This window comes from Sphingomonas cannabina (assembly GCF_021391395.1).
Classification (GTDB): domain Bacteria; phylum Pseudomonadota; class Alphaproteobacteria; order Sphingomonadales; family Sphingomonadaceae; genus Sphingomonas; species Sphingomonas cannabina.
This window is the reverse complement of sequence record NZ_CP090059.1, coordinates 778707-834239: the sequence shown is the minus strand read 5'-3', so window position 1 is coordinate 834239 and position 55533 is coordinate 778707. Positions and strand designations below refer to the sequence as shown.

The window sequence follows — 55533 nt, the reverse complement described above, 5'->3', positions numbered from 1 at the left end:
GAGATGATGGCCGGCCTCGCCCTCCCCGAGCCGGCGATGCCGCTGTTCGCCGCATGAGCAAGCTGCTCGTCGCCGCACTGATCGTCGGCGCGATCTGGTGGTATCTCCGCAAGCCGGCGCGCAAGCCGCTCCCGGATGTCGCCGAGGCGCGCGCGATCCTCGGTGTTGGGCCGGACGCCACCGCTGACGACGTCCGCGCCGCCCATCGCCGCCTGGTGAGCGCCGTCCACCCCGACAAGGGCGGCTCGGCCGAGCTCACCCGCCGCATCAACGCCGCCCGCGACGTGCTGCTGCGGCGGCTAAAGGCTTAAATCCTCCCCGGCACGGGGAGGGGGACCAAGACGCGCAGCGGCTTGGTGGAGGGGGCCCTCGGCGGCGGACTCCGGTGCGGCAGGCCCCCTCCACCACCGCGCTGCGCGCGGCGGTCCCCCTCCCCGTGCCGGGGAGGATCTGAAGGGCCAACAAACCGCTTTCCTAATAGGATTTGCTCTGCTTGGTTCGCGGTGTCGCGACGATAAGTGGAGCAAAGTGAACGAATGCAGCGCGTCTCCCTTCACTTTCGCGCCCGTCGCACGGCCCCGTCCAACCATGACCTTCGTGACCTTCGACGGTTTTCCGCGGGATTTCCGGCACCGTCCGTCGCGCCGCAGCGCAACATAAATCGTATCGCCATTGCAACTTCCGGCGCCCTCGCGCTTTAGGCGGGCGACCCATCGGGAGGTATCATGACGCACCGTTTCGACCCCACGTCGCTCCGTGAATATGACATCCGCGGCATCGTCGGAAAGACGCTCGGTCCGGCCGACGCCAACGCGATCGGCCGCGGCTTCGCCACATTGGTCCGCCGCGCCGGCGGCACGCGCGTCGCGGTCGGCCGCGACGGCCGCGTCTCCTCGGTCGAGCTGGAGACGGCGCTGGTTGCCGGCCTCACCGCGAGCGGCGTCGACGTGGTCCGCGTCGGGCTCGGGCCGACGCCGATGCTCTACTACGCCGAAGCCACGCTAGAGGTGGACGGCGGCATACAGATAACCGGCAGCCATAATCCCGCCGATTACAATGGCTTCAAGATGGTGCTGCAGCACCGCCCGTTTTTCGGCGAGGACATCCAGCACCTCGGGCGCATGGCGGCGGAGGGCGACTGGGACAAGGGCTCCGGTACCGTCACCGATGCCGACATCCTGGACGATTACGTCGGCCGCCTCTTCGCCGGCTATTCGGGCGGCGCCTATCGCATCGGCTGGGACGCCGGCAACGGCGCCGCCGGCCCGGTGATCGAGAAGCTGGTGAAGCTGCTCCCGGGTGAGCACCACACGCTGTTCACCGACGTGGACGGCAATTTCCCCAACCATCATCCCGATCCCACCGAGGAAAAGAACCTCGCCGATCTGCGCAAGCTCGTCGCGGACAAGAAGCTCGATTTCGGTATCGCCTTCGACGGCGACGGCGACCGGATCGGCGCGATCGACGGCGAAGGCCGCGTGATCTGGGGCGATCAGCTTCTCTCCATTTTGGCGGAACCTGTGCTGAAGGAGCTGCCCGGATCGACGATCATCGCCGACGTGAAGGCGTCGCAGATGCTGTACGACCGCATCGCCGAATTGGGCGGCCAGCCGCTGATGTGGAAGACCGGCCACAGCCTCATCAAGACCAAGATGAAGGAGACCGGCGCGCCGCTGGCGGGCGAGATGAGCGGCCATATCTTCTTCGCGCACGACTATTACGGCTTCGACGACGCGCAATACGCCGCGGTCCGGCTGATCCGTGCGGTGCACATGATCGGCAAGTCGCTGACCGAGATCCGCGGCGCGATGCCGGTGTTCGTCAACACCCCCGAGATGCGCTTCCAGATCGACGAGAGCCGCAAGTTCGCGGTGGTCGACGAGGTGCTCGACCGGCTCGAGGCGGCGGGCGCGAACGTCAACCGCACCGACGGCGCGCGCGTGACCACCCCCGACGGCTGGTGGCTGCTGCGCGCCTCCAACACCCAGGACGTGCTGGTCGCCCGCGCCGAGGCGAAGACCCAGGAGGGCCTCGACCGGCTGATGGCCCAGATCGACGAGCAGCTTGCCCTCAGCGGCGTCAAGCGCGGCCCGCAGGCGGCGCATTGATCTGGACCAGTCCCCGGCGGGAGCCGGCCGGTGACGTCGTTGAAGAAAGGTGCCACCCCATCTTCGTCATTCCCGCGAAGGCGGGAATCCATTGTCGCTGAATGCCGTGGGTCTCACCAATGCCAGCCAGAATGGATTCCCGCCTTCGCGGGAATGACGAGGAAGGAACATGGCCTCAAATCGCGCCGCCGAAAGCCGGCTGACGTGACATAACCGCCGCCCGGCCCCACATAGGGGTGATGCCCTCCCCGTCCATCATCCGCGTCATCGACCTCGAGACTACCGGCAACGCCCCTCCCACCCATGGCGTGTGCGAGGTCGGCTGGCAGGACGTGGCGCTGGGCGAGGACGGGCGCTGGGAGCTTCACGGCGAGGGCGGCAGCAGGCTGGTCAATCCCGGCCGGCCGATCCCTCCCGTCACCATGGCGGTGCATCACATCCGCGACGAGGACGTCGCCGACGCGCCCTGGTGGCACGACGTCGCCCGGCCGATCCTCGATCCCTGGCCGCGCCGCGTCGCGCTCGCCGCGCACCGGGCGAGCTTCGAGGAGCAGTTCTGCACGCCGGCGCTGACGCATGGCGCCGAATGGATCTGCACCTGGAAATGCGCGCTCAGGCTGTGGCCGGATTCGCCCGGCTTCTCGAACCAGCTGCTCCGCTACTGGCGGCGGCCCCAGGGCCTTGTCCACGAGCGCGGCCTGCCCGCACACCGTGCCTTCCCCGACGCCTATGTCACCGCGCACCACCTGCGCGACATGCTGAACGAGGCGTCGGTCGCCCAGCTCATCCAATGGTCGAACGAGCCGGGCCTGCTGCCGCGCGTCCGCTACGGCCCCGACCGCGGCAAGGAATGGCGCGAGATCGACAATGAATCGCTCTACGCCTTCCTCAGCGACCGCGACCCCGACATCCGCTTCACCGCCGAGACCGAGCTCGCCCGCCGCCGCGGCGGCGGCGAGATCGGTCCGGCGACCGCGCAAGAGCTGCTGCTGTAGGACGGGATCGACATAAAATCCTCCCCCGCCAGGGGGAGGTGGCACGCGCAGCGAGACGGAGGGGGAGGAAGCACGCCGATAATTTGTCGCTGTCCTCCCCCTCCGTCAGTCCCCGCCTTCGCGGGAACTGACACCTCCCCCTGGCGGGGGAGGATTTGCTGAGGCAGTCTCGACGCCGAACAGCGAGACCGACAGCATCTCTCTTGCAATGTAGGATTTCGCCTGACAGCCTGCGGACCGGCTCTTTCTCATTCGTAGAGACCCCCGCCATCGCGGCTGGGCACGCGCACGCGAATGACTCGCGCGACCAGTGTCGATCCGGTCGGTTTTTTCGCGACCTTCATGTAACAATATATCGCGAAAGTCACAGGTCCCGTCTACCTATGACTTTCGTGACCTTCGACGGATTTCTGCGGGTTTCAGCACCTGTCGCCACCGGCCCCTGGTCGCGGATAGGACGATGGCGCGATGGTGGCCGGAGCCTCATCTTGCCGCCCCTCCTCCCGGCGAAGCCGCAATGACGAAGCGGTGGATCGATGCTCGATCGAGCGGCGTCCCTATCCCGTCGCCCCCGTCGCCTGGTCGATCAGCGCTCGCCCCGCTTCGATCGCCTTCGCCTCGCTGGTCTTGCCCTGCTGGACCTCGTCGGCGAGCGCGAGCAGGCGGCCGGCGATGACGGTGCCGGTCTCGGCCTCCTCGGCGACGCGGATCCCGTTCCGGGCCTCGCCGACCCGGGCCCATTCGCTGCGGATCGCCGCCCAATATCCCTTGGTCGAAGCCCAGTAATCATCCGCCGCCTTCACGTCGAAGCCGTCGCTCCGCGTGTAGCTGTTGAGCACCGATTCCTGGACGAAGGCGACGAGCTTGCCGTCCTCGATGCCCATCTTGATGTTGTCCTGCCAGTGGATCCATCCGGTCGGCGTCGGCTGGTGGCGGTTGATGCCGTAGTAGCGGTCGTAGACCGGATGCCGGACCGCGTCCCGCCGCGCGAGCGGCCGCCACGTCCAATTCGAGCGCCAGCGGCGGACGCCCGCCTCGGTCGTCCACTGGCCCCAGCCGCCGTAACGCGGCGAATCGTCGACCTGGTACACCGTCTGCGACCAGCGGCCCTTGCGCATCGCCTGGGGCACCGCCTCCCAGCTCCAGCTGCCCGGCCCCGAATAGACCAGCACCCGCGCCGGCTCATATTCCCAGTCCTGGCGCCAATGCTTGATCACCATCGGCTTGCCGCCCGCGTCGACCACCAGCAGGTGCTGGAGCCGGATCACGCGCCCGGTGTCCTCGACCACCCGCACCGCCTCGAACCCGCCGGAGACCTTCGGCGGGATCGGCGTATAGTCGGTCCGCCACGGCGTGGTCTCCTGCATGTCGAACCTGACCTTGTAGTTGCCCGCCATCGCCAGGATGTCGCGGCGGTCGGCCTCGAACGAGGCTGCCTCGGCCTCGGCGGCGCGCGGCTTGACCGGACCGTCGGCGAGCGCGGGCTGAACGGTGAGGGCAGCGAACAGGGCGCCTGCCATAAAGGTACGGATCATCGCGATCTCCATCAGAAGCGGAAGCTGAGCGAGACGCTGCCGTTGCGTCCCGGCTGGGAATAAGCGTCCTTGATCGGCGAGCTCGCCGCGAGGCCGCGGATGTCGCTCCACCACCAATATTTCTCGTCGGTGATATTGAAGACGCCGCCGCGCAGCGTGAGCGCCTCCGTCAGCCGCGCATAGGCGGTGAGGTCGAGGATGAAGCGCTCGCTGCCGGTGAAGCACTGGCTGCACGACCGCCGCGCCTCTTTCTGGCCGACATAGGTGACGCTGAACCGCCCGCCGAAGCGCCGATCGGCATGATCATAGCCGAGCCCCGCCACCACCTTCATCGGATCGATCGATTGGAGCGGCGTACGCACGCCGTCCGGGTCGATCGCATCGCCGACGGTGTAGGAGGCGGCGAGCGAAGCCGTGACGCCGCGCGCCGGCCGGGCCTCGATCCGCGCCTCCGCCCCATCGATCTTCACGCGGCCCCGGTTGACCCATTGGTAGATCCACGGGTTCGTCGGGCTCGGGCCGGGCAGGCCGGTGGTCTCCACCTGCTCGATGAAGTTCCGATAGTCGGCGTGGAAGCCGGCGAGATCGACCGAAACTGCGCCGCCGGTCACGCGCACGCCGGCCTCGTAGCTCCGGCTGGTCTCGGGCCTGAGGTCGGGATTGGGGATGCTGGTGTAGCCGACCGCCGGATTGGCGAAGAAATTGTTCACCTGGCTCGGCTCGGGCGCCTTGAAGCCCTGGGCATAGTTGGCGAACAGACGGATGCCGTCGGTGAGCTTCACCACCGCGCCGATCTTGGGCGACAACCGCGATCCGTCCTGCTTGGCGCCGGCGAAGGCCGGCAGCAGCGGATCGTCGGTGGGATCGAGGTCGTAGGCGTCGAAGCGCAGCGCCGGATAGAGCGTGACCGACCCTGCAATGATCTCGTCGGTGAGGAACAGGCCGGTCAGCATATAGTCGGTCACCGGGAAGGCCCGTGTCGGGTAGGTCTCGCCGGCGGGCGGCACCACGCCGTCGCGCAGCCCCTTCTGGCGGGTGAAGCTGAGATCACCGCCGAACACCACCCGATGACGGAGAGCGCCCGTCTCGAAACCGATCCGCACCTCGCCCGAAGCGCCGTAGACGCGGTTCTCGAAGGTGTTCCGCCGCTCGCGGTCGGCAAGTGGGGTACGGTCCTCATCAGTGAACTGCACGTCGTCCGAATCCTGCCAGAAGGCGGCGAGGCGCGCGAACTCGATCGCGCCCGCCCCGTCCCAGCTCCAGTCGAGCGCGACCCGCTTGCGCTCGCTGGTGTCCCGGCCCTGCAGCAGCTCGACCGTCGAGCTCAGGCCGGACAGCACATCGGTGAACAGTCGGCTGTCGAAATATTCGCCGGTCAGCCGCAACCGGTGCCCGCCCGCCTGATAGACGATCCGCGCGAGCGCCGCGTTGCTGCGTCCGTCCTGCGGGTTCGGCGTCGTCCGCGCGGCACCGGTCGAATCGTTCGCTCCCTTGTTGTCGAGCTCGTGGAAGTCGCGGCGCGTATAGGCCGCCATCGCCGACCAGTTGCCGCTGCGCCCCGCGACGATCGCCGTCTCGGCGAACTCGTCGTCGGCGCTGGCGTAGCTCGCCCGCACCAGGCCGCCGATGCTCTTGCCGCCCTCGAGGAAATCGGCCGGGTCACTGGTGGTGAAGCTCACCGCGCCGGCCAGGCCATCGCTGCCGTAGAGCGCCGAAGCGGGACCGCGCAGGATCTCGACCGACTTGATGAGGCCGAGGTCGACGTAATCGCCCCGCCCGGTCGCCTGCGGCCCGAAGCTGAACCCGTCGGGCACGCGCACGCCGTCGACCTGGATCAACACGCGGTTGCCGCCGATGCCGCGGATGGTGAACCCTTCGTTGCCGGCGCGGCCGACGGCGCTGCCCGCGGCCGAGAAGCGCGCCGGCTGGCGGGGGACGCTGATGCCGGGCTCGAACCGGACGAGGTCCTTGATGTCGGTCGCGAGCTCGTCGGCGATGCGTTCGGCGCCAATCACCGTCACCGTCGCCGGTGCGTCCTCGACCGGAACCGGCAGCCGGGTCGCGGTGACGGTGATCGTCTGACTATCCGAGTCCGAGGAGGCAGGCCGATCCGTGGTCGCGGCGGACGAATCCTCCGCCGCGACCACGCCCCCTTTTGCCTCTGGTGCACGCGCCAGTGCCGGCACCGCCCATGCGACGGCCATCATTGCCGCGCCGGCCAACCAGACGTTCCGTCTCATCCTTGCCCCTTTTGCTAACGCGAGTGACTCGCATTTGCATGTCGATTAGGAGCGGCGATGGCGGGCGTCAATGCCGCTTCGTGCCATATGCGAATCGATACGGTGACGTGCCCGTTGCAACCAGCTAAGGAGCGCCGCCATGAAGCGGCCGAAGCTCTCCGTCGTCGTCCCCTGCTACAATGAGGAACGCTGTCTCGAGGCGCTGCACGCGCGCGTCTCCGCCGCCGCCAGGGCGGCGGTCGGCGACAATCATGAGATCGTGCTGGTCAACGACGGCTCGCGCGACGGCAGCTGGGCGGTGATGCAGCGGCTCGCGGCGGCCGACCCGCGGCTCGTCGCGATCAACCTGTCGCGCAACCACGGCCACCAGCTCGCGCTCACCGCCGGGCTCGACCTGTGCGCCGGCGAGCAGATCCTGATCATCGACGCCGACCTGCAGGATCCGCCCGAGCTGCTCGCCGACATGCGCGCGACCATGGCGGCGGAGGGCGCCGACGTCGTCTATGCGGTGCGCCGCAAGCGCGAGGGGGAGACCTTTTTCAAGAAGCTCACCGCCGCGGTGTTCTACCGGATGCTCGACCGTATCACCGACACGCCGATCCCGCTCGACACCGGCGATTTCCGGCTGATGAGCCGGCGGGCGCTCGACGCCTTCCTGTCGTTGCCCGAGCAGGCGCGGTTCATCCGCGGCATGGTCGCCTGGGTCGGCTTCCGTCAGGTGCCCTTCGTCTACGACCGTGCCGAGCGGCTGGCCGGGGAGACCAAATATCCGCTCGCCAAGATGGTCCGTTTCGCGCTCGACGCCGTCACCGGCTTCTCGACCGCGCCGCTGCGCTTCGCCAGCCATGTCGGGCTGGCGCTGACGGGCGCGACGCTGATCGTGCTCGTCTATGTGGTGATCAGCTTCCTGATGGGCCGCACCGTGCAGGGCTGGACCTCGACCATGCTGGTCGTGCTGTTCCTGGGCGCGGTGCAGATGTTCGTGCTCGGCATGATCGGCGAGTATCTCGGCCGGCTCTACGTGGAATCGAAGCGGCGGCCGCTTTACCTCGTCGCCGATGTCGCCGGCCCGATCCAGGGCCGCGCGACGCTCGGCTACCGGTCGGAGGACGGCACCGACGCCAGCGTGATGATCGACAGCCCCGGTGGCAAGGGCACGCGCCCGACCAGGTGACGCTCGAGGCGGAAGATCGTCTCGAACAGCGCGTTGACGGGGCCGGGCGGGGGCGAATCGTCGCTGTCGTCCTTGCCGGTGAGCCTGCCGACCCCCCGCGCCGCCACCGCCGCCGGAAACAGCAGCGAGTTGAAGTAACGCAGGCCATTGTGCGTCAGCCCCGCCGCGCGGATCGCGGCATCGAGCGTCGCCTTGGAATATCGGCGCTTGTGGTGGTTCACCACGTCGTGCGCGCTCCACATCCATTGGTGCGCGGGCACGGTGATCAGGATCTTGCCGCCGGGCTTCAGCCGCTCGGCCATGCCCCGAAGCGCACCGACGTCGTCGTCGATATGCTCGACCACGTCGAGAACGGCGATCAGATCGTAGCTCGCCGGCGCCACACCCGTGAGCTCGGGCAGCGGCGCCTCGCCCACCGGCTTGCCGAGCCGCTGACTGGCGATGTCGCGGGCAGCCGCGTCGATCTCGATCGCGTCGACCTCGCCGAAGCGCGCCAGCATCGGCAGGTTGTGCCCGGTGCCGCAGCCGATCTCCAGCACCCGCGCATCCTGCGACAAGCCGCCGTAGCGGGTCAGGTAATCGGCGAGGATGTCGCGCCGCGCCCGGTACCACCAATGGGTGGAGTCGTGCGCCGCCATGCGATCGTAGACTACGCGTTCCATGTCAGCCGAACACCCAGTTGCGGTTGAGCGCGAAGGTGGCGAGCGGCGTCACGAACAGCAGCGGCACCACCGGCGTCCATTCCGGCAGATGCAGGGCGTTGATGCAGAACCAGGTCCAGAAGGCATTGAGGCCATAGCTCACCAGGCTGACGAGGAAGAAGCGTAAGGTCGTGCGGGCCACATTGTCACGATTGCCGTGCCCGCGGAAACTCCACCGGCTGTGGAGCACATAACCGACCACCACGCAAACCACATAGGCGGCGAACATCGCAAGCTGCGGATGGATTGCGCTAGCGAGCACCAGCCCGGTGTAGAGCGCTGCGCCCAGCAGCGTGATCCCGCCCCCCGTGATCGCATAGCGCACGAGCTGGCCGAGGACGGTGTTGGCGTTGAGATGATCGAGAGCTTTGGAAACCACTTGCCACTCCCAGACCCGTTCGCCCTGAGCTTGTCGAAGGGCCGCCCTTTTCTTTTTCGCCGGAAAGGTGAAAGGCGGCCCTTCGACAAGCTCAGGGCGAACGGTGGTTGGGGGCGCGCACTATCTCCAACCGGTTGAAGAGGGAAGCGGAATTGAACGATAGCCCATTCCCGTCCCGGTTCGAGATCGAGATCGACCGGCGCTGGCTCACCATCACCCTCGCCGCCTGGGCGATCGTCGTCGCCTGGTATCTGTGGCAGCGCTGGAACAACATCTATTGGCTATCGCTCGGCGATACCGACGATAACATGCGGCTGATGCAGGTGCGCGCGCTGCTTGGCGGTCAGGGCTGGTACGACCTGCGGCAGTACCGGCTCAATCCGCCCTCCGGCTTCGACATTCACTGGTCGCGGCTGGTCGACCTGCCGATCGCGGGGTTGATCCTGATCCTCAAGCCCTTCCTCGGCACCGCCTGGGCCGAGCGCTGGGCATGCGGCATCGCGCCGCTGCTGCCGCTCGGCGTGACGATGGTGGGCGTGGCGCTCACCGTGCGGCGGCTGGTGGCGCCGGCCGCCTATCTCCTCGCCGGGATCATCCTGTTCGGCACTGGCGCGTCGATGACGATCGGCATGTACGTGCCGATGCGCATCGACCATCACGGCTGGCAGCTGGCGATGCTGAGCCTCACCGCCGCCGGCCTCGCCGACCCACGGCGCGCGCGCGGCGGGGCGACGGTGGGGCTCGCCACGGCGGTGTCGCTCACCATCGGGCTCGAGATGCTGCCTTACGGGGCGATGGCGGGGGCGATGGTGACGCTGCGTTGGGTGTGGGACCGCACCGAGGCGCGGCGGCTGCTCGCCTATGCGCTGACCCTGAGCGGCGGGAGCGCGCTCGGCTTTGTCGGCTTCACGTCCTACGCCAACATGGCGATGCGCTGCGACGCGCTGACGCCGGTATGGCTCTCGGTGATGGTTGGCGGCGGCGCGCTGCTGTTCGTGCTGGCCTGGGCCAGTCCCGAGAACCGCATCGTTCGGCTGGCGCTGGCGGCGGCTGCCGGCGCGGTCGTCGCGGGCGCCTTCGCCTATGCCTTCCCGCAATGCCTTGGCCGGCCGGAGGGCGTATCGGAGGAGCTCGCGCGGACGTGGCTCAACAACGTGCGCGAGGCCAAGCCGATCTACCAGCATCCGCTCCGCGTCGCCTTCCCGATGGCGGTGCTGCCGGTCTCGGGCCTGATCGGTGCGATCATCGCCACCTGGCGCGCCCGCGGTACCGAGCGCTTCGCCGGCTGGGTCTCGGTCACGCTGTTCGTCGCCTTCGCCGCGGCGATGCTGCTGTGGCAGATCCGTGCCGGTCCGGCGGCGGCGCTGATCGGCGTGATCGGCGCGACCGCGCTCGCCTGGATCGTGCTGCCGTGGCTGCTGACCCGATCCTCGGTGGTGGTACGGGTGGTGGGATCGGTCGCGGCCTTCCTGCTGATTTCCGGCCTCTTCGCCGGCATGACGCTCCGCTTCCTGCCGACCGAGGCGTCGAACGCGCGGACCAAGATCGTCAACCGCGCCAACGCCCGCTGCTCGACCATCCCGGCGATGCGCCCGCTCGACCGGTTGCCGGCGACGGTGATCTTCACCCATGTCGACCTGGGGCCGCGACTGATCACCCTCACCCATCACGACGCGATCGCCGGCCCCTATCACCGCAACGGCGACGCGATCCTCGACGTCCATCACGCCTTCACAGGCACGGCGGACGGCTTCCGGGCAATCGCGAAGCGGCACGGCGCTCGGCTGCTGCTGGTGTGCCCGAACATGGCCGAGACGACGATCTACCGCAGCCGGGCGAAGGACGGCTTCTACGGCCAACTCACGCAGGGCAAGGTGCCGACATGGCTGGTGCCGGTGCCGCTGCCGAAGAATTCGCCGTTCCGGCTGTGGCGGATCGACTATGACTAAGCCAGGCTCGCCTTCACCCCGTCGATCACGAACTGGGCGGCGAGCGCGGCGAGGAGGACGCCGAGGAGGCGGGTGATCACCGCCTCGATCTTGGCGCCGAGGAAGCGCATGATCGGTCCCGCCGCAAGCAGCGCGGCCAGCGTCAGCGCCAGGATCGTCAGCATCGCCGCCAGCACCACCGCCGAGCGCTCCAGCCCCTGGTTCTGCGACATCAGCAGCATGACGGTGGCGATCGAGCCCGGTCCCGCGATCATCGGCATCGCCATCGGGAAGATCGAGACGTCCTCGATCTCCGGCGTCTCGGCGATCTTCTGCGCGCGCTCCTCGCGGCGCTGGGTGCGGCGCTCGAACACCATCTCGATCGCGATCAGGAACAGCATGATGCCGCCCGCGATGCGGAACGCGTCGAGCCCGATGCCGAGCGCGCGGAGCAGGTCCTCGCCGACCAGGGCGAACACCAGCAGGATAACGGTCGCGACGGTCACCGCGCGGATCGCCATCGCCCGCGAATGCGCCGGCGTCGCACCCGCGGTGAGCCCGGCGTAGATCGGCGCGCAGCCGGGCGGATCGATCACCACGAAGAAGGTGATCAGCGAGGAGATGAACAGCTCGATCATTTCGGCGCCGCGATCTCGTCGGTGACGACGGGCTCCAGCGCGGTGCCGGTCCAGATCAGCGCGGTGAAGCGGCGCGCGCCACGGGGATCGACGGTCCAGGACCAGGCCAGGCTCCGGTCCGGGGACCGCCCCTCGGCATGTTTCGAGGTCGCATCGACCAGGTCCGCGGCGGCGAGGTCGACCGGTTCGCACGATGCCTTCCGGACCGCGGGCCCGGCGCGCTCACGCGGCGCCGAGAGGCCGTCGCCGCCGTCGACGATCCACTTCCAGCCGCCGTCCGCCTGCCGCTGCCACACGGTCGTGAAATAGCCGACGCTGCCGTCGGGCTGCCGCCAGCCGCCGGTGTTCACGGCAAGCGAGCCGTCGCACGACACGAAGCTGGCGGTCGGCCACCAGTCGACCGACTTGGGCGGGTCCTTGCGATCCTTGAGGAACGCCTGCGCGTTGACCGGCTGCGGCGCGAACATCACCGCGTCGTCGGCCGCCCATTTGCGGAAGGCGGTCCATTGCCCGAGCCTGACGGCATCGGCGGCGAAGGCACGCTCGGCATCGACCGCGGACGGGCCGGCCTGCGCCGCGAGCAGCGCCAGCAGGATCATTGCGAAACCCGCAGAAAACCGTCGAAGGTCACGAAAGTCATAGGTAGACGCGCCCCCTTCGCCTGCCGCGCCGACCGGCCAAATCCGATGGCGTCGCGCCAGTCAGGCTGACGGGCGAAATCCAACATTGCAAGTCAGATCGCGCCCTTTTCGAGCGGCACGCCAGCATTGCGGTGCGCGGCGACGATGGTGTTGCGGAGGAGGCAAGCTATCGTCATCGGCCCGACCCCGCCCGGCACCGGCGTGATCGCGCCGGCGATCGAGGCCGCGCCGTCGAAGTCGACGTCGCCGACCAGCCCCTCCGGCGTGCGGTTGATGCCGACGTCGATCACGGTCGCGCCCGGCTTCAGCCACTCGCCCTTGACGAAGCGCGGCCGGCCGACCGCCGCCACCACGATATCGGCGCGTCTGACGTGGCCGGAGAGGTCGCGGGTCTTCGAATGCGCCAGCGTCACCGTCGCGCTGCGCGCGGTGAGCAGCGCCGCCATCGGCTTGCCGACGATGTTGGAGCGGCCGATCACCACCGCGTCGAGCCCGGCGAGGTCACCCAGCTCCTGCTCGAGCAGCATCAGGCAGCCGAGTGGCGTGCAGGGGACGAAGCCGTGCAGCCCGGTGGCCAGCCGGCCGGCGTTGACCGGGTGGAAGCCGTCGACGTCCTTGTCCGGGCTGATCCGGGTCAGCACCGCGGCTTCGCGGATGTGCGCCGGCAGCGGGAGCTGGACGAGGATGCCATCGACCGCCTCGCTTTCGTTGAGCGCGTCGACCAGCGCGATCAGCTCGTCCTCGGTCGTGCTTTCGGGCAGGCGATGCTCGAAGCTGGCCATGCCGGCGGCGATCGTCGCCTTGCCCTTGGAGCGGACATAGACGTTGGAGGCGGGGTCGTCGCCGACCAGCACCACCGCAAGACCGGCCTGCCGCCCCGCAGAGGTCCAGAAGCTCGCGGCCAGCTCGCTGACCCGCTCGCGCAGCCGCGCGGCGGCCGCCTTTCCATCGATGATCCGTGCCGTCATGGCTCGCTCCCATAGAGGCGGGCGGCGATCTGCGCCAGCGCTGCGGGATCGCCGGCGAGCGCGATGCGCTTGGTCCGGCCGGTCTCGCCGCTCAGGATCGTCACGTCCCGCTTCGCCACCCCAAACGCCCTGGCAAGCAAAGCGATCAATGCAGCGTTGGCCGCGCCGTCCACCGGCGGCGCCTTCAGCCGGACCGCGAAGCTGCCCTCCGTCCCCGCCGCGATCGCCTCCCGCGAGGCGCGCGGCGTCACGCGGACGCTGAGGACCAGGCCGTCGGAACGCTCGGTCCAGGCGCTCACATGCCGTAAGCGACGGGTGAGTAGAGCCCCGGGATGACGATGTTCATCAGGATGTAGAGGACGATCAGCACGACCAGCGGCGACAGGTCGAGCGCGCCGAAATCGGGCAGGATGCGGCGGATCGGGCGGTAGATCGGCTCGGTGACCACCCCCAGCGCGTGCCAGACCGAGCGCACGAACTCGTTGTGGAGATTGATGACGTTGAACGCGATCAGCCACGACAGGATCGCCTGAATGATGATGACCCACCACAGGATGGTCAGCAGGTAGAGGACGATTTGCAGGACGATGTTCAAGCGACGGCTCCTGGAAGGTGTGCTGTTACTATAGGACGCCGGATGCCCCCACGCTAGCGCCGGACCAGCGTGCCGACGCCGCGTTCGGTGAAGATCTCGAGCAGCATGCCGTGCGGGATGCGTCCGTCGATGATCACCGCGGCGTCCACGCCGCCCTCGACCGCGGCGACGCAGGTCTCGAGCTTGGGGATCATGCCGCCGGTGATCGTGCCGTCGGCGCGCAGCCCGGCGATGTCGGCGGGGGTGAGATCGGTGAGGAGCCCCCCCTGCTTGTCGAGCACGCCCGGCACGTCGGTGAGCAGGAAGAAGCGCGAGGCGCCGATCGCCGAGGCGATCGCGCCGGCCATGGTATCGGCGTTGACGTTGTAGGTCTCGCCGTCATGGCCGAGCGCGATCGGCGCCACGACGGGGATGAAGCCCTGCGCGGACAGCGTGTCGAGGATGGTGCCGTCGACCGCGACCGGCTCGCCGACGAAGCCCAGGTCGACGTGGCGCTCGATACCCTGGAGCTTGTCGGGCTCGGTGCGCGTCACCTTCTCGGCGCGGACGAGGTTGGCGTCCTTGCCGGCGATACCGACCGCCTTGCCGCCGGCAGCGGCGATCCAGGCGACGATCTCCTTGTTGATCGAGCCGGCGAGGACCATCTCGGCGATCTCGGCGGTGGGCTTGTCGGTGATGCGGAGGCCGTCGTGGAAGCGCGATTCGACGCCGAGCCGTTTCAGCATCGCCCCGATCTGGGGCCCGCCGCCGTGGACGACGACGACGTTGATGCCGACCATCTTCAGCAGCACCACGTCCTCGGCGAAGTCGCGCGCGAGCTCCGGATCGCCCATGGCATGGCCACCGTATTTCACGACGAAGGTCTTGCCGGCGTAGCGCTGGAGATAGGGCAGCGCCTCGGTCAGCGTCTCCGCCTTGGCGAGCATCGCGGGATCGGGGGCGTGGTTGGTCATGGGCGCGCGATTACGCGGGCGGCGGCGCGCCGTCCAGCTTCCGTCCGATCGCGACGAACACGGTGATCAGCACGGGCACCAGGACGATCGACAGCACCACCTTGGCCAGCATCTGCCCCAGCATGAGGTCGAGGATCGGCCGCACGCCCAGGAACGAGATGGTGATGAACAGCACGGTGTCGACGATCTGCGAGACCACGCTCGCGATCATGCCGCGCAGCCACACCAGCCGCCCGGTGCCTTCCTGCCCCTTGAGCCTGGAGAAGATGAAGACGTTGAGCGTCTGCGACGTGCCGTAGGAGATGAACCCTGCCAGCATCATGCGGATGCCCTGGCCGACGACGATCGGGAAGGCGTCGACCGCCGGCGGATACATGCCGGGATCGTGCGGCAGCGCCAGCACGAACTGGATCAATCCCGCCGACACGAACAGCGGCACGAACCCGAGCCGCACCAGCAAGGTCGCGGTGCGCTGACCGTGCAGTTCGGCGACCGCGCTCGAGATCACCACCAGGATGAGGAAGCCGAAGATCCCCGCCTCGACCGCCAGCGGCCCGAGCGCGACCTGCTTCACCCCGAGCACGCCCGCCATGCAGACCATGCCGCCGTAGAGGATCGAGAAGGCGAAGAGCGAGCGGGCGATGCCGCGGTCGGGGGTGTCCATCGCCGCGACGCTAGCGGATTTCGCGGGCGGGGGAAGCCCTTGGCATCCTCCGCCGTCACCCCGGCGAAGGCCGGGGTCCACCAAGCCTCTCGTCCAGCGCTCGAACCTCTTGTCCGGCACCTGCGGCGCAGTGGACCCCGGCCTTCGCCGGGTGACGAGGAGGGGGGTGGCGAGGTCGTCGGGCGCGTGTATTGTCACCCCCTTCCGCGCCGGGGGGCGTGGCGGAGGGATTTCATGCGTTATCTGATCGGGCTGGCCGGCATTCTCGTCATCCTGGGGCTCGCCGTGCTGCTCTCGACCGACCGGCGCGCGATCCGGCCGCGGGTGGTGGGCGCTGCCTTCGCGCTGCAAGCGGGGATCGCGGTGCTGGTGCTGTACGTGCCGTGGGGCAAGGCGGTGCTCGAGTTCCTGTCGGGCGGGGTCGCCAACCTGCTCAGCTACGCCAACGCCGGCACCAGCTTCCTGTTCGGCAAGCTCGCCGACGATCCGCTCGGCAAGAACTTCGCGATCCAGGCGCTGCCCGTCATCATCTTCTTCGCCGCGCTGGTCTCGATCCTCTACTATCTCGGCATCATGCAATTCGTCGTGCGCTGGATCGGCGGCGCGATCGAGAAGGTGACGGGCGTCTCCAAGGTCGAATCGCTGTGCGCGGCCGCCAACATCTTCGTCGGCCAGTCCGAATCGCCGCTGGTGATCCGGCCCTATCTCGCCAGCCTCACCCCGGCGCAGCTGTTCACGGTGATGACCAGCGGCATGGCCGGCGTCGCGGGGACGATCCTCGCCGCCTATGCCTCGATGGGGATCCGTATCGAGTATCTGCTCGCGGCGAGCTTCATGGCCGCGCCGGGCGGTATCCTGATGGCGAAGATCATCATGCCGGACACCGTGCCGCCGAAGATCGCCGACGAGGCGATCGAGCTTGCCGACACCCGCGTCAGCGGCCAGGGCCCGGCGGCGCTGCTGCCCGAAGGGGTCGCGCCCGAGCCGCCGCCGATGCCCGAGGCGACGCATGACGAGGAGAAGCCGGCCAACATCATCATGGCGGCGGCGCAAGGGGCGCAGACCGGCGTCCGGCTCGCGGTGGCGGTCGGCGCGATGGTGCTGGCGTTCGTCGCGCTGGTCGCACTCGCCAACGGTATCCTCGGCGGGATCGGCAACCTGCTCGGTATCCCCGGACTCAGCTTCCAGGGACTGCTCGGCTATGTGTTCGCGCCGGTCATGTACCTGCTCAACGTGCCGTGGAACGAGGCGGGGATCGCCGGCGGGCTGTTCGGGCAGAAGGTCGTGCTCAACGAGTTCGTCGCCTATATCAGCCTCGGCGCGCAGCAGGGCGCGCTATCCCAACGCACCATCGCGGTGATCACCTTCGCACTGTGCGGGTTCGCCAATTTCTCGTCTATCGCGATCCAGATGGCGGTGACCGGAAGCCTCGCGCCCAACCAGCGGCCGGTGATCGCCCGGCTCGGCATCAGGGCGCTGCTCGCGGGCAGCCTCGCCAACCTGATGTCCGCGGCGCTGGCGGGGCTGCTGATCTAGGCATGGCGGCGCCGGGCGGGCCTGGACAGCGACAAGGCCATGTCGCCGCCGGAATGGCGGCTGCCGCCGCGATCACCGTGGGTGCCTTCTGGATCGGGCTTACCCATATGCCGGCCGTCGATCCGGCGCCGGGCGAGGCGATCCGTACTGCCCTGCGCTGGCTCGTCCTGCCCGGCGCCTGCCTGCTCGCCGGCATCGCGCTGACGGCGGCGCACCGCTTCTCCTCGCCCGAGGCGATCGACGGGAGTTCGCCCGAGGCCGACGCGCGGCTTACGCTGCTGCTGCGCTACAACCGGAACACGGCCGAGCAGCTGCTGCTCGTCGCGGTCGCCTGGCCGGCGCTCGCCGCGACACATCTGCCGGCTGCGGTGGCGGTGGTACCGCTGCTCGCAGCGCTGTTCGTGGCCGGGCGGCTGGCATTCGGGCTCGGCTATCGCAGCCTGCAGGTCCGGGCCTTGGGGTTCGGGCTCAGCTTCTACCCGACCGTCGCGCTGTTCGGGTGGCTGATCGCTGCGCTGCTCCTCTAGAGCCGGCAGCGTGCGGTGACGCCGCGGCGCACGACATAGCGGTCGGTGCGCGGGTTGTAGCTCGGGTAGCGGCGGGCGCAGGCGCGGGCGTGGCGGCTGGACGGCGACTGCTTCAGCCGCTCGGCGCGGATGCGCTGCTGGTGACGGCGCAGATTGTCGTAGCGTTGGGCATCCAGCGTCGGGCCCAGCCACTGCGCGGCCGCAGGCATGGGCAACGCCGCCGCCGATCCGATAACCGCGAGAAATGCGAGCGTTGCGAGACGCATGGTCCCCCTCCCCTTACGTGATCCTGTGCGCGACAACGTTCGGGGAGCGAAACGGCTCCGTCAGCGCGCGATGATGGGATCGCCCATGCCGATCGTCTTGCTCTCGGTCACGATCACCCGGTCGCCGAGTTTGACGTGCTCGAACAGCAGCTTGGCGAAGGGGATCGGCACGCCGACGCAGCCGTGGGTCGCATAGCCGATCTGGACGTTGCTGCCGTGGATCGAGACGCCGTCGTTGGTCATGCGCAGCATGTAGGGCATCGGTGCGTCGTAGAGATTGGAGACGTGGTCGGCATCCTTCTCGGTGATCGGGAAGACGCCGACGGGGGTGGGCGTGTTGTCCGCCCCGTAGAGGATCACCGCGGTGCCGATCTCGTAGCCGGCGCGGAAGACCGAGAGCACCTGCGCCTTGCGGTCGACGGTGACGACGATCGGCCCGGTCGCGGGCGCGCCCTTCTCGTCCCAATACCAGTCGCCGTGGCGGAAGGGCTTGCCGTCGATCGGCAGGATGCGACGGACGACGAAGGGCTCCTCGGCCGGGGACTTGGCCAGCGCGGCGGGCTTGGGCGCGGACGGCTTCGGCTTGGCGGGCGCGGCTGCGGCCGGAGCGGGCTTCGGCGCCGGCGGCGCAAAGCTATGCGCCGTCGCCGCGGCGACCAGCGCGACCGCGCCGGCCACGCCTGCGCCGAGCAGACCGCCCTTCACCATGCCGGCAATGCGCTCGATCATCGCTCGATTCCCTGCTTCCAAACCAGGGAAATCGCGCAAAACCGCGGTTGCGGCCAGCCCCGGATTCGCGCTGTTCCGCCGCGGGACGGGCGACGGCCGCGTTTACCTTCAGCGCGTCGGCACCGGCTCCGGGCCCGAATAGTCGTAGAAGCCGCGGCCGGTCTTGCGGCCGTACCAGCCGGCCTCGACGTACTTCATCAGCAGCGGCGCGGGGCGGAACTTGGGATCGCCGGTGCCCTCGAACAGCACGCGGGTGATCTCGAGGCAGGTGTCGAGCCCGATGAAGTCGGCCAGCGTGAACGGCCCCATCGGATGGTTGAGCCCCAGCTTGCAGGCGGTGTCGACGTCACGGATCGTCGCCACGCCCTCGCCGAGAGCGAAGCAAGCCTCGTTCAGCATCGGCATCAGCACGCGGTTGACGATGAAGCCTGGCGCGTCATTGGCGTGCACGATCTCCTTGCCGAGCGAGCGGCCGAACGCTTCGACCGCCTGCACCGTCTCGTCGGCGGTGGCGAGGCCGCGGATCAGTTCGATCAGGCCCATCACCGGCACGGGGTTGAAGAAATGGACGCCCATGAAGCGCGCGGGATCGGGCGAGGCCTGGGCGAGACGGGTGATGGGGATCGACGAGGTGTTGCTGGCGAGAATGGCGTCGTCGCGCAGCACCAGCCCGACGCTGCCGAAGATCCGGCGCTTGATCTCCTCGCGCTCGGTCGCGGCCTCGATCACCAGGTCGCAGGGAGCCATCGAGGCGGCGTCCTCGACCGGCTCGATGCCGGCGAGCGTGGCGTCGCGCGCCTCGGCGGTGATCTTTTCCTTCTCGACCAGCTTGGCGAGCTGCTTGGCGATGCCGGCCTTGCCCGCCTCGGCGCGGTCGAGCGAGACGTCGGAAAGAAGCACGCGATAGCCCGCCGCCGCGGACACCTGGGCGATGCCCGCGCCCATCTGCCCCGCTCCGATTACGCCGATCGTCTTCATTGCCGTCTCCTCTCCGGGCTCCCTATCCGCCTCGGCGCGAAGCGCAATCTCTCTTCATCTTCTCCGCGTCTCCGGGCCTCCGCGTGAGCCAATAAATTGATTTCACGCGGAGACGCGGAGGCGCGAAGGAAGTGGGTTGCGCCTGACGGCGCGAGTATCAGGGCGCGAAGCGTTCCGGGCCGGCCTCGGCGAGGATCAGGGCGAACCAGTCGTCGGGATCGGTCCATTCGGCGATCGGGGTCCAGCCGCCGGCGCGCAGCAGCAGGCGGGCGTCGCGGGGACCGTATTTGTGGCTGTTCTCGGTATGGATGGTCTCGCCCGCCGCGATGGAGAAGACGCGGCCGTCGACGGCGAAGGTCATGTCGCGGGTCGCCTCCAGATGCATCTCGATCCGGGCGCGCGCGTCGTTCCAGATCGCGCGGTGGGCGAAGGCGTCGAGCGGGATGGTGCCGGCGAGCTCGCGGTTGATGCGCTCGAGCAGGTTGAGGTTGAAGGCGGCAGTGATGCCAGCCGCATCGTCATAGGCCGGGATCAGCACGTCGAGCGGCTTGATGCGGTCGATGCCGATCAGGAACCGCGCGCCCTCCCCCAGCACGTCGCGGAAGTTGCGCAGCAGCTCGACCGCACGGGCGGCAAGCATGTTGCCGATCGTCGAGCCCGGAAAGAAGCCGAGCCGTGGCATCGCGCCCAGGCCCTTCGGCAGCGTCAGGGGACGGGTGAAGTCGGCCTCGACCGGCTCGACGGCGATGTCCGGGAACTGCCCGGCGATCCGGCCGGCGCTCTCACGCAGGAAATCGCCGGAGATGTCGACCGGCACATAGGCCGCGGGACGGATCGCCTCGAGCAGCAGCGGGGTCTTCATCGACGAGCCCGAGCCGAACTCGACCACCGCCTGGCCGGGGCCGATGTGCTGCTGGAGCTCGGGGCCGATCCGCCGGAGGATGCCGATCTCCGTGCGGGTCGGATAATATTCGGGCAGGCCGGTGATGTCCTCGAACAGCTCCGAGCCGCGGCGGTCATAGAACCAGCGTGCCGGGATCGCGCGCGGGCGAAGCGCCAGGCCGTTCAGCACGTCGGCGCGGAACTGCGGGTCGGCCAGCGATGCCTGGCCGTCCTCGATCTCCTGCTTCAGCATGACCAGATGCCCCCTACCTGATCGTCATCCCCGCGAAAGCGGGGATCCAGAGCCAAACAGGTCATCGCTCGTGACCCTGGATCCCGGCTTTCGCCGGGATGACGGGGAGGAACAGTCGACATCAAATGTCCTTCGCCAGGCGTACGCCGGTGAACTGCCAGCGCTGGTGGGGGTAGAAGAAGTTGCGGTAGCTGGCGCGGACGTGGCCGCGCGGGGTGGCGCAGGAGCCGCCGCGCAGCACGAACTGGCCGCTCATGAACTTGCCGTTGTACTCGCCGACCGCGCCCTCGGCGGCGTGGAAGCCGGGATAGGGGCGATAGGCGCTGCCGGTCCATTCCCAGACGTCGCCGAAGAAGGCGGGGCCGCCGGTGGAAGGGCGCGGCTCGACCGGGCCGGCGGTGTCGAGGAGATTGCCCTCGCGCGGGTCGTAAGTGCTTGCTGCCGCTTCCCATTCCGCCTCGGTCGGCAGGCGCGCGCCGGCCCAGCTCGCATAGGCGTCGGCCTCGTAGAAGCTGATGTGGGTGACCGGCGCGGCAGGGTCGATCGGGCGGCGGCCGTCGAGGCCGAAGCGGGTCCACACCCCGTCCCGCTGCTCCCAGTAGAGCGGTGCCGCGATCCCCTCCGCCTGCACCCAGGCCCAGCCGTCGGCGAGCCAGTGGCGGGGGTCGCGATAGCCGCCGTCGGCGATGAACGCCGCCCATTCGCCGTTGGTGACGGTGCGGTCGGCGAGCGCATGCGGCGCGAGCATCACCGGGTGCCGAGGCGTCTCGCAGTCGAAGGCGAAAGCGGAGGTTGCCGAATAAACAGGCAGAAAAGTTGACGAAGTTGACTCACCCCCATGCATTGACTCGTTCCCGTGCCCGATCTCGGCGATCCCGGCGGGACGCTCGACCCAGCCGATCGGGCCCGGCATCGGCACGGGGATCTTGGGGGCGCCGGGCCAGACAGCCGGCTCAATCGGGTTCTGCGAGAAGAGGTGGAGGATGTCGGTGAGCAGCAGCTCCTGATGCTGCTCCTCGTGATGGCAGCCGAGCACGATCAGCGCCTGCGCCGCCTCCGGCAAGTGCGGCAGCGCGTCGCGCAGGGCGGCGTCCACGGCGCGGCGCCAGGCGAGCACCTCCGCCAAGGTCGGCCGGGTGAGCATCCCCCGCGCCGGACGGGCATGACGCGCGCCCTCCGCCTCGTAATAGCTGTTGAACAGGAAGGGGAAGCGATCGTCGTGGAGGCGGTAGCCGGCAACATGGTCGCGCAGCACGAAGGTCTCGAAGAACCAAGTCGTGTGCGCCAGATGCCATTTGGCGGGCGAGGCGTCGGGCATCGACTGCACCGTCGCATCGGCGTCCGAGAGCGGCGCAGCGAGCGCCACGGTCAGCGCGCGGACGGCGGAGAAACGCTCCGCGAGCGGCGACGCGGCCGGTACGGACTCGAGGCGCGTTCCCATTTCGTTCTTCTCCCACCGGAGGCGATGCGCGTCAAGTGGGGATCCGTCTGGGCTAACGCGAGCCCCCCGGCACCCACAGAACGTCGCCGCCCGCCGCCTGGTTCACATGGCGTGCCGCGACGAAGAGATAGTCGGACAGGCGGTTGAGATAGGCGAGCACTTGCCCTCCCGCCTCCGCCGCGACGGCGGAACGCTCGGCGCGGCGGGCGATCGCGCGGGCGAGATGGAGCGCGGCGGACGCGTGCGTGCCGCCGGGCAGGATGAAGCTGGTCAGCGGGGCGAGATCGGCATTGAGCAGGTCGATCTCGGCCTCGACGGCGGCGACCTGACCGGGGGTGATGCGGAGCGCGCCGGCGATTCCCTCCGGCGTGGCGAGATCGGCGCCGAGATCGAACAGGTCGTTCTGGAAGCGGGTGAGCGCCGCCGCGACCGGCCCCTCCGGCAGCAGGGCCAGCGCGACGCCGATCGCCGAATTGGCCTCGTCGACGTCGCCGATCGCGGCCATGCGCGCGCCGGTCTTGGAGACGCGGCTGCCGTCGGCGAGGCCGGTGGTGCCGTCGTCGCCGGTGCGGGTGTAGATCTTGTTGAGCTTGACCAGGCTAACCCCGGCCGAGCGCGAATAGCACCAGCGCGGCGAGCAGGATCGCCACCGCCTGCAGGATGATGCGCCACTGCATCAGCTTGTTGGAGCGGAGCGCGGAAGCGCTGGGGGCGTCGCCGGTGCCCTTCAGGTCCTCCTCGGTCATCTTGATGAAGTTCACGAGGCCCCGGACGAGGACGACGAGGACCGCGATCATGGCGGCGATCATCAGGATGACGAGGAAGATCGACATCCTCGTTATCTAGGCCTTCGCGGTCGCGAATCCAAGCGGAAGCCGTCCTTCCCGCAGCATCGCCGCAAGTTCGGGTCCGTCGAGGCCGCGCTCGCGCAGATCCGCCAGCGTGGGGGTGCCGTGGCGCTTGGCGAGGCGGCGGCCCGCGGCGTCGGTGAGCAGCGCATGATGGCGGTAGGCCGGCGTCGGCAGGTCGAGCAGCGCCTGGAGCAGGCGGTGGACGTCGGTCGCGGCGAACAGGTCGCGACCGCGGACGACGTGCGTCACGCCCTGCGCGGCGTCGTCGACGGTGACGGCGAGGTGGTAGCTCGCCGGCGCGTCCTTGCGGGCGAGGACGACGTCGCCGTGCGCGAGGGGATCGGCGCGGACCCAGCCCGCGAAATCGTCGTGCCAATATAGCTCCTCCCCGGCACGGGGAGGGGGACCAAGACGCGCAGCGGCTTGGTGGAGGGGGCCCTCGGCGCCGGAATCCGATGCGGCCGGGCCCCCTCCACCACCGCCTTCGGCGGAGTAGCGGGTCGGATCGTCCCCCGGACGATCCTCGAACGCGCGGGGCGCGTTCGACCCGCTGCTCCCCCTCCCCGTACCGGGGAGGAGCTTGATCGCCTTCCCCACATCGAGCCGCCAGCAGTGCGGTTCGTGGAGGCGGTGGGCGTTGTCCGCGTTTCGGCACGTCCCCGGATAGACCGGACCCTCCGGCCCATGCGGCGCCGAGACGCTCGCGGCGATGTCGGCGCGGGTGCAGAAGCAGGGATAGAGCAGGCCCATGTCGCGCAGGCGGTCCAGCGCCGCCTCGTAGAGGTCGAGCCGTTCGGACTGGCGCACCACCGGGCCGTCCCACCGCAGGCCGAGCCAGGCGAGGTCCTCCAGGATGGCTTCAACGAATTCCTCCCGGCTGCGGGTGCCGTCGATGTCCTCGATGCGGAGCAGGAAGGTCCCATTCCGCTCGCGCGCGAAGTCGTGCGCCTGGAGCGCGGAGAAGGCATGGCCGAGGTGCAGCCGGCCGGTCGGGCTCGGGGCGAAACGGGTTGTGGGACGGGTGGGGAGCGAAACGGCCTCCATCATCGTCAAACCGGCCCTTGACCGCGAGTCGCGGCCTGTGCTGTCATGCGCATGTCATCCTTTGCGGCAAAAGGCGCGGGACGACGACGGGCGAAAGGGGACGTATGTTTCATCCCGATCTGATCCGGCATCCGGACAGCTGCCCCGCCCTTGTGCTGAACGCCGACTATACGCCGCTCAGCTATTATCCCTTGAGCGTGTGGCCGTGGCAGACCGCGGTCAAGGCGGTGTTCCTCGACCGCGTCGACATCGTCTCCCACTATGAGCGGGAGGTGCGAAGTCCCACCGCGAGGCTGAAGCTCCCTTCGGTCATCGCGCTCAAACAATATGTGAAGCCCTCCCAGTTCCCAGCGTTCACCCGGTTCAACCTGTTCCTCCGCGACCGCTTCACCTGCCAATATTGCGGCTCGCACAAGGACCTCACCTTCGACCATGTCATCCCCAGGGCGCAGGGCGGGCGCACCACCTGGGAGAATGTCGCAACCGCCTGCGCCCCGTGCAACCTCCGGAAGGGCGGGCGTACCCCCCAGGAAGCGCACATGCCGCTCCACATCCAGCCGATCCGGCCGACGAGCTGGCAGCTCCAGGAGCACGGCCGCCGCTTTCCGCCCAACCATCTGCACGAGACCTGGCACGACTGGCTCTACTGGGACGTCGAGCTCGAGTCGTGAGCACCATCCGGCAGAGGGTGTGCAGGACGGATCGGCACGTGTGTTGCAGGTCTTCCGTAGTCCGGTTTCCAGCCGTCACCCCGGACTTGGTCCGGGGTCCACGGGGCCTCGCGGACTGCGCTCGAACCTCTTGTCCGGTCCTTGCCTCCCGGTGGACCCCGGACCAAGTCCGGGGTGACGGTGAGGAGGGTCGATATGTCAGTCATCTCCTCAAATGTCGGTCCGGCCCGAGCCTCTACCGAAATTCGATAATTCGCTTATAGTCGAAATATCGAATCGAAAGGGACGTCGATGCAATTGCCGGTCGCGGTCGAGGCACTGTCCGCGCTTGCCCATGCCCATCGCCTGGCGGTGTTTCGCCTGCTGGTGCGCGCCGGTGACGAGGGCCTGCCCGCCGGGGAGATCGCGCATGAGGTGGGCGTCGTCCCCAGCACGCTTTCGAGCCACCTCACCATCCTCGCCCATGCGGGGCTGGTCCGATCGCGCCGCGACGGGCGGTCGGTGATCTATTCCGCCGATCTCGACGGGATGCGGGCGCTGCTCGGGTTCCTGCTGGCGGATTGCTGCGGCGGACGGCCGGAGATCTGCGCGCCGCTTGTCGAGCTGCTCGGTGCGCCGGCGTGCGTGCCTGCGCGATGAGCGTCGCACGTCCGGTCGCGGCCGAGGCGCTCGGGACCGCGCTGCTGCTCGCGATCGTGGTCGGCTCCGGGATCATGGGCGAACGGCTGGCGGGCGGCAACGTCGCGATCGCGCTGCTCGCCAACTCGATCGCGACCGGCGCGGGGCTGGTGGTGCTGATCCTCGTGTTCGGCCCGATCTCCGGCGCGCAGTTCAATCCGGCGGTGACGCTGGCGGCGTGGCTGCACGGCGACATGGACGGGCGTGCCGCGGCGCGCCACGTCGCCGCGCAGCTCGTCGGTGCCGTCATCGGCGTATGGGCGGCGCACGCCATGTTCGGCGAGCCGATCCTCCAGCTCTCGACCAAGCTGCGCGACGGTCCGGCGCAGGGGCTGTCGGAGCTGCTCGCGACCTTCGGCCTGGTCGGCACGATCGCGGGCGTGCAGCGCTCGCGGCCGGAGCTCACGCCGGTCGCGGTCGGGCTGTACGTCACCGCCGCCTATTGGTTCACCGCCTCGACCGCCTTCGCCAATCCCGCGGTCACGATCGCGCGCAGCCTGACCGAAAGCTTCGCCGGGATCGCGCCCGGCTCGGTGCCGCTGTTCGTCACGGCCGAGATCGCCGGGGCGGGACTGGCGGTCGCGGTGTTCGGCTGGCTGCTGAAGAAGGACGTGGCGGCATGAGCGATGCCTTCCCGATCACCATCTATCACAACCCCGACTGCGGCACCTCGCGCAACGCGCTCGCGATGATCGAGGCGGCGGGATATGCGCCCAAAATGGTCGACTATCGCAGCGTCGGGTGGACTCGGGCGCTGCTCGGCGAGCTGCTGGCGGCGATGGGCGCGCGGCCGCGCGACCTGCTGCGCGAGAAGGGGACGCCGGCGGCGGAGCTGGGGCTGCTCGCGCCGGAGACGCCGGACGAGGCGATCGTCGCGGCGATGCTGGAGCATCCGATCCTGGTCAATCGTCCGATCGTGGTGACGCCGCGCGGCACGCGGCTGTGCCGTCCCTCGGAGGTCGTGCTGACGCTGCTCGACCGCACGCCCGAGAGCTTCGTCAAGGAGGACGGCGAGATCGTCCGGCCGTAAGGCATCTATCCTTGCCAGCCGGTCGCTTCCGGCCATAGCTTCCGCCCAGCCTTAGGGGGAAGATCATGGCCGGATTGCAGATCGATCGCCGCCGCGCGCTGGCGCTGTCGCTGGGGGGCATCGCCGCCGCGACCTTGCCGCGGATCGCCCTCGCCGCCGAGACGGACGCGGCCTGGGTCGATCCGCTGGTGCAGGAGTTCATGACGGGGTTCGAGGTGCCGGGGATCGCGGTGGCGATCGTGCGGGCCGGGCAGCCGCCGTTCCTCAAGGGCTATGGCGTGCGTACGCTGGGCAAGCCGGGCGCGGTCGACGCGCATACGCGCTTCGGCATCGCCTCCAACTCCAAGAGCTTCACCGCCGCCTGCCTGGCGATCCTCGCCGACGAGGGCAGGCTCGGCTGGGAGGACCCGGTGGTCAAGCACCTGCCCGAATTCCGGATGCACGACCCCGCCGTCACGCAGATGATGACGGTGCGCGACCTGCTGGTGCATCGCAGCGGGCTGCCGCTCGGCGCGGGCGACCTCATGTACTTCCCTGCGAGCGCGCGGCCGGCGGGGGACGTGCTGAAGGCCCTCCCCTACCTCACGCCCGACAAGGGATTCCGGGCGGGCTATGCCTATGACAACATCCTCTACATCGTCGCCGGGCTGCTGATCGAGCGGGTGTCGGGAAAGAGCTGGCGCGATTTCGTGGCGACGCGGATCATGGCGCCGCTCGGCATGGCGGACGCGGTGCCGTCGCGCGAACTCCTCCGGACCGACAATGTCGCGGGGCGCCACGCGCGGCTGGGGCCGCCGGTGCGCGGGATGGGCCGGCAGCAGGTGGTCGGACCCGACGAGACGCCGGCGATCGATGCCGCCGGCGGGATCAACGCCAGCGTCGGCGACGTCGCCAAGTGGCTGACGGTGCAGCTCGCGCACGGGCAGCTGCCCGACGGCAAGCGGCTGTGGAGCGAGGCGCAGGCGGCCGAGATGTGGAAGCCGCAGACGATCATCGGCTCCAGCGACGGACCGACTCCCGACAATCCCACGCGCGCGGTGACGCAGAGCTATGCGCTCGGCTGGTTCGTGTCCGACTATCGCGGCGAACGGCTGGTGGCGCACGACGGCGGGCTGACCGGGCAGGTGACGCGCACCGCGATGCTGCCGGCGCGCGGGATCGGCGTGGTGGTGCTGAGCAACGTCGAGGATCCCGTGTCGATCGCGATCCGCAACGCCATGCTCGACCATGTGATGGGGGCGCCCGCGTTCGACTGGTCCGCCGCCTATGCCAAGCGGATCGAGGCGAGCCAGGCGGCGGCGCTCAAGGAGCTGGGCGCCGGCGGGGTCGATACGCCGCCGGCTGGCGGGCCGAGCCTGCCGCTCGCCGCCTATGCCGGGCGCTACCGCGATCCCTGGTATGGCGACGTGGTGGTGACGGAGCAGGGCGGCAAGCTCGCGATCGACTTCGTGCCCACGCCGGTGTTCAAGAGCGCGCTCGAGCCGTGGGGCAAGGATGCCTTCCGCACCCGCTTCGCCAAGGATGCCGGGGAGGACGCGGTGGTGACCTTCGCGGTCGCGGACGGACGGGTGATCGGCGTCGCGATGAAGCCGCTGTCGCCGCTCGCCGACTTCAGCTATGATTTCCAGCATCTGGCGTTCGTGCCGGTGCGATAGACCGGTTGCGGCGAGCGTCTTAGTCAAGTAATACAGTTGGAGTGGTGCGGCTGGCATCTCTTTTCGGCAAGGGCGACGCCGCCCCGGACATGCACGACCCGCTCGCGCTGACCGGCCAGACACGTCCCACGGGCGCGCAGCCCTCCTTCCCCGGCGATCCTGTCGAGCCGCCCCGCCGGCGGATCGACGTGTGGCGGTGGATCGTGCGCGGGGCGGGCGCGCTGATCGTGCTGCTGGTGATCGCGACGCTCTATCTCGCGATCACGGCGCCCCTGTCCAAGTCGCTGAAGCCGATCGCGCCGCCGCAGATCACCCTGCTCGCCGCCGACGGCACGCCGATCGCGCGGCGCGGGGCCGTCATCGGCGATCCGGTCGACGTCAAGTCGCTGCCAAGCCATGTCCCCCAGGCGTTCATGGCGATCGAGGACCGGCGCTTCCGCTCGCACTGGGGGATCGATCCCTGGGGCATCAGCCGCGCGATGATCCACAATGCGATGGCCGGGCGGATGCGCGAGGGCGGCAGCACCATCACCCAGCAGCTCGCCAAGAACGCCTTTCTCGATTCGGACCGCACCGCCGGGCGCAAGATCCGCGAGGCGATGATCGCGCTGTGGCTGGAGGCGTGGCTGACCAAAGACGAGATCCTGTCGCGCTATCTGTCCAACGTCTATTTCGGCGACAACGTCTATGGGCTCGACGCCGCCGCGCGCCATTATTTCAGCCGGTCGCCGCAGCAGCTGAGCGTCGCGCAGGCGGCGATGCTGGCGGGGCTGGTCAAGGCGCCGTCGCGGCTGGCGCCGACCGTCAACCTGGCGGGCGCGCGGGCGCGGCAGAAGCTGGTGGTGCAGGCGATGGCGCGCGCCAAGTTCCTGACCGAGGCGGAGGCGGCCGCGGTGCCGCCGGCCCGGCTCAGGGTCGAGCGGGTGAAGGAGGTGCCCAACGGCACCTATTTCGCCGACTGGGTGCTGCCCGAGGCGCGCGACCGATCCGGCGAGCTCGCCAACGAGGTGACGGTCACCACGACGCTCGAGACCCGCATCCAGCGCGCCGCCGAGCGCGCGGTGCGGCGGGCGGGCCTCCGCCAGGCGCAGGTGGCGCTGGTGGCGATGCGGCCCGACGGGCGCGTGGTCGCGATGGTGGGGGGCAAGAGCTACAAGGATTCGCCGTTCAACCGCGCGGTGCAGGCGCGGCGGCAGCCGGGATCGACCTTCAAGCTGTTCGTCTACCTGGCGGCGCTGCGTTCCGGCATGAACCCGGATTCCAAGGTGCTCGACGAGCCGGTGACGATCGGCGAGTGGAGCCCCAAGAACAGCGACGGGCGCTACGAGGGCGAGATCACGCTGGCGCGGGCGTTCGCCAAGTCGTCGAACGTCGCCTCGGCGCGGCTGATCAAGGAGGTCGGCGTCGCCAACGTGATCCGGGCGGCGCGCGACCTCGGCGTCGCCAGCCCGATCGCCAACGAGGGATCGATCGCGCTCGGCACCTCGACGATGAGCCTGCTGGAGCTGACGTCGGCCTATGCGGCGGTCGCCAATGGCGCCTATCCGGTGCGTCCGCGCGGGCTGGAGCAGGAGGACGAGCCGACCTGGATGGAGCGGCTCGCCGGGCGCACGACGATGATCCCTGCGCGCGAGCTCGACGGGATGCGCGAGCTGCTCGCCGGATCGATCTCGACCGGGACCGGCCGGCAGGCGGCGCTGGTGGTGCCGGCGTTCGGCAAGACCGGCACGACGCAGGACAACCGCGACGCGCTGTTCGTCGGCTATGCGGGCGGGCTGGTCGCGGGCGTGTGGGTGGGGAACGACGACAATACGCCCAATCCCGGGCTGTCGGGCGGCGGCATCCCGGCGCGGATCTGGCGCGACTTCATGGCCGACGCGCTCGACCTGCCGGTGCCGGCACCGGCGCCGCGGGTGGAGGACGACGGCGGCGATGCCGTCGGCAACCTGGTCGACGCGATCACCAATGTGAGCGATCCGACAGGGCCGATCTTCGAGGGGCAGCTGGAGGGACTGGGCGTGGACCTGCGCGTCGGGCGCGACGGCAGCGTCGACGTGCGGCCGACCGGGCGCGACCGCGCGCCGCCGCCACCGCCGCGCGAGGACCGCCGGCCGCCGCCGGAGGAGGATTTCGGGGACGGGCCGGTCAACTAGCGCCTGCATCCGTCGAGTCCGGTGACCGAAAGCGTGCGCGTTCCAGGCTTTGACCTGCTCCAGCTTCGCGATAGGTTGGCCGTCATGATCGAACGAAAGCGCCTGATGCATATCGTCGGCAAAATCGCCGACTATATGCTCCCTGCAGCTGCCGCGGCATGGTTGCTCGCGGTCTGGCTGGGGTGGCCGGATTCCGTCCGATGGGCCGCTATGGCGATCTTCTGGGTGGCCAACCTCGTTCGAGCTGTCTTGCACCCGAGGACAGGGGCGGACCAATCTTCCCGGTGGGAACCACCGCCACGATGGAGTGGTGTCTCGGTGGTCGTCGCTACGGGATTTGCAGCAGCTTTTATTCTGGCGAAGGCGTCTGACGATGGCAGTAGCTATATTCCCACCGCGATCGTTGCCGTTGGCACGCTGGTCGTCGCGATACTGGTCTGGCGCTTTGCTACCGCCCATGCGCAGGACATCGGCGAGGCGAGGTTCGCAGGGAATCTCGAGGCCAGCGATGTGCGCGACGATGAACACGCGGCGATCGCGGCAGCGGCAGAGCGCGGCATGCGCCGCTCGTTTCTAAAGCGTGTCGCTCGCCCAGACTGAAGACTCCGCTACCTGCTGATCCGACGCTCGCGCCTTGCGTAGATGCCGTCAGAGTGCGGCCGGGGGCTTCCATCTGACACGGCTTTGGGGAAAAGCGCTGCCATGCGCTTCTTCTCCGACAATGCCGCTCCCGTCAGTCCGCAGGTGCTGGAGGCGATCGCTGCCGCCGATGTGGTCGACACCGCCTATGACGGCGACCGCTGGTCGCGGCAGCTCGACGCGCGCTTCTCCGAGCTATTCGGGACCGAAGTGCGGGCGCTGTGGGCGCCGACCGGGACCGCCGCCAACTGCCTGGCGCTCGCCGCGCTGTGCCCGCCGCACGGAGCGGTGGTCTGTCACCGGGAAGCGCACATCAACACCGACGAGGGCGGCGCGCCCGGCTTCTACACCCATGGGGCCAAGCTGCTGCTCGCCGACGGGCCGGGCGCGAAGCTCGACGTCGCGGCAGTCGAGGGGGTGCTCGCCGGCGTCCGGCCGGACGTGCACCAGGTGCAGACGCATGCGATCTCGATCACCAATGCGACCGAGTACGGGCTGGCCTATACGCCCGACGAGACCGCTGCGATCGGCGAGCTCGCCAGGGCGCGAGGGCTCGGCTTCCATGTCGACGGGGCGCGGTTCGCCAATGCGGTCGCGCATCTGGGGTGCACGCCCGCCGACCTCACCTGGAAGGCGGGGGTCGACGCGCTGAGCTTCGGCTTCGTCAAGAACGGGGGGATGAGCGCGGAGGCGCTGATCCTGTTCCGGCCGGAGCTGGCCGAAGCGACGCTCTACCGCCGCAAGCGGGCGGGGCTTCTCCTGTCCAAGGGGCGCTATCTCGCCGCGCAGCTGCTCGCGATGCTGGAGGGCGATCTGTGGCTCGCCAATGCCCGCACCGCCAATGCCGGGGCGGCGCTGCTCGGCCAGGCGGCGGGGGAGCGGCTGGTGCATCCGGTCGAGGCGAACGAGGTGTTCGTGCGGCTGACGCCCGACGAGGCGGCGACGCTGCGGGGACAAGGTTTCGACTTCTACGACTGGGGGCCGGGCGAGGCGCGGCTGGTCGTTTCGTGGAACCAGGCGGAGGCCGCGATCGCGCCGCTCGCCGAGGCGATCTCGGCGCTGTGATCCATCAGCGGCGCTTGTGATTCGATAAGGAAAAACGGTTTCGCCGCGGTAGGCCGCAGGCGTAGGAGAACGCCATGCTGATGCCGCCCGAGGCCCCGCCGCGATCCACCCGCCTTGCGGTGCTGATCCCGTTCGGGATCGTGACATTGGTCTGGGGCTCGACCTGGTTCGTGATCACCGGGCAGCTCGGCGGCGGCGTACCGACGAGCTGGTCCGTCTGCTACCGCTTCCTCACCGCCGGGATCGCCATGCTCGTGCTGGCGCTGTGGAAGCGCGAGAGCCTGGCGTTCGATGCGCGCGGCTGGGGCTTCGCCGCGCTGCTGGGGCTCAGCCAATTCTGCCTTAATTTCAATTTCGTCTATCGGGCCGAGATGCACATCACCTCGGGGCTGGTCGCGGTGGTGTTCGCGCTGCTGCTGGTGCCGAACGCCGTGTTCGGGCGGATCTTCCTGGGGCAGCGGATGGGAAGGCAGCTGCTGGCCGGATCGGGGATCGCAATCGCCGGGGTGGCGCTGCTGTTCCTGCACGAGGCGCGGCGCGATGCGGCCGGCACCGGCGAGCTGCTTGCCGGGATCGGCTTCACGCTGGCGGCGGTCATGTCGGCATCGGTGGCCAACGTGATGCAGGCGACCGAGACCGCCAAGCGTTATCCGATGTTCGCGATGCTGGCGGCGGGGATGCTGATCGGTGCGACCTGCAATGCCGCCTATGCCTTTGCGACCAGCGGGCCGCCGGCGTTCGATACGCGCTTCAGCTATTGGGGCGGCGTGCTCTACCTGGGGCTGGCGGCGTCAGCGCTGGCGTTTCCGCTCTATTTCGGGGTGATCCGGGCGATCGGGCCGGCCAAGGCGGCCTATTCGGGCGTGCTGGTGCCGGTGATCGCGATGCTGATCTCGACGCTGTTCGAGGGGTATCGGTGGTCGGTGCTGGCGGCGGCGGGCGCGGTGCTGGCGATGGTGGGGCTGGTGATCGCGCTGAGGGCGAAACGGCCCAATCGATAGGCTACACCGTCACCGCCTTGGGCCGGGGTGACGTATGTATGTTTGGCGAACGGTCGGGACTACTTCGCCCCGTACCCATCATAGAGCAGGCCGAAGAAGTCGCCCTTGTTCCACCGCGGGCGCTCGTCGGCGTCGGCGATCTCGCGGGCGATGCGGTAGTTGATGTCGACGAAGCGCACGCCCTGCGCCCAGTCGAGCGACGGGTGCCAGGGCTCGTCCTGCGGCTTGTGGTAGCGGTTGGCGAGGAAGTCCTCATAGGCCGCCTTGCCGCCGCCGGCATAGCCCGGCCACAGGAACACGCTCGGGATGCCCTGCTGCACGAAGCGGTAATGATCGGAGCGGACGAAGAAGCCCTCGTCCGGCATCGGATCGGGGCTGAGCGCGACGCCCATCGATTGGGCCGCGCGCTGCACCAGTGGGCCCAGCGTCGAATGGTCGGCGCCGAATGCGATTACGTCCTCGAACTTGTAGGTGATCAGCGGCATGTCGAGGTTGACGTCGGCGACCAGCCGGTCCTTCTCGACCGTCGGGTAGTGGGCGAAATAATCGGCGCCGACGAGCCCCTTCTCCTCCGCCGTCACCGCGAGGAACAGGATCGAGCGGCGCGGCGGCTTGCCCGAGTCCTTGAAGCGCTTCGCCTCCTCGATCAGCGCGGCGATGCCGACGGCATTGTCCTCGGCGCCGTTGTAGATGGTGTCGCCGTCGACCGCACGGCCGACACCGACATGGTCGAGATGGGCGGAGAAGACGACGACCTCGTCCCTAAGCTTCGGATCGCTGCCCGGGAGCAGGCCGGCGACGTTCCAGCTCGGCAGCGGGGTGACCGCGGTGTTGATCGCGGCCTTGAGCGTGCCAGGTAGCAGGAAGGGCTTGAAGCGCGTCTCGCTCGATTGCGCGCCCTTGGCGACCTCGGCCCAGCGATTGGCGAACAGGCGCTGGGCGAACGCCGGGCTGATCAGGCCCAGCATCGGCGCCCGGGGCGAGGGATTGAAGCCCGTGCCGTCGGGATGCGCCCACGTGATGCGCGGGCGATCGAAGAAACCCGCCGTGCGCTCGAAACCGCCGCGGCCGCTGCCGGCGTCGACGCCGATCACGCCGACCGCGCCCTTGGCCTCGGCGATCACCGCCTTGGTGGCAGGGCTGCTGAAGTGCGCGCGCAGCTCCGGCGGGAAGCTGGCGGGGGCGCCGTTCAGCAGGAGCACGATCTTGCCGCGCACGTCGATGCCGGCATAGTCGTCGCGCTTGGCCGTCGGATCGACGATACCGTAGCCGGCGAAGGCGATCGGCGCCTCGACCAAGGTATTGAGCTTTGCCGGGTTGGTGGTCGGGATATAATCCTTGCCGAACTCGAGCGTCGCCGCGGGGCCGGTCTTCGGCGTCCAGACGAAGCTGCCCTTGTCCGCCGGCTTGACGCTGATCAGCGGCACCCGCTGGAGGAAGCCGCCGCTGTCGCCGGCCGGCTTGAGGCCCGCCGCATAGAATTGCGAGGCGACATATTGCGCGGCGATGTCGAACTCCGGGCTGCCGGCGTCGCGGCCGCGCATCTCGTCCGAGGCGAGGAACATGACGTGCGCCTTCATCGCCGCCTCGGCCGGAGGCAGATCGGCGTAGAGGATGGCGTTGCGCCGCGCCGTCTCCTCGGCCGAGAGCTGTTTGGTGGCGGGGGCGGGTTCCGGAGCGGTCTGGGCGAGAGCGCCGGTGCCGGCCGCGAGCGCGGCGAGGAGGATGGGAAGCGTACGCAAAGGGGGACCCCTCGGGGAAAAGCGTCTGACCACAGTGGCCTAGCAGCACCATGGCAGGCTGCGCAATTCAGTGGTGGCGCAGGCCCCTAGGGGCAGTTGGTTTTGAGTTGCGGATCTTCCGTGACCCGGTTTCCAGTCGTCACCCCGGCCTTGTGCCGGGGTGACGGTGAGGAGGGTTGGGATGTCAGCCATCCCCTCAAATGTCGATCCGCCCTAAGCGGCAGTCGACTGCGGGGCCTGCGCAGGCGGAATCGACTCCAGGGCGTCCGCGAGCGGCGACGGGTTCTCGCCCGTCATCACGCCGGGATGGCCGAGCAGGAAGCCCTGGACCTCGTCGCAGCCCTCGTGCGCCAGCACCTCGAACTGTTCCTGCGTCTCGATCCCTTCCGCCAGCACCGGGATCGACAGGCTCTTGCCGAGCGCCAGCACCGCGCGGAGGATCGCGGTCGATTGCGGGCTGCCGGCCAGCTCTGCCGCGAAGAAGCGGTCGAGCTTGATCTTGTCGAACGGGAAGGCGCGCAGCGTCTCGAGCGAGGAATAGCCGGTGCCGAAATCGTCGAGCGCCACGCCGACGCCGAGCGCCTTGATCTGGCGCAGCACATGGAGCGCCCGCGCGCGATCGGCGACGATCGCGGTCTCGGTGAGCTCGATCTCGAGCCGGCGCGGCGGCAGGCCGGTCTCGAGCAGCACCTGGTGGAACAGCCGCGGCAGATTGGCGTGGGCGAGTTGGAGCGGCGAGACGTTCACCGCCACCTTGGATCGATGATCCCAGGCGGTCGCGTCCATGCAGGCGCGCCGCAGCACCCATTCGCCGAGCGCCAGGATGAAGCCGTTCTCCTCGGCGATCGGGATGAAGGTCGACGGCGGGATCGACCCGCGTGTCGGATGCGTCCAGCGCAGCAGCGCCTCGTAGCCGGTCACCTCGCCGCTCGCGACCGAGGCCTGGACCTGGTAGTGGACCTCGAGCTCGTTGCGGTCGATCGCGCGACGCAAGTCGTTCGCGATCTCGCGGCGGTCGCGGATGACGTCGTCGAGCTCGGAATCATAATAACAGGGCGCCGGTGCCCCTTCGCTCTTGGCGCGGTACATGGCGAGATCGGCGTTGTTGGCGAGCATCTCGGCGTCGTCCCCGTCATGGGGATAGATGGCGATGCCGATGCTGGCGCCGAGCCGCGCCTCGAAATGGCCGACGGTCAGCGGCGTCTTCAGCGTGGCGTCGAGCCTGTCCGCCAGCGCGGTGAGCTGGGCACGGTCGGCGAAGCGGGTCAGCGCGACGAACTCGTCGCCGCCGAGGCGCGCCACCATGTCGCCCGGGCCGAGTGCCTCGCGCAGCCGCGCCGCGAGCCGAATGAGCACCTCGTCCCCCGCCTTGTGGCCGTGGACGTCGTTGATCTCCTTGAACCGGTCGAGGTCGATCGCGAGCACCCCGAGCCGGCCGCCGGTGGCGCGTGCGATCTCGACCTCGCGCTGGATCTCGGCCTGGAAGGCGACGCGGTTGGGAAGACCGGTCAACGCGTCATTGAGCGCCATATGGGTGAGCTTGCGCATCGCATCCGACCGCGTCTGGCGATCGATCAGCCACGCGAACACGCTGGCGGAGATCACCATCATCCCGACCATCGCCGTCGCCCAGGCGAGCGCCCGCACCTCGCGAGCGTCGAGCGGCGTGTCGCTCAGGACGAGGGGGGTGACGCTCATCGCCGTCATCGCGACGAAGTGCAGCGTCGCGATCGCCACCACGATCAATGCGGTGGCGATCGCCAGCCGATGGCGGCCGATCCGGTCCGATCCGAGCACCGCCATCGCAGCGGCGGAGAAGGCGGAGGCGCAGACGATCGACACCGCGACATAGGTGAGGTCCCATGTCACCAGCCCATCGACGCGATAGGCGGCCATGCCGGTATAGTGCATCGCCGAGATGGCGCCCCCGAACCCCGCACCGCCGAGCGCGCCCTGGAGCGCGGTCCGCTCGCGCGTCGCCAGGTAGATCGCGGCGAACGAGCCGGCCACCGCCACCACCAGCGAGGAGATCGTCAGCACCGGATCGAGCGTGACGGGCGCGCCCGCCTCGAACGCCAGCATCGCGACGAAATGGGTGCACCAGATGGTGGCGCCGGCCGCGATCGCGGTGAGGAAGGCCCAACCGAGGCGCTGGAGGCCCGGCGCATGGCTCGACCGCTCGCACATCTGCACGATCGCGAATGCCCCCGCGCAGCAGATCGCGACCGCGAGCGCCACCAGCCACGGGTCATGTTCGGTGGCGATGCACAGTGCGACCTTGATCATCGATTTCAGCCTGGAAGCGATCGGGAGGAGCTATCAACCTACCCTGTGCGCGCTGGCTGGTTACGACCCCGTAAAGAAACCGGTATCTGCGCCGGCACGGGCGGGCGCCGCTTCGTCCGCCTGCGCGACCGCCTCGCCGACCAGGATCAGCGTCGGGCGGTCGTCGGCCAGCGCGCGGACGGCGAGCGGGAGCAGGTCGAGGCGGGTGCGCAGGCGGCGCTCGTGGGGCAGGCTGACGTCGCAGGCGACCAGCACCGGCGTGGCGGGGTCGAGGCCGGCGGCGATCAGGTTGCGGCTGATGTCGGGCGCGGCCGAGCGGCCCATGTAGAAGGCGGTGGTGGCGCCGGGGTCGGCGAGCGCCCGCCAGTCGAGATCGAGCGGCTCGCCGGCGCGGGCATGGGCGGTGACGAACTGGACGCGGCGGGCGAGGCCGCGCAGCGACAGCGAGATGCCGGCCGATGCCGCGGCGGCGCTGGCGGCGGTGACGCCGGGGCAGATGCGCGCGCGGATGCCGGATGCGGCGAGCGCCGCCATCTCCTCGGCGGCGCGGCCGAACATGGCGGGGTCGCCGCCCTTCAGGCGGACGACGCGCTCGCCGGCCAGTGCGGCGTCGACCAGCAGGCGGTTGATCGCGTCCTGGCCCTGCGAGTGACGGCCCGAGCGCTTGCCGACAGGGACGCGACGGACATGGGCGGGGATGAGATCCAATACGCCGGGGCCGACCAGCGCGTCGTGGAACACCACGCTGGCGGTGCGGAGCAGGCGCTCGGCCTTGCGCGTCAGCAGCTCGGGGTCGCCGGGACCGGCGCCGACCAGCCAGACCTCGCCGGGCATGAAGTCCTCGTCAGCCATGGGCGGTGGTCCTTTCCTCCTCGATCAGACGGCGGATGGCGGGGCGGCACGAGCCGCAGTTGGTGCCCGCCGACAGCGCCGCGCCGACCGCCTCGACGCTGGTCAGGCGCTGGCCGACGATCGCGTCGACGATGGTCTTGAGCCCGACGTCGAAGCACAGGCACACGATCGGCCCGCGATCCGGGGCCGCGCCCGGCGGTGCGCCGGCGAGCAAGGCGGGGCCGGCAGCCGCCTCGCCGATCTGGGCGATCAGCCAGTCGCGGGAAGGGAGCAAGCCGGTACGCGTCACGAACAGCGCGGCGGCGAGCCTGCCCCCCTGCAGGACGGCGATCCGGCGGGTGCCGCGCGAGTTGTCGAGCGCCTCGATCCGCTCGCCCTTCGGCAGCACGGCGTCGAGCCGGTCGGGCTCGCCGCTGCCGGCCAGCTCATAGAGCAGGCCGCCGGGGACACGGACGCGCGTTGCCCAGAGGCAGTCGGGCGGACGGATGTCGCCGTCGGCAAGCAGGAAGCCGCGCCAGTCGACCGCTACCGGCGCGATCGAGGCGGGGGTCGACTTGAAGCCGGGCTGGCCCGAATGCGGATCGGTGAGCGGGCGCGGCAGCAGGCCGGTGCGGCCGCCGGTCGACTGGCGGTCGGTCCAGTGGATCGGGGTGAACAGCTCGCCGCGACGCTGGCCGGTGCTGAGCGTCACGCGGAACAGGCTTTCCCCTTGCGGAGTGGCGACGCGCGCGAGGCCGCCGTCGGTCAGGCCGAGCGCGGCGGCATCGTCGGGGTGGACCTCGACCAGCGGCTCCTCGCGGTGGCGGGCGAGCTTGGGACTCAAACCGGTGCGCGTCATCGTGTGCCAGTGATCGCGGTAGCGGCCGGTGTTGAGCGTCAGCGGCCAGCGCGCGAGCGGGGCCGGCAGCGAGGTCTGGCGGACGGGGATCAGGCGGGCGCGGCCGTCGGGCGTGGGGAAGCGGCCGTCGGCGAAGGGCGTGCCGCCCCAGGTGAAGGGCGCCATCTCGTCATAGGCCTGGTTGCCGATCGGGGCGTGGCCCTTGAGGTTGAACAGGCGGTGGCCGTCGTTGCCGTAGGCCGAGAGGCGGGCGTGCTCGCGGAAGATCTCGGCCGGGCGGTCGTAGGCGAAGGCGGTGCCCCAGCCCATGCGGCGGGCGACCTCCTTGACGATCCACCAGTCGGGTTTCGCCTCGCCGGGCGGCGGGAACAGCGGGCGCTGGCGGCTGACGCGGCGCTCCGAGTTGGTGACGGTGCCGTCCTTCTCGCCCCAGGCGGCGGCGGGGAGGCGGACATGGGCGTGGGCGCTGGTGTCGGTGTCGGCGATCACGTCCGACACCACGACGAATGGGCACGCCGCCAGCGCCTCGCGCACGCGACCGGCGTCGGGGAGCGATACCGCCGGGTTGGTCGCCATGATCCACAGCGCCTTGATCCGGCCTTCCCCCACCGCGCGGAACAGGTCGACGGCCTTGAGGCCGGGCTTGGTCGCCATGCTCGGCGCGGCCCAGAAGCGGGCGACGCGGGCGACGTTCTCGGGCGCGAAATCCATGTGCGCGGCGAGCGTCGAGGCGAGGCCGCCGACCTCGCGGCCGCCCATCGCGTTGGGCTGGCCGGTGATCGAGAAGGGCGCGGCGCCCGGCTTGCCGATGCGGCCGGTGGCGAGGTGGAGGTTGAGGATCGCATTGACCTGATCGGTGCCGGTCAGCGACTGGTTGACGCCCTGGCTGAACATCGTGACCGTCCGGGGATGCGCCGCGAACAGGTCGTAGAAGCGCCTGAGGTCGGCCGGCGGCACGTCGCAGGTGCGCGCGACCGACCACAGGTCGCTCCCCTCTCCTATCGTTTCCCAGAAACCGTCGGGCACCGTCACGCTCGCGGCGAGGAAGGCTTCGTCGATGAGGCCCTCCGCGCGGCAATGGGCGAGCAGGCCGTTCATCAGCGCGACGTCGCTGCCCGGGCGGATGGCGAGGTGGAGGTCGGCGTCCTCGCACGTCTCGGTGCGGCGGGGGTCGATCACCACCAGCCTGGTGCCGCGGGCGGCGCGGGCGGCCTGGATGCGCTGGTAGACGATCGGGTGGCACCAGGCGGTGTTGGAGCCGACCAGCACGATCAGGTCGGCCGCGTCGAGGTCGGCATAGCTCGCCGGCACGATATCCTCGCCGAACGCGCGGTTATGGCCGGCGACCGCGCTCGACATGCACAGGCGCGAGTTGGTGTCGATGTTGGCGGTGCCGATGAAGCCCTTCATCAGCTTGTTGGCGACGTAATAGTCCTCGGTCAGCAGCTGGCCCGAGACGTAGAAGGCGACGCTGTTCGGGCCGTGCTCGGCGATCGCGGCGCGGAAGCGGCGGGCGACGAGATCGAGTGCCTTGTCCCAGCTCGCGCGGCGCTTGCCGATCATCGGGTGGAGCAGGCGGCCCTCGAGGCCGACCGTCTCGCCGAGATGGGTGCCCTTGGAGCAGAGGCGGCCGTGGTTGGCGGGGTGATCGGGGTCGCCCTTGATCGCGACCGAACGCTCGCCGGTCGGGGTGGCGAGGATGCCGCAGCCGACGCCGCAATAGGCGCAGGTGGTGCGGACGGTCATAGATCCTCCCCGGCACGGGGAGGGGGACCGAGCCGCGCAGCGGCTTGGTGGAGGGGGGCCTCGGCAAGCGAATCCGTGGCGGAGGGCCCCCTCCACCATTCGCTGGCGCGAATGGTCCCCCTCCCCGTGCCGGGGAGGATCTGGGGGGCTTCCTTCACGCCGCCGCCTTCAGCGCGCCGGTGCGGCAGATGAGGACGCGGCCGGCGTCGATCTTGACGGGGATCGTCGGGGTGCAGCCTTTGTCCGATCCCTGCGCCTCGCCGGTCGCCAGGGCGATGGTCCAGTTGTGCAGCGGACAGGCGACGCTGTGGCCGTGGATGATCCCCTGGCTGAGCGGGCCGCGCTTGTGCGGGCAGCGGTTGACCAGCGCGAACACCTTGTCGTCGCCGGTGCGGAACACCGCGATCTCCTCGCCGCCGTCGACCGGCACGGTGCGCGCGCCGCGCAGCGGGATCTCGTGCAGCCAGCCGATGTCGAGCCATTCGCCGATCATGCCAGTTCCTCCTCGCGGATGGGTTTGAACGCCGCCATGTGCGCGTGTTGCTCGCGGGCCTGGCCGGCGGCGCGCTCGGCCCAGGGATCGTCCTGGCTGAAGCGCTGGGAATGGAGGAAGCGCTCGGTGAGCGCCCGGCGGCCCTCGTCGTCCTCGACGATGCGCGACTTGATATAGTCGAGGCCGATGCGCTCGATCCACGGCGCGGTGCGTTCGAGGTAACGCGCCTCCTCCCGGTAGAGCTGGATGAAGGCGGCGCAGTAATCGAGCGCCTCCTGCTCGGTCGCGACCTTGCACAGCAGATCGGTGGCGCGGACCTTGATCCCGCCGTTGCCGCCGACGTGGAGCTCGTAGCCCGAATCGACGCAGACCACGCCGAAGTCCTTGATCGTCGCCTCGGCGCAGTTCCTGGGGCAGCCGGACACCGCGATCTTGAACTTGTGGGGCATCCATGAGCCCCAGCTCATCCGCTCGATCTTCACCCCCAGCCCGGTCGAATCCTGCGTGCCGAAGCGGCACCATTCGGAGCCGACGCAGGTCTTCACGGTGCGCAGCGACTTGCCGTAGGCGTGGCCGGAGACCATGCCGGCGGCATTGAGATCGGCCCAGACCGCGGGCAGGTCCTCCTTCCTGATTCCGAAGATGTCGAGGCGCTGGCCGCCCGTCACCTTGACCATCGGCGCGTTGTATTTCTCGACGACGTCGGCGATCGCGCGCAGCTCGCGAGGGTTGGTGAGGCCGCCCCACATGCGCGGGACCACCGAATAGGTGCCGTCCTTCTGGATGTTGGCGTGCATCCGCTCGTTGACGAAGCGGCTCTGCTGGTCGTCCTGATACTCGCCGGGCCAGGCGCAGAGCAGATAGTAGTTGAGCGCCGGGCGGCAGGAGGAGCAGCCGTCGGGGGTCGACCAATGGAGCTTCTGCATCACCTCGGGGATCGACTTCATCGCCTGCGCGACGATCTCCCGCCGGACGTCGTCGTGGCCGAAGCTGGTGCATTTGCAGAGCGTCTTGGGCCCCGCCTCGACCGCATCGCCGAGGGTGATCGCGAGCAGATTCTCGACGAGGCCGGTGCAGGAGCCGCAGCTTGCCGATGCCTTGCACCCGGCGCGAACGGCGTCGAGGCTGCACGCTCCGCCCTCGATGCAGGCGACCACCTGGCCCTTGCTGACGCCGTTGCAGCCGCAGATCTCGGCATCGTCCGAGAGCGCCGCAACGGCCGCCTTAGGGTCCGCCTGCCCACCTCCCGAGGCATAGGCCTGGCCGAAGATGAGGAAGTCGCGCAGGTCCGAGATGTCCTCGCGCTTCTTCAAGAGGTCGAAATACCAGCTGCCGTCGGCAGTGTCGCCGTAGAGGACGGCGCCGACGATGCGGTCGTCCTTGACCACGACGCGCTTGTAGACGCCGCGGCTGGCGTCGCGGAGCACGATGTCCTCGGCGCCGTCGCCGCCCGCGAAGTCGCCGGCGGAAAAGACGTCGATGCCGGAGACCTTGAGCTTGGTCGAGGTGACCGAGCCCCTGTAGCCGGTCGGCTTGCCCGTCAGCCCGTCGGCAAGGGCGCGGCACATCTCCCAGAGGGGAGCGACCAAGCCGTAGACCTGCCCGTCGTGCTCGACGCATTCGCCGACCGCGAGGATCGCCGGGTCGGAGGTGACCATATGGTCGTCGACCTTGATGCCGCGGCCGACCTCCAGCCCGCAATCGCGGGCGAGCGCGACGTTGGGGCGGATGCCGACCGCCATCACCACCAGGCTCGCCGGGATGGTGCGGCCGTCCTTCAACCGCACGCCCTCGACCGCGTCGGTGCCGACGATCTCGGCGGTGTCGGCGCCGGTGAGGATGGTCTGACCGCGCGCCTCCAGCGCCGACTTGAGCAGCCAGCCGGCGGCTTCGTCGAGCTGGCGTTCCATCAGCGTCGACATGAGGTGGAGCACGGTGACCTTCATGCCCCTGAGGCTGAGGCCGTGCGCCGCTTCGAGGCCGAGCAGGCCACCGCCGATCACCACCGCGTCGCCGCCCTTGTCCGCCGCGGCGAGCATCGCGTCGACGTCGTTCATGTCGCGGAAGCTGATCACGCCGGGCAGGTCCTTGCCCGGCACCGGGATGATGAAGGGATCGGAGCCAGTCGCGATCAGCAGCCTGTCGTAGGCGACGGTACGGCCGGCGCGGGAGGTGACGGTCCTGCCCACGCGATCGATTGCCGCGACGGGATCGCCGGCGATCAGCTCGATGCCGTTGTCGCGGTACCAATCATGGCCGTTGATGACGATGTCGTCGAAGCTCTTCTCGCCCGCGAGCACGGGGGAGAGCATGATGCGGTTGTAGTTGACGCGAGGCTCGGCGCCGAAGATCGTCACCTGGTAGCGGCCCGCGTCGCGCGCCAGCAGCTCCTCGATCGCACGGCAGCCGGCCATGCCGTTGCCGACCACCACCAGCCGCTCGCGTCGCGCCGGCACGCCGGCGGATTCGTCCGCTGCCTCCGCCGTCCAGCCGTCGCCCGTAAAGTCCATGTGCCAAGCTCCAGAACGCGAAAAGGCCGCCATGCGAGCCGCCGGAAATTCCGGCGCTCGCATGGCGACCTTGCCAATTCACCCTGGCCGGCGTCGAAGCCGGCCGATGCGCCGCCGGATCCCGTCGATGGGAGCGGCAGCTATGTCCCGTTCGGGCCACCTTGCCCGAGTCCGTGCATGATGCTGATTCGGAGGCGTAGGTTCAAGAGGAAATTTTGCGACGCAGCATTCGGACAAGCTCCTCCCCGGTGGGGAGGAGGACCAAGACGCGAAGCGGCTTGGTGGAGGGGGCCCCGCCACAAGCGATATCTTCGGCGGAGGGCCCCCTCCACCACCGGCCTCCGGCCGGCGGTCCCCCTCCCCGTGCCGGGGAGGAGCTTTTTACAGCGCCCAGTCCACTTGCAGCCACAGCTTGCTGGTGTCGGCGGCGAAGCGTTTGGCCTGATAGTCGGCGTAGCGCACCGACAGCGTCGTCTTGCCGAGCTTGCCGCTCGCGAGCAGGTCGATCTCGTCGCCGTAATGACGGACGAGCCGATCGCTGCCGAAATGATGATAGACGGCCTGGAGCGATACCGCGGTGAACGGGCCCAGCCCCTTCCAGCTATGGCCGAGGTTGCCATAAAGATCGCGCACACCGTCCGGGGGGGTAGTCACCAGCTTGTCGGCCCAGCCCTGGAACTTGAACACCGAGCCGAGCGGCGCCTGGAACGAGGTGAGCGCGACGCCCTTGTCGGCACCCAGCACCTCGTAGCCGCCGCCGAGCTTCCACCCGCCGATGCCGAGGGTCGCGTCGATCAGGTAATAGTCGGCGCGATAGTCGTTCGGGTTGTGGTGATAGTCGGCCTGGGTGGCATAGCTCGCCTGCCAGAACAGCTTCACGTCCTTCGCCAGCGGTCGCGAGCCGGCGAGGCGGGCGCCATAGGTCTGGCTCGACAGGCGGAAACCCTGCACCGCGGCCTCGTCCTGGTCGACGAGATAGGCGAAGCCGGTCAGCGTTCCGAGCGGCGTCGCATAGCCGAGGTTGGCGAAGACATTGTCGCCCGACACCGCCTGCTGGCGCGCGTCATGGCCGTCGACGCCCCAGATGGTGCGCACGCTCCAGGCATAGCTGACATCGGCCTTGAGACCCTTGAGCGGCGTCCATTCGGCACGCACCGCGTCGAAGGTCTGGCCGTTCTGGCGGAAGTCCGCGGCGCCGACGAAACGCTCGTCGTCGAGGGTGATGCGCTGCCGGCCGGCGGTGAGGGTGAGCGCGGGCGAGCGATATTGGAGCTGCGCGCGGTAGAGCGCGATATCCTGCGGATCGTTGATCAGCGGCCGCGTCGCGGCGCCGTGCAGCCCGTCATAATGGTCGCCGGCGATCGAGAGCGTGCCCTGCGCCTCGACCAGCGCGCTCCAGCCGCCGCTGGTGGCGGAGACGCCGGTGCGGACGCGGGCGGTCAGCGCGCCGCTGTCGTCGGCGAGGTCGTCCTGATCGACCTGTTCGTAGCGCAGCCGCGCCTCGGCCAGCGGTTTCAGGGTGATTTCCTGCGCATAAGCCGGCCCTGCGGCGGCCAGCGCGGCCGCCGTTACGACGATCTTCCGCATCGATACCCCCTTTAGATGCGAGCGGCGGAGCCGAGGCTCCAGGTCGCACGCCACGTGCCCTTGACCCAGGTCAACCCTGCGAGCGCGAGCAACGCGAGGCCGGCGAAGATCAGGAAACCGGGCTGGTAGCTGCCGGCGAACTGCTTGGCGAACCCCAGCGACGAAGCGAGATAGAAGCCGCCGATCCCCCCCGCCATGCCGACGAGGCCGGTCATCACCCCGATCTCCTCGCGAAAACGCTGCGGCACGAGCTGGAACACCGCGCCGTTGCCTGCGCCTAGCGCGAGCATCGCCACCACGAAGGTCGTCAGTGCGCTGGCGACGCCAGGGGCGGCGCTGACGCCGGCGAGGGCGAGCGCCGCGACGGCGAATACCACGGTCAGCGTCTTCACTCCGCCGATCGCATCCGCCAGCGCGCCGCCGATCGGTCGGATCAGCGAGCCAGCGAACACGCAGGCGGCGGTGGCATAGCCGGCCATCACGGTGGTGAGGCCGAACCGGTCGGTGAAGTAGATCGGCAGCGACGCGGCGAGCCCGACGAAGCCGCCGAAGGTGACCGAATAGAAGCCCATCAGCCACCAGGCGTCGGCGGTCTTCAGCGGCTGGAGATAGGCGGCGATCGGCTTGGCGGGCGGCGCGTTGGGGGCGTCCTTGGCCAGGATCATATAGGCGGCGAACACCAGCGCGAGCGGGATGCAGGCGAGCCCCAGCACCGCGTTCCAGCCGAACAGCTTGGCGAGGGTGGGCGCGAACAGCGCGGCGAGCACGGTGCCCGAATTGCCCATGCCGGCGAGGCCCATCGCCTTGCCTTGGTGCTCGGGCGGGTACCAGCGGCTGGCGAGCGGCAGCGCGATCGCGAAGCTCGCTCCGGCGAAGCCCAGGATCACGCCGAGCGCCAGCGTGCCGGCGAAGCTGTTCACGCCGAGCAGCCAGGCGGCGAACAGGCCGGCGATGACGATGAGCTGGCTGATCGCGCCGGAGCGCTTGGGGCCGATTCGGTCGACGAGCAGGCCGTTGACCAGCCGCAGCACCGCGCCGGCGAGCGTCGGCGTCGCCACCATCAGCCCCTTCTCGGCGGGGGTCAGGTGGAGGGTCTTGGCGATCTCGGGCGCGAGCGGGCCGAGCAGCACCCACACCATGAAGGCGAGATCGAAATAGAGGAAGGCGGCGATCAGCGTGGGCTTGTGCCCCGCTTTCCAGAAATCGCTTTTTTCGCCGGACTTGGCGCTGTCCCAGAATGTCGTGGCCATGGAACCCTCGCTTCTTGCGCGTGGACATGAAAAAAGCCGCTTCCTGCCGGCTGCGCATCGGCAGCGGCGGGACAGCGGCTTTGCTGATTCGTGTTGGCGGAGGTGCGCCCGACGCTGGGGCCCTTCCGCATGTCTCGGCGCGCAGCGTCGCGCGTCCGAGGCTAAAGCTTCCTCATTTCGTCATATTTCGCAAGTGCAAAAATTTCATTGCGGAGCAGCAAAGCTCCTCCCCGGCACGGGGAGGGGCTTTTTATCGCCTGAACCGCGCCAGATACCCTTCGATATCCGCCGGATCGAACACCGCCCCGTCGAAGAAGCGGTCCGGGCCCAACGTCAGCGCGCCCTGATGGGCGCCGACCGGCAGCGGCGCGGCGAGGGCGCCTTCCACCTTCATGCTGGCGCCCGGCATCGGCTGGCCGGCGCCGCCGAGCGCGCGACGGTAGATGTCGGAGCGGAACACTTCCGCCGCCTGGCGCTCGTTCGCGGCGCTCGGCTTCACCATCCCCCAGCGCACGAGCTGCGAATAGATCCACAGCGCCTGGCTGCGCCACGGGAAGCCCGCCGCCTCGCGGTGGAACAGCATGAAGTCGGGCGTATCCACCGGGGCATCGCCGCAGTGCAGTACGATTCGGCCGGCAAGCGCGGCGGTGATCAACTCGGCGCTCTGGCCGACATGCTCGGGCCGCTCGAGCAGCGCGGCGAGCTCCTCGCGATTGGCGGGATCGTCGCACCACGCCGCCGCCTCGGCGAGCGCGAGGAGCAGGCGGTCGACCGTCTCGGGATTCGCCTCCAGCCAGTCGGCGCGGGTCGCCAGCACCTTCTCGACGCCGCGGCGCCAGATGTTGACGCCGACGGCGATGATCTCACCCAGCCCTTCCGCCACCGCGACGCTGTTCCATGGCTCGCCCGCGGTGAAGCCGTCGATCTCGCCGAGACGCAGCGCCTCCGCCATCAGCGAGGGCGGCAGCACGCGCAGGCTGACGTCGCGGTCCGGGTCGATGCCGGCATAGGCGAGCCAGTAGCGCAGCATCAGCGCGTGGCTGGAGAAGCGGTGGACGATACCGATCACCGGCTTGCGGCGGTAGAGGCCGATCGCGTTGGCGAAGTCATGCGCGGTCGCCTCGGGATCGCGGACGCGCTGGACGGGATCGGGATCGAGCGCGGCGGTGAACTCGCTGCCCATCACCAGCGCGTTGCCGTTGAGGTTGAGCTTGAACGGCGCGGCGAGCGCGGCGCGGTGCTGGCTGAGGCCCAATGTCACCGCGATCGCGAGCGGGGCGAGCATGTGCGCCGCCTGGACCTGGCCGTAGACCAGCCGGTCGCGCAGCGTCGCCCAGGAGGTGGTGCGCGTGAGCGTGAGGTCGATGCCGTGCTTCTCGGCGAAGCCCTTGGCGTGCGCGACGATGATCGGCGCGCTGTCGGTGAGGGGGAGGAAGGCGATGGCGAGCGGGGTCATGGCTGCCCTCCCAGCAGGCTGTGCGCGGTGATCAGCGCCTCCGCCACGTCGACGATGCGCTTGTTCTGGTTCATCGCGGTGGTGCGCAGCAGCGCATAGGCGTCGGGCTCGGCGAGGCCGCGGGTCTCCATCAGGATCGTCTTGGCGCGGTCGATGGTCTTGCGGTCGGCGAGCGCGGTGCGCGCCTCGTCGAGCTCGGCCTGCATCCGGGCGAAGGCGTTGAAGCGGCGGATGGCGAGGTCGAGGATCGGCTTGACCCGCTCCTTGCGCAGGCCGTCGACGACATAGGCAGAGACGCCGGCGTCGATCGCGGCGCCGATCATCGCATCGTCCGACTGGTCGACGAACATGGCGATCGGCCGCGCCAGCGCGCGGCTCACCGCCAGCATTTCCTCCAGCGTGTCGCGACTCGGGCTGCCGAGGTCCATCAGCACGACGTCGGGGGCCATCCGCTCGATCTTGGCGACGAAGGCGCCCTGCGGCGGCACGACATGGATGTCGTCATAGCCGGCGTCGCGCAGCCCCTCCTCGAGCACGCTCGCACGCAGGCCGCTGTCATCGACGATCACGATCCGCACGGCAGAGCTTTCCCAGGCACGGGTGTGTCCCATGCATGGAGCGGGGGTGGCCGGTCAACGGCCGATCTCGATCGCCATCCCGGCGAGGGTCCCATCAAAGTATTACTTTGATGGGCGCCCTGAACGCCGGGATCTCAGGCGGAAACGCGATGCGGCACGAGATCCCGGCTTTCGCCGGGATGACGGAAGCTATGAATGAAGGTCAGGCGACGCGTTCGGGGAAGCCGGGCGCGGCGCGATGTTCCTCGTGCCAGCGCTTGCGCCAGGAGAGACCGGCCAGACCGAAGGGAATAGCGGCAAGGAGAGCGAAGATCAGCGTCAGGCGCAGGAACATGCCCTGCGGAAGCGCAGCCACAAAAGCCCCGGCGACGGCGACGAACAGCGCGATCGCGCCCCATTCGGGATGATGGACTCGCCGGAAGATGGCGCAGAGCAGCGCGCACAGGACGACGCCGACCGCCATGCTGCCCAATATCAGGCCAAGTGTCTCTATGACTGCGAAAATAATGTTCATGCGACCTCTCCTGAGGCCGCCGTGTCTTTACGGGCTTCTCGGGCCTTGCGGCCTCGGTGATTGTCATACTCCGATTTCGAGAAAAATGCAACTAAAATAGCAAGCTAGCCGAATCGATCGAGGAATCCGGCGAGCATCGGCTTGAGGCGGATGATCTCCTCGCGATGCGTCGCGGAGAGGCGTTCGAGCAGGTCCTGCGCCTTGGGCGTCAGCGCGATCAATGCGCGGCGGCGATCGGCGGGAGAGGCTTCGCGGCGGACCAGCCCCAGCGCCTCGAGCCGGTCGACGAGGCCGGTCGCGCTGTGCGGTTTCAGGATCAGCCGGTCGGCGAGGTAGCCGATCGTCACCTCCCCGCTCCCCGCTCCGCGAATCGCGAGCAGCGCCTGATGCTGCTGCGGCGTCAGGCCCCACTCCGCGGCGCGCCCTTCGCTGAACGCGAGGAATTCGCGGAGCAGGTGGCGGAAATCGGCAAGCGCCGCGTAGTCGGCATCGGTCAACTTGCGCCTCGTCGTCATCGGCACCTCATCGATTGAAATATATCGCGATGCGATATATCTGGCCCGCGTCTTCCCTCAAAACCGGTCCGAGGTCATGTCCGCGTCCGCAGAGCGTGCCGTCAATCCCCGTCATCTCGCCGATCACAGCGCCGATCGGCGGATGCTGATGCTCGCGGCGGCCGCGATCGTCGTCGGCACCGGGGGCGCGTTCGGGGCGTGGGTGCTGCTCAAGCTGATCGCGGTGGCGACCAACCTGTTCTGGTTCATGCGCCTTTCGACCGCGCCGGTCGAAATCACCGACAGTTCGGTGGGCGTCCTGGTCGTCGTCATCCCGGTGATCGGCAGCCTGATCATCGGGCTTATGGCGCGGTTCGGGTCGGAGAAGATCCGGGGGCACGGCATTCCCGAGGCGATCGAGGCGATCCTCTATGGCGAGAGCCGGCTGTCGCCCAAGGTGGCGCTGCTCAAGCCGCTGTCGTCGGCGGTGTCGATCGGCAGCGGCGGGCCGTTCGGCGCGGAAGGGCCGATCATCATGACCGGCGGCGCGATCGGATCGCTGTTCGCGCAGCGCTTCCGCCTCAGCGCCGCCGAGCGCAAGACGCTGCTCGTCGCGGGCGCGGCGGCCGGAATGACCGGCATCTTCGCGACGCCGGTGGCGGCGGTGCTGCTCGCGGTGGAGGTGCTGCTGTTCGAATGGAAGCCGCGCAGCTTCGTGCCGGTGGTGGTGGCGGTGCTCGCCGCGCTCGCCTGGCGGCCGCTGCTGCTGGGGGTCGGGCCGCTGTTCCCCTTCCCGATCGTCGAGGCTGAGGCGTGGTGGTGGAGCGCGGCGGCGCTGGGGCTGGGGGCGCTGGTGGGGCTGGAGGCGTCGCTGCTGTCCGCGCTGCTCTACCGGATCGAGGATGCGTTCCACCGGCTGCCGGTGCACTGGATGTGGTGGCCAGCGATCGGCGCGGTGGCGGTGGGGATCGGCGGGCTGATCGACGCGCATGTGCTGGGGGCGGGATACGGCAACATCCAGGCGCTGCTCGACGGGTCGCTGGCGATCCGCGTGGTGCTAGCGCTGCTGGTGGTGAAGGCGCTGGTGTGGCTGATCGCGCTGGGATCGGGCACCTCGGGCGGCGTGCTGGCGCCATTGCTGATCCTGGGCGGGGCGCTCGGCTATCTGGTCGGCTGCTTCCTGCCGGGGCCGCCGGGATTCTGGGCGATGATCGGCATGGCGGGGATCATGAGCGGCGCGATGCGGGCGCCGCTGACCGGCGCGCTGTTCGCGGTCGAGCTCACCGGGCATTTCGGCGCGCTGCCGCATACGATCGCCGCGTCAGTCGGCGCCTATGCGGTGAGCGTGCTGGTGATGCGCCGCTCGATCCTGACCGAGAAGATCGCGCGGCGCGGGCGGCACATCCTGCAGGAATATACGGTCGACCCGCTCGATTTCCTCCAGGCCGAGCAGATCATGACGCCGGAGCCGGCGACCTTGCCGGGCGCGATGTCGGTGCGTGATGCGGCGACCTTCTTCACCGAGCGGGCCGAGCATCGCAGCTATCCGGTGGTCGACGCGGAGGGACGGCTGATCGGGCTCGCCTCGCGATCCGATGCGCTGCGCTGGCAGGTGGACGGCGGCAACCTCCAGGCGCCGATCGCCGACGTGCTGTCGGACGCGTCGCAGCCCTTCGCCTTCCGCCACACACCGATCGGGGAGGTCGCCGACCTGATGGTGGAGACAGGGGTCGGGCGCATCCCGATCGTCGAGGGCGAGGATCGGCGCGTTGTCGGCATCCTTTCCCGCCACGATCTTCTCAAGGCACGCAGCGTCCGCCGCCGGGCGGAGCTGGAGCGGGTGCGGAGCTAAGTTACCTTGCCGCGAGCGCGGTAGCGTTCGTCGTCCCAGGCCCCGCTCGCAAGCAGGTCGGCGAGGATGTCGGCGGCGCGCCAGACCTCCTCGAAGCTGGTGTAGAGCGGGGTGAAGCCGAAACGCAGCAGGTCGGGGCCGCGGAAGTCGCCGATCACGCCGCGCGCGATCAGCGCCGCCATTACAGGGAAGCCGTCGGTGTGGGCGAAGGAGATATGGCTACCACGCTGGGTGCGCTCGCGGGGCGAGGCCAGCGTCAGACCGGGGCATTTAGCCTCGACCTCGGCGACGAACAGGTCGGCGAGCGCCTGGCCCTTGGCGTAAAGGGCCGTGGGATCGACGCCGTCAAACGTCGCCAGTCCCGCTTCCAGCGCCGCCAGCCCGAGGATCGGCGGGGTGCCGCACAGCCAGCGGCGCATCGTCGGGCAGGGGGCATAGTCATCGCCGAACTCGAACGGCGCGGCATGGCCCATCCAGCCGGTGAGCGGCGAGGTTAGCAGCGCCTGGTGCCGCTCGGCGACGTAGAGGAAGGCCGGCGCGCCGGGACCGCCGTTGAGGTATTTGTAGCCGCAGCCGACCGCGAGATCGGCGTTCGCCGCGCCGAGATCGACCGGTACCGCGCCGGCGCTGTGGCTGAGGTCCCACAGCATCAGCGCGCCCGCCCCTTGGGCCGCCGTCGTCACCGCGGCCATGTCGAACATCTCGGCGGTGCGGTAGTGGACGTGGGTCAGCATCACCACCGCCACCGTCTCGTCGATCGCCTCGATGATGCGGTCGCGTGGAGCCGTGCGCACCTCGACCTGGCCCCCGGCGGCGATGCCCTGGGCCATGTAGAGGTCGGTGGGGAAATTGCCCGGCTCGGTCACGATCACCCGCCGTCCCGGCCGCGCGGCGAGCGCCGCCATCAGCAGCTTGTAGAGATTGACCGATGTCGAATCGGCGACGACTACCTCGTCCGGCTTCGCGCCGATCAGCGGGGCGATCTTCGCAGCGACGCGGGTCGGCGCATCGATCCAGCCGGCGTCGTTCCAGCTGCGGATCAGCCCCTCGCCCCATTCGCGCTCGACCGTCTCCGCCATTCGCGCCGGAGTCGCCCGGGGCAACGCGCCGAGCGAGTTGCCGTCGAGGTAGATCACGCCCTCCGGCAGTGCGAACCGCTCGCGAAGCCGGCGCAGCGGGTCGGCGGCGTCGAGCGCCCGCGCCTCGTCCCGCGTCACAGCCGCGTCCGCACGCTGAGCAGCTCGGGGAAGAAGCCTTCCTTCAGCACGTTCGCGAGATAGGCGACGCCCGCGGTGCCGCCGGTGCCGGTCTTGAAGCCGATCACCCGCTCGACGGTCTTGAGATGGCCGAAGCGCCAGAGCTGGACGTGATATTCGAGGTCGACCAGCTTCTCGGCGAGCTCGTAGAGGTCCCAATGGCGGTCGGGATCGGCATAGACGGCCGCCCAGGCGCGCTCGACCGCCTCTGAGGCGACATAGGGCTGGGTCCAGTCGCGTTCCGTCGGGACGTCGAAGCCGCGCCGGGCGAGCAGGCGGATCGATTCGTCGTAGAGGCTCGGCCGTTCCAGCTCCGTGCGAAGCGCCGCCGCGACCGTGGGCTCGCTCTCGTGGATATCGACCATCTCGGGCTTCTTGTTGCCGAGCAGGAACTCGACATGGCGATACTGGTCCGACTGGAAACCCGAGGAGGTGCCGAGCTTCCCCCGCATCCTTGTGTAGTCGGCGGGGGTCATCGTCGCGAGCACCTCCCACGACTGGATGAGCTGCGACTGCACGCGGGCGACGCGGCTCATCATCTTGAAGGCCGGGGCGAGGTCGTCGGCGACGATCCGCTCGCGCGCGGCGCGCAGCTCGTGGAGGCAGAGCTTGAGCCAGATCTCCGATGCCTGGTGGATCGAGATGAACAGCAGCTCGTCGTGCGCGTCGCTGAGCGGCGTCTGGAGATCGAGCAGCTCGGGCAGGCGGAGATAGCTGCGGTAGGTGATTTTGGACATGCGCCTCCCCTACTCCGTTCGCCCCGAGCTTGTCGAAGGGCTGTCCTTTCTTCTACCGCAATTCCGTCAGCCCGAAGGGAGAGGATATGAAGACCCGCGCCGCCGTCGCCTTCGAGGCGAAGAAGCCGCTCGAGATCGTCGAGGTCGACCTGGACGGGCCCAAGGCCGGCGAGGTGCTGGTCGAGATCATGGCGACCGGCATCTGCCATACCGACGCCTATACGCTGGACGGGTTCGACAGCGAGGGCATCTTCCCGTCGATCCTGGGACATGAGGGCGCCGGTATCGTGCGTGAGGTCGGTGCGGGCGTGACCAGCGTGAAGCCGGGCGATCATGTGATCCCGCTCTACACGCCGGAATGCCGCCAGTGTAAGTCGTGCCTTTCCGGCAAGACCAACCTGTGCACCGCGATCCGCGCGACGCAGGGCAAGGGGCTGATGCCCGACGGCACCAGCCGGTTCAGCTACAAGGGGCAGCCGATCTTCCATTACATGGGCTGCTCGACCTTCTCGAACTTCACCGTGCTGCCCGAGATCGCGGTGGCGAAGATCCGCGAGGACGCGCCGTTCCAGACGAGCTGCTACATCGGCTGCGGCGTCACCACCGGCGTGGGCGCGGTGGTCAACACGGCAAAGGTGCAGGTCGGCGACAAGGTCGTGGTGTTCGGCCTGGGCGGCATCGGGCTCAACGTGATCCAGGGCGCGAAGATGGTCGGCGCGGACGTGATCGTCGGCGTCGACATCAATCCCGACCGCGAGGAATGGGGCCGCCGGTTCGGCATGACCCACTTCATCGACGGCAAGGGCAAGAGCCGTGAGGAGGTGATCGCCGAGGTGCTCGCGCTGACCGACGGCGGTGCGGACTACAGCTTCGACGCCACCGGCAACACCGAGGTGATGCGCACCGCGCTCGAATGCTGCCACCGCGGCTGGGGGGAAAGCATCATCATCGGCGTGGCCGAGGCGGGCAAGGAGATCGCGACCCGCCCGTTCCAGCTCGTCACCGGCCGGGTGTGGAAGGGCACCGCGTTCGGCGGCGCCAAGGGACGGACCGACGTGCCGAAGATCGTCGACTGGTACATGAACGGCAGGATCGCGATCGACCCGATGATCACCCATTTCCTGAACCTCGACGAGATCAACAAGGGCTTCGACCTGATGCATGCCGGCGAGAGCATCCGGTCGGTGGTGGTCTATTGATGCGGGTGCTCGTCCTCGCGGCGCTGGTCGCCGCCGCGCCTGCCGCCGCCCAGACGCCCGAAGCCGACGTCGCTCGCATCCGGGCGAGCGCGCCGTTCAAGGCGGCGATCGCCGACCTCGATCGGGGCCATGACCGGTTCGTCGCGGAGATCGTCGAGATCACCGAAATCCCGGCGCCGCCGTTCAAGGAAGCCGAACGCGCCAAGGCGATGGCGGAGAAGTTCCGCGCGGTCGGCCTTCAGGACGTGACGATCGACGCCGAGGGCAATGTCCTCGGCCTGCGTCCTGGTACCGATCCAGGTGCCAAGCTGGTCGTGATCTCCGCGCACCTCGATACCGTGTTTCCCGAAGGCACCGACGTGAAGGTGAAGCGCCAGGGCACCCGCCTCGCCGCGCCGGGCGTCGGCGACGACACGCGCGGGCTCGCGGCGCTGCTCGCCTATGCCCGCGCCCTCGATGCCGGCGGGATCAGGACGCGCGCGCCGATCCTGTTCGTGGCCGACGTCGGCGAGGAAGGGCGCGGCGACCTGCGCGGCGTCCGCTATCTGTTCACCAAGGGGCCGATGAAGGGGCGGATCGGCGCCTTCTTCTCGGTCGACGGCAGCGGCACGGCGCGGGTCACGCGCGCGGGGGTGGGGTCGAAGCGCTACCGCGTCACCTTCAAGGGGCCGGGCGGGCACAGCTACGGCGCGTTCGGGATCGTCAATCCGATGGCAGCGATGGCCGGCGCGGTGAGCGAGCTCTACCGGATCAAGCTGCCGGCGAGCCCGCGCACCACCTACTCGGCGAGCGTCACCGGCGGCGGCACCTCGGTCAACGCCATTCCCGACGAGGTGTTCGTCGACGTCGACATGCGCTCGGAGAGCGCGAAGGCGCTGGCGGCGCTGGAGAAGCGTTTCCTCGGCATCGTCAAGGCCGCGGTCGATGCCGAGAACGCCGCGCGCTCGACCCGCGTCGGCAAGATCACCGCCGAGCCGGAGGTGATCGGCGACCGCCCCGCCGGCGCCACGCCGGCCGGCGATCCGCTGGTGAGGGCCACCGCGGCGGCGGTGCAGGCGTTCGGCTATGCGCCGGAGTTCGACGCCTCCTCGACCGACGCCAACCTGCCGATGAGCCTCGGCATTCCGGCGGTGACGATCGGCTCCGGCGGCAGCGGCGGACGCGCCCATGCGCCCGATGAATGGATCGACGTCGCCAAGCCGGAAAGCGTGCGCGGACTGTCGGT

At 69.3% G+C, this 55533-nt stretch carries 53 protein-coding genes (2 of these 53 running past the window's edge); 20 read left to right on the top strand and 33 right to left on the bottom strand.

Annotation, left to right across the window (positions count from 1 at the left end; translation table 11 throughout):
* From LZK98_RS04105 to LZK98_RS04090, 4 genes are all read left to right on the top strand, one after another.
* On the top strand, positions 1-57 hold the end of the coding sequence (locus tag LZK98_RS04105; RefSeq protein ID WP_406693824.1) for a division plane positioning ATPase MipZ. The gene continues 738 nt to the left of window position 1, outside the view; 57 of the gene's 795 nt are visible here — the last part of the coding sequence; the start codon falls outside the window, past its left edge; it ends in the stop codon at positions 55-57.
* Entirely contained in the window at positions 54-311 is a 258-nt protein-coding gene (locus tag LZK98_RS04100) for a J domain-containing protein (protein ID WP_233785138.1), read from the top strand. The genes LZK98_RS04105 and LZK98_RS04100 overlap by 4 nt, the downstream gene beginning before the upstream one ends.
* A gap of 414 nt (positions 312-725) precedes the next feature.
* Entirely contained in the window at positions 726-2108 is a 1383-nt protein-coding gene (gene pgmG / locus LZK98_RS04095) for a phosphoglucomutase/phosphomannomutase PgmG (RefSeq protein ID WP_233785137.1), read from the top strand.
* Positions 2109-2347: 239 nt separating this feature from the next.
* Positions 2348-3103, top strand: coding sequence for an exonuclease domain-containing protein (locus LZK98_RS04090; protein ID WP_233785136.1), 756 nt, complete (start codon positions 2348-2350; stop codon positions 3101-3103).
* A gap of 557 nt (positions 3104-3660) precedes the next feature.
* Here the strand turns inward: LZK98_RS04090 and LZK98_RS04085 are convergent.
* Complete coding sequence (locus LZK98_RS04085; RefSeq protein WP_233785135.1) at positions 3661-4638, bottom strand: DUF6607 family protein; 978 nt, start codon at positions 4636-4638, stop codon at positions 3661-3663.
* An 11-nt stretch (positions 4639-4649) separates the two neighbouring features.
* Positions 4650-6878 (bottom strand): TonB-dependent hemoglobin/transferrin/lactoferrin family receptor, encoded by a 2229-nt coding sequence (locus tag LZK98_RS04080; RefSeq protein WP_233785134.1) that lies wholly within the window; start codon positions 6876-6878, stop codon positions 4650-4652.
* A gap of 139 nt (positions 6879-7017) precedes the next feature.
* Here LZK98_RS04080 and LZK98_RS04075 point away from each other — a divergent pair, with 139 nt between their 5' ends.
* Positions 7018-8052: a glycosyltransferase family 2 protein gene (locus LZK98_RS04075; RefSeq protein ID WP_233785133.1), complete on the top strand. Its 1035-nt coding sequence runs from the start codon at positions 7018-7020 to the stop codon at positions 8050-8052.
* Here the strand turns inward: LZK98_RS04075 and LZK98_RS04070 are convergent.
* Together LZK98_RS04070 and LZK98_RS04065 are read right to left on the bottom strand one after the other, a co-directional pair.
* Positions 7974-8714: a class I SAM-dependent methyltransferase gene (locus tag LZK98_RS04070; protein WP_233785132.1), complete on the bottom strand. Its 741-nt coding sequence runs from the start codon at positions 8712-8714 to the stop codon at positions 7974-7976. The two genes, LZK98_RS04075 and LZK98_RS04070, sit on opposite strands and share 79 nt — an antisense overlap.
* Before the next feature lies 1 nt (position 8715).
* Positions 8716-9132 carry a GtrA family protein gene (locus LZK98_RS04065; RefSeq protein ID WP_233785131.1) on the bottom strand — a complete coding sequence of 139 codons (417 nt, stop codon included), beginning with the start codon at positions 9130-9132 and terminating at the stop codon, positions 8716-8718.
* 152 nt (positions 9133-9284) lie between these two features.
* Between LZK98_RS04065 and LZK98_RS04060 the strand changes: the two genes are divergently transcribed.
* Entirely contained in the window at positions 9285-11081 is a 1797-nt protein-coding gene (locus tag LZK98_RS04060) for an AcrB/AcrD/AcrF family protein (protein ID WP_233785130.1), read from the top strand.
* Here LZK98_RS04060 and LZK98_RS04055 read toward each other — a convergent pair.
* The 7 genes from LZK98_RS04055 to LZK98_RS04025 all read right to left on the bottom strand — a co-directional run bounded on the left by LZK98_RS04055 (position 11078) and on the right by LZK98_RS04025 (position 15519).
* Positions 11078-11698, bottom strand: coding sequence for a MarC family protein (locus LZK98_RS04055; protein ID WP_233785129.1), 621 nt, complete (start codon positions 11696-11698; stop codon positions 11078-11080). The two genes, LZK98_RS04060 and LZK98_RS04055, sit on opposite strands and share 4 nt — an antisense overlap.
* Positions 11695-12297 carry a Cif family virulence factor gene (locus LZK98_RS04050; RefSeq protein ID WP_233785128.1) on the bottom strand — a complete coding sequence of 201 codons (603 nt, stop codon included), beginning with the start codon at positions 12295-12297 and terminating at the stop codon, positions 11695-11697. Before LZK98_RS04050 ends, LZK98_RS04055 begins: the two co-directional genes overlap by 4 nt.
* Positions 12298-12431: 134 nt before the next feature.
* Positions 12432-13307 carry a bifunctional methylenetetrahydrofolate dehydrogenase/methenyltetrahydrofolate cyclohydrolase FolD gene (gene folD, locus LZK98_RS04045; RefSeq protein ID WP_233785127.1) on the bottom strand — a complete coding sequence of 292 codons (876 nt, stop codon included), beginning with the start codon at positions 13305-13307 and terminating at the stop codon, positions 12432-12434.
* Positions 13304-13606: a DUF167 domain-containing protein gene (locus LZK98_RS04040; protein WP_233785126.1), complete on the bottom strand. Its 303-nt coding sequence runs from the start codon at positions 13604-13606 to the stop codon at positions 13304-13306. The genes folD and LZK98_RS04040 overlap by 4 nt, the downstream gene beginning before the upstream one ends.
* Positions 13603-13902, bottom strand: coding sequence for a YggT family protein (locus LZK98_RS04035; RefSeq protein ID WP_233785125.1), 300 nt, complete (start codon positions 13900-13902; stop codon positions 13603-13605). The genes LZK98_RS04040 and LZK98_RS04035 overlap by 4 nt, the downstream gene beginning before the upstream one ends.
* Before the next feature lie 53 nt (positions 13903-13955).
* The gene (gene argB, locus LZK98_RS04030) at positions 13956-14855 is read right to left on the bottom strand and encodes an acetylglutamate kinase (RefSeq protein WP_233785124.1); all 900 of its coding nucleotides are present in this window, start codon (positions 14853-14855) and stop codon (positions 13956-13958) included.
* 10 nt (positions 14856-14865) lie between these two features.
* Complete coding sequence (locus tag LZK98_RS04025) at positions 14866-15519, bottom strand: queuosine precursor transporter (protein ID WP_233785123.1); 654 nt, start codon at positions 15517-15519, stop codon at positions 14866-14868.
* A gap of 234 nt (positions 15520-15753) precedes the next feature.
* Between LZK98_RS04025 and LZK98_RS04020 the strand changes: the two genes are divergently transcribed.
* Positions 15754-17055: a NupC/NupG family nucleoside CNT transporter gene (locus tag LZK98_RS04020; protein WP_233785122.1), complete on the top strand. Its 1302-nt coding sequence runs from the start codon at positions 15754-15756 to the stop codon at positions 17053-17055.
* A 53-nt stretch (positions 17056-17108) separates the two neighbouring features.
* Positions 17109-17582, top strand: a complete 474-nt coding sequence (locus LZK98_RS04015) for an MAPEG family protein (RefSeq protein WP_233785121.1) — start codon at positions 17109-17111, stop codon at positions 17580-17582.
* Here LZK98_RS04015 and LZK98_RS04010 read toward each other — a convergent pair.
* The 8 genes from LZK98_RS04010 to LZK98_RS03975 form a co-directional block, all read right to left on the bottom strand.
* The gene (locus tag LZK98_RS04010; RefSeq protein WP_233785120.1) at positions 17579-17848 is read right to left on the bottom strand and encodes a BA14K family protein; all 270 of its coding nucleotides are present in this window, start codon (positions 17846-17848) and stop codon (positions 17579-17581) included. The two genes, LZK98_RS04015 and LZK98_RS04010, sit on opposite strands and share 4 nt — an antisense overlap.
* A gap of 60 nt (positions 17849-17908) precedes the next feature.
* On the bottom strand, positions 17909-18577 hold the full coding sequence (locus LZK98_RS04005) for a L,D-transpeptidase family protein (protein WP_233785119.1): 669 nt from the start codon (positions 18575-18577) through the stop codon (positions 17909-17911).
* Positions 18578-18685: 108 nt separating this feature from the next.
* The gene (locus LZK98_RS04000) at positions 18686-19555 is read right to left on the bottom strand and encodes a 3-hydroxyacyl-CoA dehydrogenase NAD-binding domain-containing protein (protein WP_233785118.1); all 870 of its coding nucleotides are present in this window, start codon (positions 19553-19555) and stop codon (positions 18686-18688) included.
* Positions 19556-19712: 157 nt separating this feature from the next.
* Positions 19713-20690, bottom strand: a complete 978-nt coding sequence (egtD, locus tag LZK98_RS03995; RefSeq protein ID WP_233785117.1) for an L-histidine N(alpha)-methyltransferase — start codon at positions 20688-20690, stop codon at positions 19713-19715.
* A gap of 121 nt (positions 20691-20811) precedes the next feature.
* Positions 20812-22131, bottom strand: a complete 1320-nt coding sequence (egtB, locus tag LZK98_RS03990; protein WP_233785116.1) for an ergothioneine biosynthesis protein EgtB — start codon at positions 22129-22131, stop codon at positions 20812-20814.
* Between the two features lie 52 nt (positions 22132-22183).
* Positions 22184-22729 (bottom strand): cob(I)yrinic acid a,c-diamide adenosyltransferase, encoded by a 546-nt coding sequence (locus LZK98_RS03985; protein WP_233786502.1) that lies wholly within the window; start codon positions 22727-22729, stop codon positions 22184-22186.
* Between the two features lies 1 nt (position 22730).
* Positions 22731-22964, bottom strand: coding sequence for a twin transmembrane helix small protein (locus tag LZK98_RS03980; protein WP_233785115.1), 234 nt, complete (start codon positions 22962-22964; stop codon positions 22731-22733).
* A 9-nt stretch (positions 22965-22973) separates the two neighbouring features.
* Positions 22974-24026, bottom strand: coding sequence for a glutamyl-Q tRNA(Asp) synthetase (locus LZK98_RS03975; RefSeq protein WP_233786501.1), 1053 nt, complete (start codon positions 24024-24026; stop codon positions 22974-22976).
* Between the two features lie 104 nt (positions 24027-24130).
* Here LZK98_RS03975 and LZK98_RS03970 point away from each other — a divergent pair, with 104 nt between their 5' ends.
* The 9 genes from LZK98_RS03970 (at position 24131) to LZK98_RS03930 (ending at position 32918) form a co-directional block, all read left to right on the top strand.
* Positions 24131-24697, top strand: coding sequence for an HNH endonuclease (locus tag LZK98_RS03970; protein WP_233785114.1), 567 nt, complete (start codon positions 24131-24133; stop codon positions 24695-24697).
* 291 nt (positions 24698-24988) lie between these two features.
* A complete protein-coding gene (locus LZK98_RS03965; protein WP_233785113.1) occupies positions 24989-25336 on the top strand; it encodes an ArsR/SmtB family transcription factor in 348 nt (115 codons plus the stop codon).
* Positions 25333-25998: an aquaporin gene (locus LZK98_RS03960; protein WP_233785112.1), complete on the top strand. Its 666-nt coding sequence runs from the start codon at positions 25333-25335 to the stop codon at positions 25996-25998. The genes LZK98_RS03965 and LZK98_RS03960 overlap by 4 nt, the downstream gene beginning before the upstream one ends.
* Positions 25995-26405, top strand: coding sequence for an arsenate reductase (glutaredoxin) (arsC, locus tag LZK98_RS03955; RefSeq protein ID WP_233785111.1), 411 nt, complete (start codon positions 25995-25997; stop codon positions 26403-26405). The genes LZK98_RS03960 and arsC overlap by 4 nt, the downstream gene beginning before the upstream one ends.
* A gap of 65 nt (positions 26406-26470) precedes the next feature.
* The gene (locus tag LZK98_RS03950; protein ID WP_233785110.1) at positions 26471-28060 is read left to right on the top strand and encodes a serine hydrolase; all 1590 of its coding nucleotides are present in this window, start codon (positions 26471-26473) and stop codon (positions 28058-28060) included.
* Positions 28061-28149: 89 nt separating this feature from the next.
* The gene (locus LZK98_RS03945) at positions 28150-30213 is read left to right on the top strand and encodes a transglycosylase domain-containing protein (protein WP_233785109.1); all 2064 of its coding nucleotides are present in this window, start codon (positions 28150-28152) and stop codon (positions 30211-30213) included.
* 84 nt (positions 30214-30297) lie between these two features.
* Complete coding sequence (locus LZK98_RS03940; protein WP_233785108.1) at positions 30298-30813, top strand: hypothetical protein; 516 nt, start codon at positions 30298-30300, stop codon at positions 30811-30813.
* A 102-nt stretch (positions 30814-30915) separates the two neighbouring features.
* Positions 30916-31917, top strand: a complete 1002-nt coding sequence (locus LZK98_RS03935; RefSeq protein ID WP_233785105.1) for a threonine aldolase family protein — start codon at positions 30916-30918, stop codon at positions 31915-31917.
* An 80-nt stretch (positions 31918-31997) separates the two neighbouring features.
* Entirely contained in the window at positions 31998-32918 is a 921-nt protein-coding gene (locus tag LZK98_RS03930; protein WP_406694165.1) for a DMT family transporter, read from the top strand.
* 59 nt (positions 32919-32977) lie between these two features.
* On the opposite strand, the gene LZK98_RS03925 is transcribed toward LZK98_RS03930, so the two are convergent.
* From LZK98_RS03925 to LZK98_RS03870, 12 genes are all read right to left on the bottom strand, one after another.
* The gene (locus tag LZK98_RS03925) at positions 32978-34660 is read right to left on the bottom strand and encodes a M28 family metallopeptidase (RefSeq protein ID WP_233785102.1); all 1683 of its coding nucleotides are present in this window, start codon (positions 34658-34660) and stop codon (positions 32978-32980) included.
* Positions 34661-34873: 213 nt separating this feature from the next.
* Positions 34874-36946 carry a putative bifunctional diguanylate cyclase/phosphodiesterase gene (locus LZK98_RS03920; RefSeq protein WP_233785101.1) on the bottom strand — a complete coding sequence of 691 codons (2073 nt, stop codon included), beginning with the start codon at positions 36944-36946 and terminating at the stop codon, positions 34874-34876.
* 60 nt (positions 36947-37006) lie between these two features.
* Positions 37007-37798: a uroporphyrinogen-III C-methyltransferase gene (cobA, locus tag LZK98_RS03915; RefSeq protein WP_233785099.1), complete on the bottom strand. Its 792-nt coding sequence runs from the start codon at positions 37796-37798 to the stop codon at positions 37007-37009.
* Positions 37791-40382, bottom strand: a complete 2592-nt coding sequence (locus LZK98_RS03910) for a nitrate reductase (RefSeq protein WP_233785098.1) — start codon at positions 40380-40382, stop codon at positions 37791-37793. The genes cobA and LZK98_RS03910 overlap by 8 nt, the downstream gene beginning before the upstream one ends.
* 154 nt (positions 40383-40536) lie before the next feature.
* Complete coding sequence (gene nirD / locus LZK98_RS03905; RefSeq protein ID WP_233785097.1) at positions 40537-40875, bottom strand: nitrite reductase small subunit NirD; 339 nt, start codon at positions 40873-40875, stop codon at positions 40537-40539.
* Positions 40872-43385, bottom strand: a complete 2514-nt coding sequence (gene nirB / locus LZK98_RS03900) for a nitrite reductase large subunit NirB (protein WP_233785096.1) — start codon at positions 43383-43385, stop codon at positions 40872-40874. The genes nirD and nirB overlap by 4 nt, the downstream gene beginning before the upstream one ends.
* A gap of 381 nt (positions 43386-43766) precedes the next feature.
* Positions 43767-44972 (bottom strand): alginate export family protein, encoded by a 1206-nt coding sequence (locus LZK98_RS03895; RefSeq protein ID WP_233785095.1) that lies wholly within the window; start codon positions 44970-44972, stop codon positions 43767-43769.
* Between the two features lie 11 nt (positions 44973-44983).
* Positions 44984-46222 (bottom strand): nitrate/nitrite transporter, encoded by a 1239-nt coding sequence (locus LZK98_RS03890; RefSeq protein ID WP_233785094.1) that lies wholly within the window; start codon positions 46220-46222, stop codon positions 44984-44986.
* Positions 46223-46472: 250 nt separating this feature from the next.
* Positions 46473-47678 carry a CmpA/NrtA family ABC transporter substrate-binding protein gene (locus LZK98_RS03885; RefSeq protein ID WP_233785093.1) on the bottom strand — a complete coding sequence of 402 codons (1206 nt, stop codon included), beginning with the start codon at positions 47676-47678 and terminating at the stop codon, positions 46473-46475.
* Positions 47675-48256 (bottom strand): ANTAR domain-containing response regulator, encoded by a 582-nt coding sequence (locus LZK98_RS03880; RefSeq protein WP_233785091.1) that lies wholly within the window; start codon positions 48254-48256, stop codon positions 47675-47677. The genes LZK98_RS03885 and LZK98_RS03880 overlap by 4 nt, the downstream gene beginning before the upstream one ends.
* Before the next feature lie 202 nt (positions 48257-48458).
* The gene (locus tag LZK98_RS03875) at positions 48459-48770 is read right to left on the bottom strand and encodes a hypothetical protein (protein ID WP_233785089.1); all 312 of its coding nucleotides are present in this window, start codon (positions 48768-48770) and stop codon (positions 48459-48461) included.
* 104 nt (positions 48771-48874) lie between these two features.
* On the bottom strand, positions 48875-49285 hold the full coding sequence (locus tag LZK98_RS03870; protein WP_233785087.1) for a MarR family winged helix-turn-helix transcriptional regulator: 411 nt from the start codon (positions 49283-49285) through the stop codon (positions 48875-48877).
* 76 nt (positions 49286-49361) lie between these two features.
* Here LZK98_RS03870 and LZK98_RS03865 point away from each other — a divergent pair, with 76 nt between their 5' ends.
* Positions 49362-51116, top strand: coding sequence for a chloride channel protein (locus LZK98_RS03865; protein ID WP_233785085.1), 1755 nt, complete (start codon positions 49362-49364; stop codon positions 51114-51116).
* Here the strand turns inward: LZK98_RS03865 and kynU are convergent.
* Positions 51113-52333: a kynureninase gene (kynU, locus tag LZK98_RS03860; RefSeq protein WP_233785083.1), complete on the bottom strand. Its 1221-nt coding sequence runs from the start codon at positions 52331-52333 to the stop codon at positions 51113-51115. The two genes, LZK98_RS03865 and kynU, sit on opposite strands and share 4 nt — an antisense overlap.
* Positions 52330-53109, bottom strand: a complete 780-nt coding sequence (locus tag LZK98_RS03855; RefSeq protein ID WP_233785082.1) for a tryptophan 2,3-dioxygenase — start codon at positions 53107-53109, stop codon at positions 52330-52332. Before LZK98_RS03855 ends, kynU begins: the two co-directional genes overlap by 4 nt.
* An 86-nt stretch (positions 53110-53195) precedes the next feature.
* On the opposite strand from LZK98_RS03855, the gene LZK98_RS03850 reads away from it, so the two are divergent.
* Positions 53196-54308: an S-(hydroxymethyl)glutathione dehydrogenase/class III alcohol dehydrogenase gene (locus tag LZK98_RS03850; protein WP_233785080.1), complete on the top strand. Its 1113-nt coding sequence runs from the start codon at positions 53196-53198 to the stop codon at positions 54306-54308.
* Positions 54308-55533 carry the 5' portion of a M20/M25/M40 family metallo-hydrolase gene (locus LZK98_RS03845; protein ID WP_233785078.1) on the top strand. The gene runs 43 nt beyond the window's last position, so 1226 of the gene's 1269 nt are visible here — the first part of the coding sequence; it begins with the start codon at positions 54308-54310; the stop codon falls past the right edge of the window. Before LZK98_RS03850 ends, LZK98_RS03845 begins: the two co-directional genes overlap by 1 nt.

What these genes read in the sequence shown, in the direction of transcription:
- LZK98_RS04100 (WP_233785138.1), top strand. Translation starts at nt 54, where the DNA reads ATGAGCAAGCTGCTCGTCGCCGCACTGATCGTCGGCGCGATCTGGTGG.
- pgmG (WP_233785137.1), top strand. Translation starts at nt 726, where the DNA reads ATGACGCACCGTTTCGACCCCACGTCGCTCCGTGAATATGACATCCGC.
- LZK98_RS04090 (WP_233785136.1), top strand. Translation starts at nt 2,348, where the DNA reads ATGCCCTCCCCGTCCATCATCCGCGTCATCGACCTCGAGACTACCGGC.
- LZK98_RS04085 (WP_233785135.1), bottom strand. Translation starts at nt 4,638, where the DNA reads ATGATCCGTACCTTTATGGCAGGCGCCCTGTTCGCTGCCCTCACCGTT.
- LZK98_RS04080 (WP_233785134.1), bottom strand. Translation starts at nt 6,878, where the DNA reads ATGAGACGGAACGTCTGGTTGGCCGGCGCGGCAATGATGGCCGTCGCA.
- LZK98_RS04075 (WP_233785133.1), top strand. Translation starts at nt 7,018, where the DNA reads ATGAAGCGGCCGAAGCTCTCCGTCGTCGTCCCCTGCTACAATGAGGAA.
- LZK98_RS04070 (WP_233785132.1), bottom strand. Translation starts at nt 8,714, where the DNA reads ATGGAACGCGTAGTCTACGATCGCATGGCGGCGCACGACTCCACCCAT.
- LZK98_RS04055 (WP_233785129.1), bottom strand. Translation starts at nt 11,698, where the DNA reads ATGATCGAGCTGTTCATCTCCTCGCTGATCACCTTCTTCGTGGTGATC.
- LZK98_RS04050 (WP_233785128.1), bottom strand. Translation starts at nt 12,297, where the DNA reads ATGATCCTGCTGGCGCTGCTCGCGGCGCAGGCCGGCCCGTCCGCGGTC.
- folD (WP_233785127.1), bottom strand. Translation starts at nt 13,307, where the DNA reads ATGACGGCACGGATCATCGATGGAAAGGCGGCCGCCGCGCGGCTGCGC.
- argB (WP_233785124.1), bottom strand. Translation starts at nt 14,855, where the DNA reads ATGACCAACCACGCCCCCGATCCCGCGATGCTCGCCAAGGCGGAGACG.
- LZK98_RS04025 (WP_233785123.1), bottom strand. Translation starts at nt 15,519, where the DNA reads ATGGACACCCCCGACCGCGGCATCGCCCGCTCGCTCTTCGCCTTCTCG.
- LZK98_RS04020 (WP_233785122.1), top strand. Translation starts at nt 15,754, where the DNA reads ATGCGTTATCTGATCGGGCTGGCCGGCATTCTCGTCATCCTGGGGCTC.
- LZK98_RS04015 (WP_233785121.1), top strand. Translation starts at nt 17,109, where the DNA reads ATGGCGGCTGCCGCCGCGATCACCGTGGGTGCCTTCTGGATCGGGCTT.
- LZK98_RS04010 (WP_233785120.1), bottom strand. Translation starts at nt 17,848, where the DNA reads ATGCGTCTCGCAACGCTCGCATTTCTCGCGGTTATCGGATCGGCGGCG.
- LZK98_RS04005 (WP_233785119.1), bottom strand. Translation starts at nt 18,577, where the DNA reads ATGATCGAGCGCATTGCCGGCATGGTGAAGGGCGGTCTGCTCGGCGCA.
- LZK98_RS04000 (WP_233785118.1), bottom strand. Translation starts at nt 19,555, where the DNA reads ATGAAGACGATCGGCGTAATCGGAGCGGGGCAGATGGGCGCGGGCATC.
- egtD (WP_233785117.1), bottom strand. Translation starts at nt 20,690, where the DNA reads ATGCTGAAGCAGGAGATCGAGGACGGCCAGGCATCGCTGGCCGACCCG.
- egtB (WP_233785116.1), bottom strand. Translation starts at nt 22,131, where the DNA reads ATGGGAACGCGCCTCGAGTCCGTACCGGCCGCGTCGCCGCTCGCGGAG.
- LZK98_RS03980 (WP_233785115.1), bottom strand. Translation starts at nt 22,964, where the DNA reads ATGTCGATCTTCCTCGTCATCCTGATGATCGCCGCCATGATCGCGGTC.
- LZK98_RS03975 (WP_233786501.1), bottom strand. Translation starts at nt 24,026, where the DNA reads ATGGAGGCCGTTTCGCTCCCCACCCGTCCCACAACCCGTTTCGCCCCG.
- LZK98_RS03970 (WP_233785114.1), top strand. Translation starts at nt 24,131, where the DNA reads ATGTTTCATCCCGATCTGATCCGGCATCCGGACAGCTGCCCCGCCCTT.
- LZK98_RS03965 (WP_233785113.1), top strand. Translation starts at nt 24,989, where the DNA reads ATGCAATTGCCGGTCGCGGTCGAGGCACTGTCCGCGCTTGCCCATGCC.
- LZK98_RS03960 (WP_233785112.1), top strand. Translation starts at nt 25,333, where the DNA reads ATGAGCGTCGCACGTCCGGTCGCGGCCGAGGCGCTCGGGACCGCGCTG.
- arsC (WP_233785111.1), top strand. Translation starts at nt 25,995, where the DNA reads ATGAGCGATGCCTTCCCGATCACCATCTATCACAACCCCGACTGCGGC.
- LZK98_RS03950 (WP_233785110.1), top strand. Translation starts at nt 26,471, where the DNA reads ATGGCCGGATTGCAGATCGATCGCCGCCGCGCGCTGGCGCTGTCGCTG.
- LZK98_RS03945 (WP_233785109.1), top strand. Translation starts at nt 28,150, where the DNA reads ATGCACGACCCGCTCGCGCTGACCGGCCAGACACGTCCCACGGGCGCG.
- LZK98_RS03940 (WP_233785108.1), top strand. Translation starts at nt 30,298, where the DNA reads ATGATCGAACGAAAGCGCCTGATGCATATCGTCGGCAAAATCGCCGAC.
- LZK98_RS03935 (WP_233785105.1), top strand. Translation starts at nt 30,916, where the DNA reads ATGCGCTTCTTCTCCGACAATGCCGCTCCCGTCAGTCCGCAGGTGCTG.
- LZK98_RS03930 (WP_406694165.1), top strand. Translation starts at nt 31,998, where the DNA reads ATGCCGCCCGAGGCCCCGCCGCGATCCACCCGCCTTGCGGTGCTGATC.
- LZK98_RS03920 (WP_233785101.1), bottom strand. Translation starts at nt 36,946, where the DNA reads ATGATCAAGGTCGCACTGTGCATCGCCACCGAACATGACCCGTGGCTG.
- cobA (WP_233785099.1), bottom strand. Translation starts at nt 37,798, where the DNA reads ATGGCTGACGAGGACTTCATGCCCGGCGAGGTCTGGCTGGTCGGCGCC.
- LZK98_RS03910 (WP_233785098.1), bottom strand. Translation starts at nt 40,382, where the DNA reads ATGACCGTCCGCACCACCTGCGCCTATTGCGGCGTCGGCTGCGGCATC.
- nirD (WP_233785097.1), bottom strand. Translation starts at nt 40,875, where the DNA reads ATGATCGGCGAATGGCTCGACATCGGCTGGCTGCACGAGATCCCGCTG.
- nirB (WP_233785096.1), bottom strand. Translation starts at nt 43,385, where the DNA reads ATGGACTTTACGGGCGACGGCTGGACGGCGGAGGCAGCGGACGAATCC.
- LZK98_RS03895 (WP_233785095.1), bottom strand. Translation starts at nt 44,972, where the DNA reads ATGCGGAAGATCGTCGTAACGGCGGCCGCGCTGGCCGCCGCAGGGCCG.
- LZK98_RS03890 (WP_233785094.1), bottom strand. Translation starts at nt 46,222, where the DNA reads ATGGCCACGACATTCTGGGACAGCGCCAAGTCCGGCGAAAAAAGCGAT.
- LZK98_RS03885 (WP_233785093.1), bottom strand. Translation starts at nt 47,678, where the DNA reads ATGACCCCGCTCGCCATCGCCTTCCTCCCCCTCACCGACAGCGCGCCG.
- LZK98_RS03875 (WP_233785089.1), bottom strand. Translation starts at nt 48,770, where the DNA reads ATGAACATTATTTTCGCAGTCATAGAGACACTTGGCCTGATATTGGGC.
- LZK98_RS03870 (WP_233785087.1), bottom strand. Translation starts at nt 49,285, where the DNA reads ATGACGACGAGGCGCAAGTTGACCGATGCCGACTACGCGGCGCTTGCC.
- LZK98_RS03865 (WP_233785085.1), top strand. Translation starts at nt 49,362, where the DNA reads ATGTCCGCGTCCGCAGAGCGTGCCGTCAATCCCCGTCATCTCGCCGAT.
- LZK98_RS03855 (WP_233785082.1), bottom strand. Translation starts at nt 53,109, where the DNA reads ATGTCCAAAATCACCTACCGCAGCTATCTCCGCCTGCCCGAGCTGCTC.
- LZK98_RS03850 (WP_233785080.1), top strand. Translation starts at nt 53,196, where the DNA reads ATGAAGACCCGCGCCGCCGTCGCCTTCGAGGCGAAGAAGCCGCTCGAG.